This is a genomic window from Haemophilus sp. SZY H53, assembly GCF_054332375.1.
Genome location: NZ_JBTGNV010000001.1, coordinates 111,654 through 169,324 on the forward strand (window position 1 = coordinate 111,654; position 57,671 = coordinate 169,324).

The following is a 57,671-nucleotide window of genomic DNA, read 5'->3' on the forward strand; positions in this document are numbered from 1 at the left end:
ACTTGAGCAAATTGAAAAGCAACTTCACAAATTAGTGGATGTGTTTAAAGTTATCAATTTGAGTGAGCATGATCACGTAGAACGTGAAGTGGTGTTAGTGAAAGTGCGTGCAACAGGTTCATCGCGTGATGAATTAAAACGTTTAGCCGACATCTTCCGTGGTCAGATTGTGGATGTGACAACAAAATCTTATACCATTCAGTTAACGGGTACAAAAGACAAATTAGATGCTTTTGTTGAGGCACTGAAAGAAGAAAGCACATTACTTGAAATTGTGCGTTCAGGCTTAATTAGTCTTTCTCGTGGTGAGAAGAATATACTTTAATCATCAAAGAAAGTCAGGTTAAGAAGGCTTCGCATTTTTGGGTGGCCGAATAATTGGACTTTCTTTTTAGGTGTTTTGACTGAATGCTAATAGTTAATAAAGGAAATGACAAAATGGTGTTAATGCTATGTAGCATACCCGTTACTCATAATGATGATTGTATATCACAAGTTGATTTTCAATATTTAAAGCCACCTTCCCAAATGCAATTCTACAATATCGACTAAATGTCGAAGAAATGTGGTGTCTTGGTCGTTGTGGAAACGGTCAGTGTCTCGAGATTTGAAGACTAAAAGTGCGGTTGGTTTTTGCGGTGTTCCACCTAAACGGCAAATCGCCACAGAACCGATAGGGAGTTCTTCCGGAAGGAACATAAGGGCTTTTTCTTTATTGGAGAGATCGCCTAAATAGAATTGGCGTAACCCCATGCGCTCTAGGCGAATGAGTTCAAACGCTTTTCGGTCTAGCCAATGTTGTTCAGGAATAGTGTCCTTTTTTTGCCAGCTGTCAGTGAAAAGTAAGATTTTAGCACCTTTTAGCTCATAGCCTTTTGCCCAGTCATCAAGTTTTTCATTGATGGCAATAAAGTCTTCTGTTTGAAATAGTTTTTTCTGCAAAGGTAACAGAGCAAAGAAGATATCCGCTTCTTGATGGGCAAGCAGATGAAATTTTTCGAGGAGTTGAGTAAGCGTTTTGATTTGTTCTCGTTGCTGAGCAAGCTGTGCTTCGACTAAGGAAATCGTCCCTTCTTCATGGCTATGCGGAATACTAAGCAGTTGAAGTAGTTCAGGATGATGGGTAAAAAAATCAGGGTGATTTTTTAGGTAGTCAGCAATATCTTGTTCAGTCATTAAAAACTCCTTAAAAAATAACCGCACTTGGTTGTGCCAAAGTGCGGTTTATTTTTATGCCGTTTTAGGCCGCAAATGGATCGCGTAAAATCATCGTTTGAACACGATCTGGACCCGTTGAAAGGATATCTACCGGTACACCAGTTACTTCTTCGATACGTTTGATGTAATCACGGCAAGTTTGCGGTAATTTATTTACATCAGTGACACCGAAGGTGTTTTCTTTCCAACCTGGTAAAGTTTCGTAAATTGGTTCTACGCCTTCCCAATCTTTCGCTGCCAATGGTGCATATTCAACGATTTCGCCATTTGGCATTTTGTAAGCTGTACAGATTTTCACTTCATCAAAGCCATCTAATACATCTAATTTGGTCATACAGAAGCCAGAAATTGAGTTTAGTTGAATTGCACGACGAATGGCTACAGCATCAAACCAACCACAACGACGAGGACGACCAGTTACAGCACCAAATTCATTACCTTTACGTGCAATTTCAGCACCCGTTTCATCGAATAATTCTGTGGTGAATGGACCGCCACCAACACGTGTACAGTATGCTTTGATGATACCTAACACATAATCAAGGTTACGAGGACCGAAACCTGAACCAGTCGCTACGCCACCTGCGGTAGTGTTGGAACTGGTTACATATGGATAGGTGCCGTGGTCGATATCAAGCATGGTACCTTGTGCACCTTCGAATAAAATGTTGTCGCCATTTTTGCGAGCCGTATCTAAGATGGTTGTCACATCTGCTACCATGCCCGTGATGATATCAGCTACCGCAAACACATCGTCTAATGTTTTTTGATAATCAACAGGTTCTACTTTGTAGTAGTTCACCAATTGGAAATTATAGTATTCAAGGATATTTTTTAATTTTTCAGCAAAGGCTTCGCGATTGAATAAATCACCCACGCGTAAACCACGACGTGCCACTTTATCTTCGTAAGCGGGACCGATACCCCGACCGGTTGTACCAATGGCTTTTTTGCCTAATGCAGCTTCACGAGCATGATCCATCGCAACATGATAAGGGAGAATTAATGGACAAGCTTCAGAAATTAACAAACGTTCACGTACTTTTACCCCTCGGTTTTCTAACTCGCCCATTTCTTGCATTAATGCGGCAGGAGAAAGCACTACGCCATTACCAATTAAACAGGTCACATTATCACGTAAAATACCTGATGGAATTAAGCGTAATACGGTTTTTTCACCATTAATAATTAACGTGTGACCTGCGTTGTGGCCACCTTGGTAACGCACCACATATTTAACTCGATCTGTTAATAAATCAACGATCTTACCTTTTCCTTCATCGCCCCACTGAGCGCCAAGAATAACAACACTTTTTCCCATAATTTCCGCCTTAAGTTTGCGTCAGTCCATAAATCAAATAAGCTAATACTTTACTCTTTTTTTATCGTAATCTCAAATTCTAAACGTAAAAAAGTGCGGTTATTTTTAACCACACTTTCTATAAATTTATTATTCAAACAACGATTTATGTAATGAACGAACTACATCATCCGCTTTGTCACTCTGTACTAACATACAAATATTATTCGTACTTGCACCATAGCTAATCATACGAATATTATAATTTTCTAAGGTATTAAATATGCGTTTAGCTACACCTGAGGCAAGGTGTAGATCATTGCCTATTAAGGCCACAAGTGAGACTCCCGTATCCACTCTTACGGTACAATATTGGTTTAATTCATTTAGCAATTCTGGAGAAAGTAATTCGATACCGGATGAAACAGATCCTGTTTTATCTAAGGTTAATGCGATGCTCACTTCAGATGTGGTGATTGTATCGACGGAAATTTTATATTTGGACAAGATATTGAATACATTTGCAAGGAAACCTTGAGCATGTAGCATACTTAAGCTTGAAAGCGTTAATAAAGTTTGATCACGCCGTAATGCAATTGCACGAAATGTAGGACGTGGTTGTGGATCGCGTGTTACCCAAGTACCGCCTGCATCAGGCGCTTTACTAGAACCGACATAAACGGGAATATTACTGCGCACAGCTGGAAGTAATGTTGCAGGGTGCAATACTTTAGCACCGAAAGTTGCCATTTCAGCAGCTTCAGCAAAACTCATTGTATCAATACGTTTTGCTTCAGGGACGACACGCGGGTCTGTGGTATAAATTCCCGCTACATCCGTCCAAATTAATACATCTTTTGCGTCTAATACTTCCGCTAAAAGTGCCGCAGAGTAGTCACTACCACCACGACCTAAAGTAGTCGTTTTACCACCTGGTTCACGGCCGATAAAACCTTGGGTGATGACTAATTCACCTCGGTCAATTAATGGTTTTAATAAATTATCGCAGTTTACTTGAGTTTGAGAGTCATCTGGTGCGGCTTTACCAAAGTTATCATTAGTTGCCACTAAACTACGTACATCAACCCAAGTTGCGGTAGTTTGTAATTCTCTTAATACTTCAATGAAAATTTGTGTCGACATCATTTCACCTTGACTGATGATTTCATCAGTTAAAGCTTTTGATGTCGCAAGGCTTGCTGCTTCAGAAAGTGCGGTAATGTTTTCTAAATATTTTTCGATGATAGGACGTACATGGCTGTCGTCTTGTAATTCATTTAAAATATTTTCCTGAATTTGACGGACTTCACCGATTAATTTTGCACGTTCTTCAGCTTTCACGCCATTTGCTAAGGCGACTAATAAATTTGTCACACCAGCTGATGCTGAAAGCACCACAACGCGAGTATTAGGATCTGCAATGATGATTTTGGCACAGGCCTGCATAGCTGAGTAGTTTGCAACAGATGTACCACCAAATTTTGCTACCGATAAATGAGACATAAGATAATCCTCTAAAAATGAAAAGTAAGATGTTGTGTTTTATGATTAGGTATTAGAAATAGCGATTTCATCAAAAATTGTCAAATAAATACTCCAAAAAAATAGAGTAAAAAACCAATTATTTAGATATTTTTTGATTTAATAGGGTAAAAATTAAAGAATCATTAACTATTCGATAGGTATTGGCAGAGGCTCTGGTGCACCAAGGAAATAAGGTTTTACACCAATAATTAAGTCTAACACGGCTTTCACGCGAGCAAATATTTCGCGAATACGTATCCCAAAATACATTTCGGGTTCTTTTGCAGTAAAACAAATTGCATCAATATCGTAGTACTTAGCAATCAGTAGTGCACGTTCACAATGGAATTTTTGGCTGATAATAGTAAAAGAGGGCACTTGGAAAACTTTGCTTGCGCGTACAACGGAGTCTAAGGTGCGGAATCCCGCAAAATCTTTAAACATCACACTTTCAGATATGCCCATTTTACGTAGGTCCAAAAACATGGTGCGTGGCTCGTTATATTGAAGCGTGCGGTTATCACCACTTAGCAGTAAATAATCGACTTTATCGTGCTCGATCAAGAATTTTGATGCGTCTAAGCGGTAATCATAATATTTATTGGTTTTTCCTTTAGCGACATATTTGGATGTACCAAGTACCAATGCATAATGACGATGCGGGAGCGTTTCGACATCTTCATACACGCGATCTTGTACATAAAAGCTCACGGTGCGATCAATCGTGAAACAACCAATCAAGACAAATAAAAAGAGCCCCAAGATATAACCGAGGAGTTTTTTTAGTGAAAGGCGTAAAAACCATGAAAGAGCGGTCATTTTTGATGGCATTTTGGATAGTTGCATATAGCTAACATACTGAAAAAAGGAAGTAAATTCAAGTCTAACTTGTTTATTGAATAGATGATAAGAGTATTTGGACGTCTAAACGTCTAAAATTTCTTGACAAAAAAAATAAGCTGTTGATAATTGGTAAACTATCAACGGAAAGGGTTATCATTTTATGGCTGTGCAAAATGTTGCGCTTTTTGAAGACTATCCACTTCAATTAGCATTGGGCGGACAGCTTTCGCCTATCAATGTGGCATATAAAACTTATGGCACTTTAAATGCAGATAAAAGCAATGTTGTTCTGGTTTGCCATGCCTTAACAGGAGACGCAGAACCTTATTTTGATGAACCGAATAAAGACGGTTGGTGGCAAAACTTTATGGGCGAAGGTCTCGCTTTTGATACATCTAAATATTTTTTTATTTGCTCAAATGTATTAGGTGGTTGTAAAGGTACAACAGGTCCGAGTTCGATTAATCCAACTACTGGAAAACCTTATGGTAGCCAGTTCCCAAATATCATTGTTCAAGATATTATCAAAGTGCAAAAAGCCTTACTTGATTATCTCGGCATCACGCATTTAAAAGCAATCGTAGGTGGCTCTTTTGGTGGAATGCAAGCCACACAGTGGGCAATTGATTATCCCGATTTTATGGATAATATTGTAAATCTATGCTCTTCTCTTTTTTTTAGTGCGGAAGCCATTGGGTTTAATCATGTTATGCGTCAAGCAATAATCAATGATCCAAATTTTAATCATGGTGATTATTATGAGGGGACTCCACCTCACCAAGGCCTTTCGATAGCTCGAATGCTGGGTATGCTAACCTATCGCACTGATTTGCAATTGGCGAAGGCATTTGGTCGAGCGACTAAATCTGACGGGCAATTCTGGGGGGATCACTTTCAAGTGGAGTCCTATCTAAGTTATCAAGGTCAAAAATTCTTAGATCGTTTTGATGCTAATTCCTATTTACATTTATTGCGAGCGCTCGATCTGTATGATCCAAGTATGGGATATATTGATGTAAAAGAAGCCTTATCTCGAATTAAGGCATGCTATACATTAGTTTCAGTAACGACCGATCAATTATTTAAATCTGTTGATTTACATAAAAGTAAACAGCTTTTAGAACAAGCGGGAGTCGATTTAAAATTTTACGAATTCCCATCGGATTATGGACATGATGCCTTTTTAGTGGATTATACGGCGTTTGAGCACAAAATTCGAAGCGGAATAGAAGGCGAGTTAGAATAAAATAAACAGAAAAGGCGGAAACTTCCGCCTTTTTTGATTTTTATAAATGGCTCACGAAACGTGATAAATCTTTTGGTTTACAGTCTTTTTCTAATTTTTCAGCTGCTGTACCAATTTGTAATAAGGCAACAATCTTATCATTTTTACCACAGCCAAATGCTTCACGTAATTCACGTCCTTCAATAAGTGGACCCGTTGCCCAAAAGCTCTCAAAGCCAAGCGAATTACCTGCAAGTTGAAGGGCATAAGTTGCTGCACCTGCAGTAAGCATTTGTTCCCAACCAGGAACTTTGGCGACTTCATGATTAATTTTAGCAATGACGGCAATAACCATTGGTGCGCGGCGTGCAAAATTCTCTGCTTTTTTTAATCTATCTTCACCTAAATCAAATTCAGCCACAGATGCTTTGAGCAAGCCTTCTAATTTACTTAAACCAGTGCCTTGCATCACGACAAAATGATAAGGTTCGAGTTTACCATGATCAGGTGCACGTAAAGCGGCTTGAAACATTTGCTCTAATTGCACTTGGTTAGGGGCGGGGGCTGTTAATTTTTTATTGGATTTGCGTTGTGTTAAAAGAGTTAATGCATCCATAGTATTTTCCTTCTTCCAGTTAAGTGCGGTTGATTATAACATAGTTTTTCATAGGACTTTATGATAGGCTACGCACAATTTTTATTTCTGTTTTAAAAGGTTTAATTTCACATGAATGTCATATTAAGCGTATTGAAATTTTGTTGTAAAGCGCTCAATTTTATCCGAAATCTTGTGATGAATTTTGTGTTCTTATTATTTGTTTTAGCGTTGATTGTGCTTGTCAGCCTTTTTAGTGATGGCAAGAAAAGCCAAGTTTTATCGGGCGATCAAGGCGCATTATATTTAAATTTAACAGGCTATCTTGCAGATAACACGGAAGATATGCTGAGTTGGCAAGAGGAATTTCAACGTTTAAATGATGAAAAAGTCTCTTATAAATATTCCACTTTTGATGTGGTGCAAAGTATTTTATCTGCGAAAGATGATGAACGTATTCGTGGTTTAGTATTGAATTTAAATGATTTTGAAGGGGGCGATCTTCCATCATTAGAGTATGTAGGAAAAGCGATTCAAAGTTTCAAAGAGTCAGAAAAGCCAGTTATTGCTTATGCCGACAATTACACGCAGGCACAATATTTCCTTGCGAGTTTTGCGGATGACATTTATCTCAATCCAATTGGGCAAGTTGGTATTCAAGGTTTGCGTCAGGAAAATCTTTACTTTAAATCTATGCTCGAAAAACTTGAAATTACACCGCATATTTTTCGTGTAGGGACTTATAAGTCCGCGGTAGAACCGTTCTTGCGTGATGATATGTCGCCAGAAGCAAAAGCGAATATGCAAAAATGGCTTGGAGGTATGTGGCAAAATTATATGCAAACATTAATAGCTAATCGTCATATTACCGCTAATGATGTATTACCGAATGCACAAAAGTATATTAGTGATTTAAAGGCATTAAAAGGTGATGAAACGGCTTATGTGAAAAAACGTCAGTTAGTCACTCAGTTTGCGACGAGATTGGATTTAGATAAAAAATTGACCGCACTTTTTGGTCAAGATACAGAGGGAAATACCAAATTATTAGATTTTGAAGATTATTTATCTGATTTAGGTGATCGTTTCTCTGTCGATCCAAATGAAAAAAATATCGTTGCGGTAGTGAATGTAGAGGGGACGATTATTGATGGTGAAAGTGATGAAGAATCTGCAGGTGGCGATACTATTGCGAAGTTATTAAGACAGGCCTACAATAACGAGAAAGTGAAGGCTGTTGTTCTCCGTGTTAACTCACCGGGTGGCAGTGCATTTGCCTCTGAAATTATTCGCCAGGAAACTGAAAATCTTCAAAAAGCAGGCAAACCTGTTGTAGTATCAATGGGAGGCATGGCCGCTTCTGGTGGTTATTGGATTTCTTCAACTGCCGACTATATCGTAGCGGATAAAAATACGATTACAGGCTCAATAGGGATTTTTGCATTATTCCCAACCTTTGAAAATACAATCAAAAAAATGGGAATGAGTACCGATGGCGTAGCGACAACAGATCTCGCGGAAACCTCAGCTTTAAGTCCATTGAGTAAAAATACTCAGGATATTTACCAACTCAGTATTGAAAATGGTTATGATCGTTTCTTAGATGTGGTAAGCCGTGGGCGTCAATTATCAAAAGATAAAGTGGATAAAATTGCTCAAGGCCAAGTTTGGTTAGGACAAGATGCACAGAAAAACGGCTTAGTCGACGAATTAGGTGATATTGATATAGCCATTGATAAAGTGGTCGCGCTAGTCAATCAACATCCTGATAAATACATGGATAATTTTAGTGTACAATGGTTGGTTGATGAAGATAATAGCTTCTTAGCTAAATTAGATCGCAAGCTTAAACAAAAAGGCCAAGCTTTACTGACAAATTGGTTGGGATTGCCACAGGAAGTACATCAAGTGAAAAAACAACTGAATGTATTGACTAAATTTAATGATCCAAAAGGGCAGTATTTGTATTGTTTAAATTGTGGTTCGGTTAAGTAAAACTGTAAAATACAAAAAGGGCGGAATGTAATTTCCGCCCTTATTTTTTACCCAAATCGCTTATTTTTCATTTTTGATATTAGAGAAAATATTCGCTAGAATTGGACCCGATACATTGTGCCAGAAACTAAATAAAGCACTTGGTACCGCTGCAATCGGGTTGAAATGAGCCGCTGCCAGTGCGGCGCCTAAACCTGAGTTTTGCATACCCACTTCAATTGCTACAGCTTTACTATCCGCCGTATTAAGTTTAAATAATTTTGCCGCAAAGTAACCAATTAAATAACCTAAGCAGTTATGTAAAACCACTACACTGAAAATTAATAGACCTGATTCTACGATTTTATCTTTACTTACTGCTACAACGGCCGCCAAGATTAAGACGATAGAAATAACAGAGACTAATGGCATCGTTTGGCTTGCTTGTTCCACTTGTTTTTTGAAGAGCGCACGAACGACTAAACCTAAGAAAATGGGGAACAATACCATTTTTAATACAGACATAAACATGGCACCCGCATTAATATCTAACCATTGACTTGCCAATACATAGAAAATAGCAGGCGTTAATACTGGTGAAAGTAAGGTTGAAATTGTCGTACAAGCGACAGAAAGCGCAGTATTACCTTTCGCTAAATAGGTCATTACGTTTGATGAAGTACCACCCGGGCAAGAACCCACCAGAATCACACCAACTGCTAAATCAGCAGGTAAATCAAAGGCTTTTGCTAATCCGAATGCGATAGCAGGCATAATGATAAATTGACCTGCTACACCAATGAATACAGATTTAGGATGTTTAGCCACTTCACTGAAATCAGCAAACGTTAAGGTAATCCCCATACCAAACATTACTAAACCTAAAAGGTAAGGAATGAATGGTGCAAAAATTTTAAATTGTGCTGGGAAGAGAAAGGCGAGAAGAGCAAAAACAATCGCCCATAATGCGAAAGTTTTGCTCACAAAGTTAGTGAGTTTTAATAATGCTTGCATAGTTGCTTTCCTATTTTGTTAAAAGAATGAAAAGAGCGGTCAATTTTAAAGATGTTTTTTTGAGATGTCTATGTCTAACTTGTATTTGAAGATGCTTAGGAAGTGGTTGTTTGCCAAGCATTTTTATCGAGTAATTGACCAAAATGGCTTTCTACAAGAAGGCGAGTGATATTATTTTGAGGATTGGTAAAGATCTCTCTTGGTGTACCTGACTCGATAATTTCACCTTCATCCATCACCAAGACTTGATCCGCAATATGTTTGATAATCCCTAAGTGTTGTCCGACATAAATATAGGAAATACCTAAATGTTCTTGTAAATCTAGAATTAGATTAAGCAATTGAACACGAACAGAGGCATCTAATGTACCAAGTGCGTCATCGATAATAATCACTTCAGGCTGCAGAATGAGTGCACGAGCCAAAGCGATCCGCTGTTTTTGACTAACAGAGAGATGTTTAATTTTAAGATTGGTGTAATCAGGGTAAAGTCCTACTAACGAAAGGGTTTCAAAGATCTTTTGATTACGTGTTTCTTCATCCCAGTCGGTAATTAATCGCAGCGGTGCATCTAAGGCTTGGCCAATATTCAACCGAGGATTAAACGCTGAATTTGCATCTTGTAAAACCATTCGGATATGTTGTGCACGATAGTGAAAATCTTCAAATTGGAGCGGTAAATCATTAAATAAGATTTTCCCCGAAGTCGGGGGCGTAATCCCTGCGATCATTTTCACTAAGGTCGATTTTCCTGAACCATTTTTACCAATAATCGCAAGTGTTTCTTTCCGACTAAGCGAAAAGCTGACGTCCTTTACCGCATAAAACTGCTCAGAGCCAAAAAGTTTGGCTGGACCATCAAAGGTTTTACTGAGATTTTCCACTTTCAATAATGGCATTATTCGTTTCCTTTTGATTCTGTGTTGAGCGTAAGCGGTGAAGCGGCCACTTTATCTTTAAACTGCCGTTCTCGAAGGTTGATCGGATGATGGCAGGAGAATTCATGCTGTTTAATACGATAGCGGCTTGGTTTTTGAATACATTCACGTTGAGCGAAAGGACAACGTGGCCCTAAACGACAACCAATAGGCATTTGCTCCAAAATCGGCACTGTGCCTTCTAGTGTCCCTAATTTGCTTTTAAAATTTAAAGGACGACTAAAATCCGGCACAGAGTAAAGTAATGCCTGCGTATAAGGATGGTGAGGCATTTCTAATATTTGGTCGGTTGGCCCAGACTCTGTATTTTGCCCACAATAAAGGACGGAAATACTATCACACCATTCGCTGATACTTTTAAGATCGTTACTTGCTAATAAAATCGTTGTGCCTTGGTTTTGATTCATGCTCGAAAGCAAACGGAAAATTTGCAAGGCCGTAATAGATTCCAAAGAATTCGTGGGTTCGTCCGCAATTAATAGACGAGGTTGATTAGCCACTGCTACGGCGATCATCACTTTTTGGCCTTCACCTTCAGTGAGGTCATCTGGATAACTTGCCATAATGTCTTGGTGATCTTTAATACCTACACGGTGTAGCAATTCAATTGCGCGACGTTTTTTCCAACCAAACCATTGCCACCAACGGCCTTTAAAGGTCCAATTGGGAATACTTTGGATAAGCTGTTTGCCGATTTTTCGACTTGGGTCCAGGCAGCTTAATGGATTTTGAAAGATCATTGAAATTTCTTTTCCAACGATTTTTCGACGTTGATTAGGTGTCAGTTTAAGTAATTCAACATCATTAAAACGAAAACGGTCAGCCGTGACAATCCAGTTGTCTTTAATAGAATTACTGATTACTTTAGCAATTAAACTTTTACCTGAACCTGACTCACCGACAAGTCCTAGAATTTCACCTTCATTAAGCGAAAGATTGACACCGTCCACAATTTTTATGCGGCCGTTTGGTGTTTGAATTTCAATATTAAGATTGCGAATATCTAACAGCGCCATGGGTTACTCGTAATATTTATTGATTGCTTGACACAATCCGTTAGTAAAAATAATGCTTAATAAAATGGTAAAAATAATAGCAAAACCAGGTAATAAGACAGTCCAAGGCGCAAGATAAATTAACTCCAGTGAGTCTTTGATCATCGCCCCCCATTCTGGCATAGGGCGTTGCGCACCAAGAGAAATAAAGCTTAATGCTGTGATATCTAAAATTGCCACCACAAACGCACGAGCGATTTCTTGCGTATAGATGGCACTAATATTCGGCAAAATTGTGCTTTTTAATAGCTCCCAGTTTGAAATCCCATCTAATTTGAGTAAGAGAACATAGTCTTTTTTCAGCTCTTGCTGAATCGCTTGATAAATGGCATGCACAAAATACGGCAAAATAGCCAATAGGGTAGCAAACATCGCATTCATTAAGCTTGGTTCCATTAACGTGGAAATGATAATGGCAATCAGCAAAATAGGAATCGATAAAAAAGCATCAAAAAAATGACCTAAAAAACGCGCTTTAATCCCGTCAGACATACCCGCAAGAATACCTAGTGCGCCCCCAATAATTGCCACAGCGATAACCACCAAAAGGGATGAACCAAGAGTGTATTGTGTCCCCATTATTAATCGACTGAGTACATCTCGGCCAAGATCGTCCGTGCCAAAGAAAAAGGCGATACGACCTTTTTCTACCCAAGATGGCGGCATCAATTCTTCTCCCACAAACTCCATGCTTTCGCTATAAGGCATGATGAGTTTCGGGAAAATAGCGACCAAAATCAGGATAACAAATAAATAGAAACTAAATAATGCCACACGATTTTGGCGGAAAAGCAACCAAATTTGAAAGAAGGAGGTGCTTTCGCGAAATTCATCAGGTTCTCTATCTTGCATACCAGCCCTTCTTATTAAATGGATCTAACATAAACATCAGCGACTTGGCTAAGGTATCAATAATGATGATGCAAACACCGATCACTACGACACCAGCCGAAATACTGTTGTAATCTTGTTGGGTTACGGCATCAATCAGCCAACGTCCGATTCCTGGCCAACCTAAAACGTTTTCTACCAACATACATTGTGTTAATACTAAGGTAAATACGCGAGTAAGCTGTGGAATCAATAATGGAAATGTATTACGAAAAACGTAACGTTTTAAAATCGTCCATTTCGACCATCCACGTGTTACAGCCGCTTTGGCATATTCTTGTTGAAGTAAATAATCAGCTCGTTGCTGAATGATTCGGATAAATTCCATTGTCGGCAGAATACAAAGTACTAATGTCGGTAAGGCTAAATGCTGTAAAACGTTTTGTACGATTTTGGTTCTGTAAGGGACATCAACAAACCACATATCAATGGTAGGGAAGCCTGTGATAGGTTTGATTTCATACAGTAAATTATACTGCCCAATGGCTGCAATCTCCCAGCTTTGAATCGCTGCTACATAGAGTAAAATCGGGGCAAACCAGAAAATAGGAATAGACAAACCAATATTAGAGATACTTTGCAATGCACGTGCACAAGGGCGCTGATTATAGACCGCACTTAATACGCCGAGAGGAATACCTAAGATACAAGCCAATAAAAGTGCGGTAAAACAGAGCTCTAATGTGGGTGGTAATACCGTAAAAATTAAATCTTTTAACGATTCTCCGCCGTTATAGGTAATTCCTAAATCGCCCTGTAACAATGATGTAAGGTAATGATAATAAGCACTATAAATGTTGTTTGTGACAAGATCAGCATTGAGCGGATCTCGCATTAAAATCACAAAACTTAATACGGATAAAACCAATAATAAAATGCTTACCCAAATGACATAACGAATTGCTGAAAAGAGCATTATTTTTTCTCCTTATTTTTCATGAAATACAAGGTAGAAAAATTGATGCCCCCAAATGGGGTCATTTCAATTCCTTTTACATTACCACGTGCGACTAAAAGTCGTTTTACGTTTGCAATTGGCACAATAGGTAATTCGTTTAAAATGAGCTCTTGCGCATTGTTATACGCTTTAGAGCGTTCATACAAATGATTGGTGGATAGTGCACGATCCATCATCTTATCGAATTCAGGGTTACACCAATTGGATAGATTAGTGATTTCCTTTTGTGTATCACAACTTAAAATCGGGCGCATAAAACCGTCAGGATCAAGGTTTCCAGCAAGCCAACCCGTTAAGATTAAATCGTAATCTTCAGTGCCTTTGCGCAATTGTTCGATCAAAAACGTGCGCGTTACTGACCGCACTTTAATATCCACTCCTGCTTTGGCTAAATCCCATTTAATGAGTTCCGCCATTTTAATTGGTGCAGGGTTATATACTTGCTCTTCGTTTATTACCCACATCTTTAACGTGAGTTTTTTATCGCGTAACGTTTTTTCCGCTTCTGAGGGCTGATAATCATAAGAAAAATCAGGCGTATTAATTGCAGAAGCCCAAGAAATATCAGGGATAATGTTATTCGCTACGGTTGCTGTATTGTGGTAAATATTTCGCACAATTCTAAAACGGTTTAAGCTTTGCGAAATGGCTTGACGAATAGTTTTATCTTGCATTAATGGCTTTTGGAAATTGAAAGCCAAATAGGCCAAGTTCATTCCATCCGTAGATTGCAGATAATAACGATCATCTTTTTCGCTTAACAAACCGAGTTGGCTGACTTCAGGATAAGACGCGATTTGACATTCATTATTAAAGAATTTAATTAAACGCCCTGTACGATCCGCCGAAAGATCCACAATAATATTTTCAATTTTGGCTTTCTTTTCCCAATAAGCTTCATTGCGTATCAAGCGAACATATTGGTTATAAACGTAATCTTTTACTTGATAAGGACCCGTGCCAACAGGGTGTGTGTCCAATTGGGTGAGATTATCATCTGCACTTAATTGATACGCATATTCTTGAGAGAAAATAATAGAATATTGACTGGCAAGATGCGACAGAATTGAGGCATCGGGTTCAAACAGCTCAATCTTGACCTGATAAGGATTGGTTGCTGTGATACTTTTAATTTTTTGATTCAGCTTAATACTTTCAAAATATGGAAAGTGAACCTTTTTGGCTTGCTCGTGGAAGATTCTATATTGTGGATTTTTATAGGTTACTACGTCATCTGAAAGTGTTGGCAGATAAGTATCATGCCCTAAAACACGATTAATCGAAAAGACCACATCTTCTGCATTAAAGTCACGTGTTGGTGTAAACCAAGGAGTACGATGGAATTTCACCCCTTTACGAAGATTAATGAGAATTTGTTTACCGTCAGATGAAAGAGAATAGGATTGTGCTAATACTGGAACAAGCGCAGCACTATGGTCTTTAATATCAAACAATTTGTTATAAATTTGTTCCGTCACCACATTCATACTGGTGCCCGCGTCAGCAGTTTGCGGGTTAAAGGAAAAACCCGATGCATTCGTGCAGTATGTTAAGCCGTTTTCTGTCAGCATTTTGGGTATGCTTGGGGCGGCTTGTGCCAGATTAATTTGGCTCAACCCACACAATAAAAAACAAAAAGTGACATTTCGACGTAACATAGCTTTATCATTAAAGACCGTTTTGTGATAAATTGAGTGAATTGTAAAATATCTTGGCAAAAATGGCTAGTTATTGGATTTTTAGGATATGTTTAAATCAATTAATCGGGAAATTAATCAAATAATCAATCGTGGATTTGACCGCACTTTACGTTTAGCTGTGACAGGGCTAAGTCGAAGCGGTAAAACAGCCTTTATTACGAGTTTGATTAATCAATTGTTACATATTAATCAAGAGGGAAATGCTCATCTTCCTTTATTTGAGGCTGCTCGAAATCAATCTATTTTAGCGGTAAAACGTGTTCCTCAGCAGGATTTAAGTATTCCACGTTTTGATTATGAAGCGAATCTCAATGATTTAATGAATAATCCTCCACAATGGTGTCAATCTACTCGAGGCGTAAGTGAAACACGCCTTGCTATTCGTTTTGAACGCCAATCGGGCTTACTTCGTCATTTTAAAGAACGTGGCACATTATATTTAGATATTTTTGATTATCCTGGTGAATGGTTATTGGATTTACCTTTGCTAAATCTAGATTTTCAACAATGGTCGCTCGAACAAGCCAAAATTACATCGGGTATTCGTCAACAGTTTGCGCAAGATTGGTTGGATAAACTGAAAAAACTCGACCTAAGTGCGGTCGTCAATGAAGATGTTTTAGCGCAGATTGCAAAATCTTACACCGATTATTTGCTTGCTTGTAAAGCAGAAGGAATGCAATTTATTCAACCTGGCCGATTTGTTTTACCTGGTGAATTAGAAGGCGCACCTGTATTACAATTTTTCCCGTTATTGCATTTGTCCGAGGAGCAATGGCAAAAATTGAAAAGAGAGGCGAAATCCAATAGCTATTTTACCGTGTTGAATAAGAGATATGATTATTATCGTAATAAGGTAGTGAAAGGCTTTTATGAAAATTATTTTTCCACCTTTGATCGCCAAGTAATTTTAGCCGATTGCTTAACACCATTAAATCATAGCCAACAAGCTTTTATTGATATGCAAACAGGGCTTAATCAGCTTTTCAAAAATTTCCATTATGGAAAACGTAATTTACTTAATCGCTTGTTTTCCCCAAATATTGATAAGCTCATGTTTGTGGCAACAAAAGCCGATCATATCACGACAGATCAAATTCAAAATTTAATTAGCCTAATGCGCCAATTGGTGCAAGAGGGTGGTCGTCATGTAGAATTTGAGGGGATTGATACAGAATATACGGCAATTGCTGCGATTCGAGCGACAAAACAAGTTTTAGTTAATCAAAACGGTAAACAAATCAAAGCTATTCAAGGAGTGCGTTCTGTAGATAAGCAACTTATTACGCTTTATCCGGGGTCTGTACCAAGTAAACTACCTAGTGCAGAGTTCTGGTCAAAACAATCTTTTGATTTTGATTCCTTTGAACCTCAAGTTTTACAACAAGGTGAAAGCATTCCGCATTTAAGAATGGATGCAGTTTTACAGTTTTTATTGGCGGATAGGTTTGATTGATAGAAAAGTCAAATCAATTTAATTGTCAAATATTTAATATAAACCACTATTTTTTTATTGGTATTTAGGTAGAATTAATTTGAGTCTTTCTAAAGTAAAGGAGCTTATAATGAAAATGAAAACTCTCTTAGCATTAGCAATCAGCGGAATTTGTGCTGCTGGCGTGGCAAATGCACATGACCATATGGCAAAACCAGCAGGTCCTTCAATCGAAGTAAAAGTACAACAATTAGATCCTGCAAATGGTAACAAGGATGTAGGGACTGTAACTATTACTGAATCAAATTATGGTTTAGTGTTTACACCAAATCTACAAGGTTTAGCTGAAGGTTTACATGGTTTCCACATTCATGAAAATCCAAGCTGTGATCCAAAAGAAAAAGACGGTAAATTAACCGCAGGTTTAGCGGCTGGCGGTCACTGGGATCCTAAAGGTGCAAAACAACACGGTTACCCATGGCAAGATGATGCTCACTTAGGTGACTTACCTGCTTTAACTGTATTACATGATGGTACAGCAACTAACCCTGTTTTAGCGCCACGTCTTAAAAAATTAGATGAAGTTCGTGGTCATTCTATTATGATTCACGCAGGTGGTGACAACCACTCAGATCATCCAGCTCCACTTGGCGGTGGCGGCCCACGTATGGCATGTGGCGTGATTAAATAATTCGATTATCGAAAGATAAAAAAGTGCGGTCAATTTTGACCGCACTTTTATTTTTTATCAGGTTACTTAACCACTTCCGCCGTATATTCCAATTTATGAATTGCATTAATTAACTGCTCATCAGCAACTTTTGGATCTTCCACAACAGTCACAGTTCTATCTTTAATGGAGGCTTTAGTGGAAATCACGCCATCAATATTGCGTAACTCTTTATTCACTAAATAAGCACAAAGCTGGCAGTTCATTTCATTCACTTTTAGCACAAGTTGCTTTGTTTCTTCCGCTTGTGCGATAGATAAAGTGAATAATGAAAGCAAAAGTGTGGTCGTTAATTTCTTCATTTTTTGTTCCTAATTAGAAAGCTCTAAAATCCACGGTAAAATGGTTGGATAAGTTAAGAAAAAGAGCATGACGATAAATACAATCCAATACAAAACAATGAGCTTTTTACGGGAAATGTATTTGCTGCAAATGATTTTTTTTGAAAACATCAGCAACCAAAAGCCGTAGGCAAAGGCGCATAATGAAACGATAAGCATAGGAATGCGTAAATAATCATATTCACCCAAGCCAATCAACCATGTGGATGACACGCCAAATACTAAATAGATTAAAGGCGCAATGCAGCACAAGGTTGATGCCACCGCAGCACTTAGTGCGGTGGCAATCGCAACCCAAAAAGATTTATTAGAGCTTTTTAGAGATGTAGTCATATTTAAATTCTTTCGGGTCAAAGGAATTTAACGGGTCGCCGCCCACTTCAGCATACGGATAGCCAAAGTTGTTGAGTGGAGCAAGTTCTGGTTGTGGATATAAATCGAAATCACGAGCATGATTAAATCCTACCCAGTTTGCTTCCCAGTTACCGAATAAGTATTTGGCAACGGCTTGTGTATCCTGATCATCAACCGATTTTTTCTCTGCTAAACGCATTTTGGCCACGTCTGCAGAATCAACAGGCACCCAGCCGAATCCCGCAAGATAGAACTCAGCACGACAATGCTGACCACCGCTTACGTTTGCTACGCCATGTTCGTCCGCGCTACCGAATGCACCTTTGGAGTATTTGCCCATTTTATCCGCTGCACCTAAACGAATACCGAAAATTTCACGAGCAGGAATACCGCTGGCACGAGCAAGTGCAACGAAAACAGAGTTAATATCAGTACATTTACCTTTTAACACACCAGTGGTCAGAATTTTTTCTACATCACCATCGCCACAGCCTAAAACGGAATTATCACGTTCCATATTATTGACGATCCATTGGTGAATCAACTCAGCTTTTTTCAATGGATTAGTTTCAGTGCCCACAATTTTATCGGCGAACTGTTTCACAATGCCATCAGTTTTAATATGTTGAGTCGGTTTTAAATATTCTTGTACATCAACAGAATAGTGAATATCTTTTGGTGGTTTGTAATTTTCTAATGCACCTTTAACCATTGGTTCACGATCTTTGGTTTCAATCACCATTGTGATTTTTAAATCGCGTTTTTGTGCATCTTTATCCCAAGTCGCAAAGAGCGTTTTCGCACCATATTTGTTGTTTTCTGTCACATAGGCATCCAAATAGTTACCTTCAAAATGGATAGATTTTACCTGTTGATACTCACCATTAAATGGTAAAGGCACCCACAGATTCGCTTGTCCTTGCGAACCTTTTGGCGCAACTAAATCATAAGTTTGAGTGAATTCATACAGATGAGAATCGGTATTGTAGTTTGGAATGTCGGTATTGGCGTAAGCCATAGAACATGCGGAGAGCACCGCAGTGGCGATAAGTTTCTTCATGAAAAGATCCCTCTAGTTAGTTAACAGTTAAAACTTAACACATTAGATAAACTAATTGTGGACAATGGCTATAGTAGCTCATTTTATTTTCTAGTCAATATTGCTTTTTTATTTCAGCCATTTAAGATTTGCTAAAGAAATTCGAAGTAAAATACCGTTTCTATTTTTATTGGAAAGAATAATGACAAAACAAATTTTCACACAATCTCAACAAGTCGAAGAGGAAGAAATTCTGCCTAAACAAGAATTTCATAATGTTGAAACCACCATTGATAACGAACCTTTAGAAGGGGAGTTGTTGGACGAGCAATTTGAGCAAATTGTGAAGCCTAAATCGAGTGGTTGGAAAACGGCTTTGAAATTGACCGCACTTTTATTTTTAGGGGCGACGGTTGCGCAATCTGTTCAATGGATTTGGGATACTTATCAAAATCAACAATGGATTTACCTTGCTTTTGCGTTAGTGAGTTTTGTCGTTGTGTTGTTTGGTTTATCTGAAATTATCGCAGAATGGCGACGTTTGGTGAAACTTAAAAAACGTTTGAATTTACAAGAACAAAGTCAGCGATTAATAGGTGAAAGTGCGGTCGAAAATCATCACGTTTTTTCAGAGCAAGATAGCGATAAAGGAAAAGCCTTGTGTTTGTCCATTGCCGATACCTTAAAATTGGATTCGCAGCATCCCGCAATTGTTCAATGGGAAAAGCAACTTAATGAAAGTTATTCTGCTCGCGAAGTTACCCATTTATTTAGTCAAACGGTGTTGCAATCTTTTGATAAAAAAGCAAAAAAACTGATTACGAAAATGGCAGCGGAATCAGCGGTGATTGTCGCAATCAGTCCTTTGGCCGTTATTGATATGTTTTTTATTGCATGGCGAAATATTCGTTTAATCAATAAAATTGCAGCGATTTATGGGATTGAGCTTGGCTATTTTACCCGTCTTCGTTTGCTCAGAATAGTGTTAGTGAATCTCGCTTTTGCTGGTGCGACTGAAATCGTGCAAGATTTAGGGATGGATTGGCTTTCTCAAAATATTACCGCAAAACTTTCTGCACGCGCTGCGCAGGGGATCGGCGTGGGATTATTGACGGCTCGATTGGGCATTAAGGCGATGGAGTTTTGTCGTCCTCTTGCATTTGAGAAAGCCGAAAAACCAAAACTTTCTCATGTTCAAAAAGAGTTGCTGACGGTGATGAAAGATGTTGTGTTAGGTAAAAATAAAGCAAGGGAAACAGAGGATATATATTAAAAACTTCAATTTAGAATTGATATGCACCTAATCTTGAACAAATAATCAACAATTAGGTGCTGGTTTTATGATATCCCTGAAAAGAGGGTTACGTAGGAGAATTCTATCTATAGCTTGAATTTAGTTTAGCCGAATATTTAATTAGACTTAGGGCGAATGCCTAATGTATGGCAAATCGCATAAGTCAGTTCACTACGGTTTAATGTATAAAAGTGGAAATCGTTTACGCCTTCACGAGAAAGAATTTTTACCATCTCCATTGCGATGCTTGCTGCAACAAGATTACGAGTCGTTGGATCGTCATCTAATCCTTCATAAGCCTTAGTCAACCATGCTGGAATTTTTACATTCGTAAACGATGCCATTTTTTGAAGTTGTTTAAAGTTGGTTACAGGGAGAATGCCAGGTACAATTTCAGCATCAATGCCAATAGACGCACAGCGATCACGGAAGCGAAGGTAATTATCAATATCAAAGAAAAATTGAGTAATGACATGATTGGCACCGGCATCAATTTTACGTTTTAAATTGATTAAATCTGCTTGCGCTGATTTTGCTTCAGGGTGAACTTCTGGATATGCGGCAACCGAGATATCAAAATCAGCTACGGAGCGGAGTAGTTCAACTAGGTCAGCTGCATAGAATGGTTTCTTTTCATAACCTTTTGGTTCATCACCACGCAATGCGACGATGCGACGAATACCGCTATCCCAATAATCTTTTGCAATTTCTTTTAATTCTTCAGGTGTCGCATCAATACCCGTTAAATGAGGAGCGGCTTCTAAACCTGTTTCTGCTTTAATGGCTTTTACTATGCTATGTGTACGATCACGTTCACCAGAGTTTGCGCCATAGGTTACGGAAACAAATTTAGGATTTAATTCTTTTAAGCGATGAATAGAATCCCAAAGCATACTTTCCATTTTTTCATTTTTAGCAGGAAAGAACTCGAAGGATACATTGATTTTTTTGTTAATGTCGGCAAGATGTTGGTTTAATGTGTCAATTTCTTTTGCGTAGCTCATAGCATGCTTTCTCATATTTTTATTAGAATGCATTTATCATAAGATAAGAATAAACATGCGTCAATTTCAATTGTTTCATAAAAATCATGAAATTAATTAATGTTTATTTTTGTGTTCTATAAATAAAATGAGTTTTTTGAACAAAAAGTTAGCATTTTTATTGAAAATAGGTATAATATGCCGACCCTGTAAATACACAGATTCCCACTGTGTATTATTTTATCGAGATCACACTCGAAGGGGTGGAGATTAAGATTAATGGTTGTGTTTCAATCAATATGGAACACTGGGTATCAAACTTATATTTTGGTAATTAATTAATGAAAACTTTTGTAGCAAAACCAGAAACAGTAAAACGTGACTGGTATGTGGTAGATGCGACAGGTAAAACTTTAGGTCGTTTAGCTACTGAATTAGCGCGTCGTCTTCGTGGTAAACACAAGGCTGAGTACACTCCACACGTAGATACTGGCGATTACATCGTTGTTATCAACGCAGATAAAGTGGCAGTAACTGGTCGTAAAGAAACAGATAAACTTTACTACTGGCACACTGGCTATGTAGGTGGTATCAAACAAGCGACTTTCAAAGAAATGATCGCTCGCCGTCCTGAAGCGGTGATTGAAATTGCGGTTAAAGGTATGTTGCCAAAAGGTCCATTAGGCCGTGCAATGTTCCGTAAATTAAAAGTGTATGCGGGTGCAGAACACCAACACGCAGCACAACAACCACAAGTATTAGACATTTAATCACGAGGTTTAGGAAATGGCAGAGAATCAAAACTACGGCACAGGTCGCCGCAAAAGCTCTTCAGCTCGTGTATTTATCAAACCGGGCAGTGGTAAAATCACTATTAACCAACGTGGATTAGACGTATATTTCGGTCGCGAAACAGCTCGTATGATCGTACGTCAACCGTTAGAATTAGTGGAATTAACTGATAAATTAGACCTATACATCACTGTTAAAGGTGGTGGTATTTCTGGTCAAGCGGGTGCAATCCGTCACGGTATCACTCGTGCATTAATGGAATATGATGAGACTTTACGTCCTGCTCTTCGTGCAGCTGGCTTCGTTACTCGTGACGCACGTCGCGTTGAGCGTAAAAAAGTGGGTTTACACAAAGCACGTCGTCGTCCACAATACTCCAAACGTTAATTTTTATTATCGTTTCAAGAAAGCAGAGAGCAATCTCTGCTTTTTTTATGCTTGTAAAAAGTAAGTTAAATAAAAATCACCGTTCTTTGATTTTTCATTTTGCTATCTAACCGTTTGATTTTAAAGTGAAAATAAGAAATTATTGGCGATTTGTCTATCATTTATGTTAAAATAGTCGTCAATTTTAAGTAGAAGTATATAGATTATTTTGGATCTTCGGAGGAATAAATGTCCAATGCATCGAATAAACGTTCAGTAATGACTCTTTTTTCAAATAAAAATGACATTTACTGTCATCAGGTTAAGATTGTCTTAGCTGAAAAAGGAGTTGCTTACGAAAACGAGGAAGTGGATTTGCAAGCATTATCAGAAGATTTAATGGAATTAAATCCTTACGGTACACTACCGACTTTAGTAGATCGTGATTTAATATTATTCAGCTCACGTATTATTATGGAATATCTTGATGAGCGTTTTCCACATCCGCCACTAATGCCAGTTTACCCAGTAGCTCGAGCTAAGAGCCGCCTGTTGATGTTACGTATTGAGCAAGATTGGTATCCGACATTAGAAATTGCTGAAAAAGGTACTGGAGTTGAGCGTGAAGAAGCGTTAAAACAGCTAAAAGAAGAATTGTTAGCGGTATCTACAATTTTTCAACAAACGCCTTATTTTATGAGTGAAGAGTTTGGTTTAGTAGACTGTTATATTGCACCATTACTCTGGAAATTACGTAATATGGGTGTTGAGTTTACTGGTACAGGAAGCAAAGCAATTAAAGGTTATATGGATCGTGTGTTTAGCCATGACTCATTCTTACAATCAGTGGGTGAAGCTGCGCCTAAAAATTTAATGGATGACAAATAATGGCCAATTTATCTTCTCCAAAACGACCTTATTTGCTAAGAGCCTATTATGATTGGTTAGTGGATAACGATTTCACACCATATTTAGTTGTAGATGCCAATTATTATGGTACTAATGTGCCTGTAGAATATGTAAAAGATGGACAAATTGTCTTAAATCTTTCAGCTGGAGCGACAGGAAATTTACAATTAACGAATGATTTTATTCAGTTTAATGCACGTTTTAAAGGTATTTCTCGTGAGTTATATATTCCGATGGGAGCGGCTTTAGCTATTTACGCTCGTGAAAATGGTGATGGTGTAATGTTTGAGGCAGAAGAAATTTACGATGAATTAAACCGAGAGCCAATATCTGAACAGCCCTTAAGCTTTTCTGAAGCTGTAGATAAGCCTAGACTTAAAAATAAAATACAAAAATCAGCATCTCATTTACGAATTGTTGATTGATAAAGAAAAAGAGTAGCTCTAAATGAGTGATCTTTATTAGGAACTGATGATATGATATCGAAGTCAGTTCCTTTAATTTTAGTTGAATATATTGATGATGATAATGAGTTAAACAACTCTCAACTCTATCAATTATGTTTCTATTAGCTATTCATAACAATATATTATTTTTAACTCTACTTAAAAATTAAATCACTTCATCATATACTCGATATCCTTATTATTTACATATAAATAACAAACTGTGAATGGACAGATGACCATAATTAAAATTCTGTTATAGAGTTTCTTTATAATAAGGGCTGCACCTCATTTGTTGATTTATTTAGTTCAACTTTTTCGGGTGCAGCTAGCTTTTTGTATCGACTTTTTTACATTTTTTCAATTGTCTTAATGCCTAATAACTCTAGACCTTGTTTTAAGGTTTTCTCTGTAAGAGAAGCGAGTTTTAAACGGCTTAATTTTACGTTTTCATCTTTTGCATTTAAGATTGGGCAGTGTTCATAGAATGAGGAGAACACACCTGCCAATTCATATAAATAAGCACAGAGCACATGCGGTGTACCTTCTTTGCCCACTGTTTGAACGGCTTCTTCAAATTGAAGCAATTTGATGGCCAATGCACGTTCTTTTTCATCAGAAAGCTGAATCTTAGCTTCGGCAAGTGCGGTTGGATTCACATCTGCTTTATTGAAGATAGAACGAATACGCGTGTAAGCATATTGCATATAAGGCGCAGTATTACCTTCAAAGCTAAGCATATTGTTCCAATCGAATACATAGTCAGTCGTGCGGTTTTTAGAAAGATCTGCATATTTCACCGAGCCAATACCAACCGCTTCAATAACCGCTGTTTTTTCATCGTCAGATAAATTGGTATTTTTCTCGTTGATTAATACAGTTGCACGTTCAATCGCTTCATCTAATAAATCCGCTAATTTTACTGTACCGCCAGTACGAGTTTTGAATGGTTTACCATCTTTACCTAACATCATGCCAAAGTTTTTATGTTCAAGTGAGAAGCTGTCTGGCACATAACCTGCTTTACGCGTAATTAACCAAGCTTGTTGCATGTGTTGGCTTTGACGAGTATCTGAGAACACTAATGCTCGATCCGCTTTTAAGGTTTCATAACGATATTTAGCCGCAGCAATGTCAGTAGTGGTATAAAGGAAACCACCATCTTTCTTCTGAACGATAACGCCCATTGCTTCGCCTTCTTTATTCTTGAATTCATCAAGATAAACTACTAATGCATCTTCATCTTCAACGGCTAAACCTTGTTTTTTTAGATCTTCAACGATAGCAGGTAACATCGGGTTGTAAAGGCTTTCACCCATTACATCTTTTTCGGTTAACGTGACATTTAAGCGATCATAGTTGCGTTGGTTTTGTTGCATGGTGATATCAACTAATTTTTTCCACATCGTGCGGCAATATTCATCTCCACTTTGCAATTTCACCACATAGTTACGTGCTTTTTCAGCGAAAGCTTCATCTTCATCATAGTGTTTTTTCGCTTCGCGATAGAACGCTTCAAGATCTTGAAGTTCCATTTCGCTCGCATGTTCATTTTCCATTTTTTCAAGATAAGCAATGAGCATACCAAATTGGGTACCCCAGTCGCCTACGTGGTTCGCACGAATAACGTTATGACCTAAAAATTCAAGGGTACGAACAACGGCATCTCCGATAATGGTAGAACGTAAGTGACCTACGTGCATTTCTTTCGCAACATTTGGTGAAGAATAATCAATTACAATGGTTTGTTTTTCATTTACACTTACACCAAGATTTTGATCTTTTAATGCGGCAGAAACATTATTCGCTAACCAAGTTGGATTTAAGAAAATATTGATAAAGCCTGGGCCAGCAATTTCAGTTTTTTCGGCAACATCAGAAAGATTAGAATGCTCAAGTACTTTTTGTGCAAATTCACGTGGGTTTAAACCTAGTTTTTTAGCAGCAGCCATGATGCCGTTTGCTTGATAGTCACCAAATTGCGGTTTACCAGATTGACGAATAAGTGCATCACATTGTTCATCTGCACCAGCTGCAATCATCGCTTGTTTAATTTTATCGGATAAAATAGATTGAATATTCACGGTTTTTCCTAATCTTGAAATTGAATAATGAAAATAATCGGCTATGATACCGTTGTTTATAGATTTCTCAAAGTAAGAGTAGTAGAAAATGTCAAATTTAATGGAAAAATCGAGCGCACTTTATCAAGAGTTACCTTCGTTTAAGGAAAAAATTCAACAATTAGCTGCTGTAATGAAAATTAATTTAACCGATTACCAAATTGATCATTTAGCTTTAAGAGCAAATAGTAAAGAAAAAGCAAAAAATTGGCTGACAGAATTATTAAAGTACGGTAAAATTTTAAGCAGTAATATCGTCAATCATCGTCCTATCTATTTGATTGAATTAGATGAACCAGTTAATTTTATTGGTCAACCTGTCGATGTTATTGAATTACCTTTCCCTAAAAATAAACAATATCCCCAAGAAACTTGGGAACATATTGAGATTGTAATGCCGTTTTTACTTAATGAATCTGTGGAGAGTTGGGTTAATCGGATTTATAATACTTTTTTATGGAAGGAAATAACTCAATTAACCATGAAAGTGAGTGAGCCTAAAGTGGAAGGGGAGCAATTGCCTAATCCATCCATTGCAGTAAGTTTTGTTGATAAAACAGAAAATTACGTTTGCATAAAGGTTCATCCTTATGCGATAAAGAAAATACTTGAGGGTTAATATAATGAAAAAAGTTGCCTTAGCATTAATTGTTTTATTTAGCTTAGGTTTATTTGCATGTTCATCTCAATTAAAAAAAGATGAGTATACGTATAAAGGACAAATTATTTTTACTGAAGCTCAGGGGAATGATATAAAATTAACCCTTCGAAAGAATGATTGTTCATACAAGCAAGAAGGCGAAACAGAAGTAATCGTTCAAAAATACGATTCAACTCTAGTAACAGGAGTCTGTGCGAAAGTCTCTGGAGATAGGCAAGGCGTAAAAAATATTTCGACGTGGTCTCCAAGAAATCCAATTTAATTAAATTTTAGAAGGTAGTTTTATGAAAAAAATAACAGTGGCGTTAGCACTTATGATGTCTATTGGTTTAACTGGCTGTGCTAATACCGATATTTTTAGTGGTGATGTATATGAAGCTGGGCAGGCGAAAGAAGCGCGTTCAATTAGCTATGGTACGATTGTTTCTGTTCGTCCAGTTAAAATTCAAGCCGATAATCCTGGCGTAATTGGTACTGTTGGTGGCGGCGCACTAGGTGGTATTGCGGGTAGTACAATTGGTGGCGGTACAGGCCAAGCTATTGCAACAGCGGTTGGTGCAATTGGTGGTGCAATGCTCGGTAGTAAGGCTGAAGAAAAAATGAGTCAAGTGAATGGCGCAGAACTTGTTATCAGAAAAGATAATAACGAAGAAATTGTAGTCGTTCAAAAAGCAGATCCTAACTTTAAAGCGGGTCGTCGCGTAAGAATCGTTGGTGGTTCATCATTAAATGTTTCTGTTATAAACTAACGTAAACAAGAACTAGAAAAAAGCGAGCCATTAGGTTCGCTTTTTTTATATTTGAAATCAAAAGAAAACGTAGTTGTTTTGCTTGAAAGTCAAAAATATGATAAAACTATAAACCGTTATTTCATATCGACAATAGGAAGCAAAATGTCAAATTTACAACAAATTATTGAAGCAGCATTTGAAAAACGTGCAGAAATCACACCTAAAACTGTTGATGCACAAACTCGTGCAGTAATCGAAGAAGTGATCGAAGGATTAGATAGCGGTAAATACCGTGTTGCAGAAAAAATTGATGGTGAATGGGTGACACATCAATGGTTGAAAAAAGCCGTATTATTATCTTTCCGTATCAATGATAATCAAATTATTGATGGAGCAGAAACAAAATACTATGACAAAGTGGCATTGAAGTTTGCTGACTATACCGAAGAGCGTTTTGCTCAAGAAGGTTTCCGTGTCGTACCTTCTGCAACAGTACGTAAAGGCGCATACATTTCTAAAAACTGTGTATTAATGCCATCTTATGTCAATATCGGTGCATACATAGGTGAAGGTACCATGGTCGATACATGGGCAACTGTTGGTTCATGTGCACAAATTGGTAAAAACGTACACTTATCTGGTGGTGTAGGTATCGGTGGTGTGTTAGAGCCATTACAAGCAAACCCAACCATTATCGGTGATAACTGTTTTATCGGTGCACGTTCTGAAGTTGTTGAAGGTGTGATTGTGGAAGATGGTTGTGTGATCTCTATGGGCGTATTCATTGGTCAATCAACGAAGATCTACGATCGTGAAACAGGTGAAGTATTCTATGGCCGCGTTCCTGCTGGTTCTGTAGTGGTATCAGGTAGCCTTCCATCTAAATGTGGTAAATACAGCTTATACTGTGCAGTGATTGTGAAAAAAGTTGATGCAAAAACTTTAGGTAAAGTAGGTATCAACGAATTATTACGTTCTATTGAAGAGTAATAAAAAAATTTTATAAAAAATGACCGCACTTTATTTGACGAAGCGCGGTCATTTTCTTTTCTAAATTAGCAAATTATTTTTTTCTTGCTAGCATTGTCGCAAATTTTAATTTAATGCGATTGCCGTTTTCATCAGTTTTGTGTAATTCGCCCATATTTTCGTTATATTCTAAGAATTCCCAATCTTTGTAGTATTCTTTTAACTCACCTTCCGAGAACGTAAATGAGAAGGAGAGTGGGCAAGGCACCTCGGGCGTAGACATCGCGGCTACAATTAAGTTATAACCACCTGGGTTGGTGTGTTCTTGCATATTCTTAATAATGGCAGGAATTTGCTCACGATTTAAGAACATAAATACCACGGTAGATAAAATGAAGTCGTAGTTTTCTTGAATATTGGCAGTGTTAATATCATAAACAGCAGTCTTAATATTCAAGTTTTCTTTGTCTTTAGTTTCGTTCAAGAAGGCGATGCTGTTTTCGTTATGATCCCAAGAGGTTACATCATAGCCTTTTAAACTTAAATAAAGCGAATTACGACCTTGTCCGCAGCCTAAATCTAGCACTTTACAAGGTTTGATAATTTTAGCGGCATCAACCACATCACCATGCGTTGCGGTCATATTGTATTTTTTGCTGAAGTACTCTTCTTTTTTACAGTAAAAACCAAGCGTACATTCTAAGTCATCAGAAAGGGCTTCAACTCGGTGCCATGCTTGTGGCTCAACAAATGGAATATCACTTTCAGGCGTGAAAATATGTTCAGCAATAACATCACCATCTTCGGTTAACTCATAAAACTTAAGCTTACCTTTCAACACCGTAAGCTTGCCCCAAGTCCCCACTTTAGTATTGTGTTTTTCTTGGAACATTTTAGGTAATTTATCTTTTGTCCAAACTGGCATTTGTTTATAGCAGATAAGTTCGTTTGTCATAATGAATTCCTTTTAATTTTCGTGATAAAAGCTGATTGATATGGTAGGGTATTTAATTCTATTTGGCAATAAAAAAGGCGACCGAAGTCGCCTAAATAGTAAATTATTTTACTTGCATACCGGCAGTGACACCGCTATCAACTGAAAGTAAGAATAAATCACTTCCGCCAGTACCAGCAGAAAGAATCATCCCTTCCGATACACCAAATTTCATTTTGCGAGGTGCCAGGTTTGCAACCATAATGACAAAACGACCTTCTAATTCTTCAGGTTTGTTGTAAGCTGCTTTAATGCCAGAGAACACTTGGCGAGTATGGTCACCTAAATCTAATTCAAAGCGCAAGAGTTTGTTTGATTCTGGTACTGCTTCGCATTTCAGTACTTTTGCCACACGCATATCAATTTTAGCAAAATCGTCAATGGTAATGGTGTCAGCAATAGGTTCGACATTTGAAAGTGCGGTCGCTTTTGCCGCTGTTTTTTCTGTCGCTTTGTTTGCTTCAGCAAAAAGAGCTTTAGTTTCTTCTACAACAGCATCAATTTGTTTTTTCTCTAAACGAGAGAAAAGCGCTTTAAATGGAGCAAGTTGATGACCTAATAGTGGTTGTGCAATATTATCCCATGTTAGTTCTGTTTGTAAGAACGCTTCTGCACGTTCAGCCAGTTTTGGAAGAACCGGTTTTAAGTAAGACATTAATACACAGAAAAGCTCGATACCCATTGAGCAAACCGCTTGCAATTCAGTTTCTTTGCCTTCTTCTTTTGCAATCACCCAAGGTGCTTTTTCATCAATGTATTTATTCGCCTTATCGGTTAATGTCATGATTTCACGAATCGCTTTGTTGTATTCACGAGCTTCATAATAAGCAGCGATTTGTTCAGTTTGTGCAGTAAATTCAGCAAAAAGTGCTTCGTCTTCTAATTTATCTGCTAATCTGCCTTCAAAACGTTTAGCGATAAATCCAGCATTACGAGAAGCTAAATTGACTAATTTATTAACGATATCCGTATTGACACGTTGAACGAAATCTTCCAAGTTAAAATCAAGATCTTCGATACGATCGTTTAATTTTGCTGCGTAGTAATAACGTAAACATTCCGGATCAATGTGATTTAAATAGGTGCTGGCTTGGATAAATGTACCGCGTGATTTCGACATTTTGGCGCCATCTACGGTGACATAACCGTGAGCAAACACATTGGTTGGTTTGCGGTATTCGCTCCCTTCTAACATTGCCGGCCAGAATAGGCTGTGGAAATACACGATATCTTTACCGATAAAGTGATAAAGTTCTGCATCGCTGTTTTCTCCCCAGAATTCATTAAAATCAATGCCTTCACGATCGCAGAGATTTTTAAAAGAAGCTATGTAGCCAATTGGCGCATCCAACCAAACATAGAAGAATTTATCTTTAGCTCCTGGGATTTCAAAACCAAAATAAGGTGCATCACGAGAGATATCCCATTGTTGTAAGCCACTTTCAAACCATTCTTGCATTTTATTTGCAATTTCAGGTTGAAGTGAACCAGAGCGAGTCCATTCTTTTAACATGCCTTCAAAAGCAGGTAAATCAAAGAAAAAGTGTTCAGACTCTTTAACAATTGGTGTTGCACCTGACACTGCAGAACGTGGATTAATTAAATCCATTGGGCTATAAGTGGAAGCACAAACTTCACAGTTATCACCGTATTGATCTTCTGCTTTACATTTCGGGCAAGTGCCTTTCACAAAACGATCAGGCAAGAACATATTTTTTTCAGGATCGAATAACTGAGAAATAACTTTACTCTTAATAAAGCCATTAGCTTTGAGTTTATTGTAAATTTCTGCGGTAAGCTCTTTGTTTTCTTCGCTGTGAGTGGAATGATAGTTATCAAAACTAATATTGAAACCTGCAAAATCACGTATGTGATCAGCTTTTGCTTTTGCAATTAATTCTTCTGGTGTAATGCCTAATTTATCGGCATTAAGCATAATTGGTGTACCGTGCGCATCATCAGCACAGACAAAATGAATTTTATTGCCACGCATACGTTGGAAACGTACCCAAATATCCGCTTGAATATGTTCTAACATATGGCCTAAATGAATGGCGCCATTTGCATAAGGTAATGCACAAGTGACTAAAATTTTACGAGGTTGAGTTGTCATTATTTTTCTCTTATTCTTTTTGCAAAAATTGCGAGTATGTTACCCGATTAGTGCGATTTTTTCTAGTTTAGTTATACTTTTAGCTTAACATTTGAGGTGTAAAAGGGGTAGAATATCCCTGACAAATTTACTCTACTACCTACCACTATTTATTAAAGGAATATTATGGCAACTGCTTTTTCTGAAAATTTAACGGCGGAACAACAATCTCAAGTTCTGCAAGTTTTTCAACAATTCCAACATCCAAGTTTGCAAAAAGACTTAATCGCCTTAAATACTTTGAAGAAAGTAGAAAAAGGCGGTGACGTGTTACGTATTGAATTACAATTGCCTTTTGCATGGAACACTGGCGTGGAGCAAGTGAAACAACAGCTTTCTGATACGTTATTAAAAGTGACAGATAGCAAAGAAATCAAATGGGTGGTGAATTATCAAATCGCCACGTTAAAACGTGCGAATAATCAACCCGCAGTAAAAGGTGTGAAAAATATTATTGCTGTTACCTCTGGTAAAGGCGGGGTAGGGAAATCATCTGTTTCAGTGAATCTAGCTTTAGCTTTACAAGCTCAAGGTGCTCGTGTGGGAGTTTTAGATGCGGATATTTATGGTCCATCTGTTCCGCATATGTTAGGCGCTCCACATCAACGCCCAACTTCACCAGATAACCAACATATCACCCCGATTAAAGCGCATGGTTTATCTGCAAACTCGATCGGTTTCTTAATGGATGAAGATAATGCGACTATTTGGCGTGGTCCAATGGCAAGTAGTGCATTAAGTCAGCTTTTAAATGAAACCTTATGGGATAGCTTAGATTACTTAGTGATCGATATGCCACCGGGTACAGGTGATATCCAATTAACACTTTCACAACAAATTCCTGTAACGGGTGCGGTAGTGGTCACAACACCACAAGATATTGCTTTATTAGATGCAGTGAAAGGTGTATCGATGTTTGAACGTGTGTCTGTACCAGTGTTAGGTATTGTGGAAAATATGTCTATGCATATTTGTAGCAATTGTGGCCATCACGAAGCAATTTTTGGCACTGGTGGTGCAGAAAAAATGGCACAAAAATACAATGTGAAAGTATTAGGTCAATTACCGTTGAATATCCAAGTTCGTCAAGATTTGGATGCGGGTAAACCAACCGTAGTTGCAGCGCCAGACAGTGAAATTGCGAAATCTTTCTTAGATTTAGCGGAGAAAGTATCAACTGAGCTTTACTGGCAAGGCTCTGTCATCCCAAGCGAAATTTTATTTAGAGAAGTGAAATAGAATGAAAAATTAGGCTATGTATATAGCCTTTTTTCTAATAAGTTAATTTTGACAGCACTTTTTGAAGGAATTAGCGATAGTTGAACGTCTATATGAGAAGTTGAGCAGAAGGGGATAGCGATTAAACGTTTAGTTTTTCTTCTTTAAGAGATACCCACAAACGGAGTACTAACTTGAATAGCTGTACTCCGCATTTTTTGATGTTACTTTATAACAAATATTGATACAGCGTTTAATGTTATTGTTTAGTTAAGCACATTTAGTGGGAGATTAATCAAATTCTCTTGAATAAACTATGTAAACCAACACCATTAGAGGCTTTTAAGAAGACATGATCTCCAGTTTGAGCGATCTTCGCTAAATGCTCAGTAGCAGCAATTTTATCTTTTGCGGTAAGAACAATTTTATCTTGTGTCTCTAGCCATTTTGCATGTTTACACATTTCTTTTCCAACTAAAATGATACGTTTAATCGGTAATAAGGCAATCCGTTCTATTATTAAGCGGTGTAAATGTTCGCTATTATGACCAAGTTCTAACATATCACCTACTACGAGAATTTTGAGATCAGAATTTATCATATTATCGGCAAAAGCCTCTAAAGCAGCTTTCATTGATAATGGATTAGCATTATAGGCTTCATTGTATACTGTTACTCTGTGTCCCTCAATTTCACTCATAAATATATTACCTCGACCATCTACCGCTTCAAATTCTTCTAATGCCGCTACAATCTCTTTCAAGGAAAATTTTTCAAGATAAGCTACGGTTAATACGGCTACAGCATTGAGTGCCATATGGCGACCAGCAGTTTTAAGTTTTAGAGAGAGCTTTTCGTTATTAATGGATATCGTTGCAATACCTTTCTCATATGAGAGTAAACGCATGTCGGCATTTTTTGACTCCCCGTAACTGATAACCTTTAAATCTCGCAGTGCTGCTTTTTCAGCAATTAGGTCAAATTGATTGATATCACGACAAATAATTGCATAACTGCCAGGCTTCATAGCATCAAAAATACGCGCTTTTTTTAGAGCAATATTTTCAACATTATCATGATACTCTAAATGAGCAGGTGCAATGTTGGTGATCAAAGCAATATCAGGGCGAGTAATTTGAGAATTTAATGTCATTTGACCGATAGCCATTTCCATCACCCAATAATCAAGATCTGAACGCAATGAAGCCATATTCCATGCTATACCGATCGGGAGATTGGCACTCTTAATTGTATGGCCCACTTGCTTGCTTGATTTTAATGCGGTAGCCATCATTGCTACTGTTGTTGTTTTACCTGCACTACCAGTAATTCCTATAACACGTCCAGAAAAATGTTTGCGAGCCCAAGCGCCTAAATCAAGTGTAGCTTGACGAACATTTTGAACTTGTAATACGGGAATACCAAAATCTAGATAGTGAGTTGAATCGTCAGTGATAATACCGCAAGCGCCTTTACTAATAAGGGAACTAACGGAAGGTAATGTTAAAAAACCTTTATCCATATTTTTACCGCGAGCGACTAATAAGCTGCCAGGTTTAAATCCCAATGTATGTATTGCAACACCTGTCGCTAGCCAATCATTTGGAGGTGGAATTATCCATTTGCCAGACGTAGCTGCTGCAACACCTTGTGCAGTCAAACTACAATGAGGAGTGACTAAATCAGTACCTGTTTTTTGTGCCGATTTTGGATAGTTATTATTTGACAGTAGTTGATGATAAGCCACCAAGCCCGATAAATAATGCTCTACATCGTCTATGCGGACACGAAAAGCATGGTGACGAATAAACGCTCCCCATAAGATCGAGGATGGTAATTTGTAGAACATTGCTATTTCAGGGAAAAATATCCCATTAAGTAGATAATTAGCTCGAGTGTGCAACGCATGATAAAACTGACCGACATCAAATCCATCTAGTACATGAGCAAATTGTGGAAATTCATCAAGTTTAAGTAGCATTTTATGAAATGCCATGCTTAATTCGAGCAAGGTAGGAAATGTCGTAATACGTTTTTCAATAAAATGGGTGTAATCTTTTATATTATCTACGGCAAAGCGGAAATATTTTTCGGCTGGACAATGTTGAATTAACTCATTAGAACAATAAGATAACCAGTGATCATGTGTCTTATGATGTCCTGCTGAAATAAAATAATTGAAAGCATTCATTACAATATCTAGCCAATGATGATTTTGAGTGAGATTATATAGACGCATCAGACCAAATGCAGCTTCACCATCATAATAAATTACCCTGTTTTTGGCTATAATCGATAAATCGGTGGCGTTTAAAATATGTACGAAACTACCATCGGATTGTTGCATAAATGCAATTCCTTCTGCTAAGGCTTCAGCTAGAGTAAGATAATGCTTGTTATTTGGGCTATCAGGAAAAACTTGAATATATTTTACTAATGCTAAAATGGCTACGGCATTGGCACCAAGCTTAATTTCATTATTAATTTCTATTACATAAGCTAAGTTATTTGGATAATAACGAATAAAAGATTTAATAAAATATTCTAATGTTGCCTCGATTTGCTGTTTTAGCTTAGCTAAATTTCCAGTTTGATATGTTCTACAAAATTCATAACCTTCAATTAGTGCGTAAGTACTGCTTGCATGACGTAAAGTATTATATGTGTTTATAGTTCGTCCAAATACAGGAAAATAACCATATTCGAATCTGCCATTTTCCTTTACTTGATTACCCAAATAGGTGGTGAGATTTTTTATAATTGGTTGTAAATTATTTTTATCTAACGGTTGTAGTTCCCGTAGACCGTGTTGGCGAGGCGTTGTAGATAGGCGGTGTAGTTCTTTCGTGGACAAATCCATAAAGATACCATCCGTTGAAAAAGTTAGGATTTCCATGCTATCTGAAAATTCAGGCATTTCACTGCTGCCATGCCGAGCTTTTAAATAAGCTTGTAAATTCTTTTTATTAACTTCAGCAACACCAACATCAGCTCCATTATAAAAGCAGGCATGTGCATTGAGCTCCATTTCAGAGCAGAATAGCCATGGATATTTTTTTCCTTTAAAAGCAATACCTTTACGAAAATAATTACGTTTGTATTTTCTTAATTCTTGTTGTAATGCTTCCCATGTTGTTTCTTGTGTAGAGCTTACCCACTCTAAACGTAACCATCTTAATGGTGCATTGAATTTTTGAGCTAGCTTTTCTAGATGAAAAGTAATATCAGTTTCACCTAAAGATAATAGCTGAAAACTTGTTGTTTTAGCGCGCGTTATACCATCTGTTGCGGATAATAGCCAATAATTGGACAATTGATGATTATGAGTAGAGGATGATATGTTTTGCAGTGTCTCACATAATTTTTTGGAGATCTTAGCCAAGTCATGTGTGGATGACACTGAAATATCAGAGCAAAATAAAGTCATAGTTTTATCACAATAAATAATGATTAATAATGGTAATGAAAATACGTCTATTTCAGTTGATGAAATGACAATCGAAGTTATTATAAGCTTATTTTAATAAATTGCTTTAACTTTAAAATAAGATATTCATTTTAAGCACGTAAAATTGGCAAAAAAGCAGGGTTTTGATAAACAAAACTCTGCTTTTCTTAATACTTTCTGCAAGTCTAGCAATGTTAGACTTGCAGATATTTTATGGATGTTTAAACAACTTGAATATCGGTATCGATATACACTTTATAGTTGTTATCACCACTGAAAGTATACTCAGTATACGTATGATCACCTTTTGTCACAGAACCAGTAGCATTCCATTGGTATGAGCCAGCTCCGTTCATTGAGTCATTTAGGTTGCCTTTTTGGTTACCTAAGTGAACTGTATCATTTGAATCACCGGTAATATATAGAGATTTACTATTCGATAGCAGATTCTCATAAGTTACGCCTAATAAAGTTTGGTTTGTACCATCTAGAACGATTTCTTCTATTCCACAGATGTGATGTAAATTACCAACATTTGTAGGTGTTTTGAAGTTATCAGTAAAGGTTAGTACATCATGGCCGTTGTCTCCATCAATTCTCGCAGTTGATGAGATTACCATTGAACCAACACTAATGTGATCATCACCATCACCTGCATTGATACGTGCAGAGCCTTGTAATTTACCATCAACGATAATTTCATCGTCACCAGCGCCAAGGTTAATCGGGCTTGAGCCGCCTAAATAACCAGAGATATGAACTTTATCATTACCATTACCAAAGTTTACTTGAGTATTTCCTGATATATAACCACCTACATTTAGTTCGTTATTACCATCACCCATATTGATGAAGTTTTGTGAACCATCCATATTTTTGGTTACAGTTAAACTATCATCAGCAGAGCTGAAACGAGGAGCCACTGAGGTATCCTGTGACAAATCTACTTGACCAATATGAGTGTTATATTCTGAAGCTTTGATACCATAATCTAAAGATAGATTTACACCAACGATATCAGTAACGGTAATATTCAACCCAGGATTACTTAACTCAGTAATTGAACTATCTGTAGCAATAGTTGATTTTAAATTACCTCTTTGAATATAGGCATCTACGGTATTATTTTGACCATTTGCAAGAGGATCAAACGTTATTGTAATACCATTAGAACGATTATTGTCATCTACAATAAAGGTTTGCTGAGAACCGTTAATCGTCACAACCAGTGAATCTCCATTTTTAGCTGTGCTAGGAATGGTAATTGTGGTTGTGGCCTTATCAAATTGATCTAAATCGCCTTTATTAATCTTACCATCATTACCATCATTAATTACAACTGTTGGCGCATCAGGTGGCGTTAGATCTTTAACTGTATCTTTACTTTCTTTACCGGTGTTATCTGAATTATCAGTGTTTTTCGCCGTAACTTCAGAACCGTCTTTCACCGCTTTTTCAGGGATAGTAATCACGCCTGTATCAGGGTCAATAGAGACACTGTCATTTGGATTATTATCGACCCACTTATTGGTGCTCGGATCTTTAGTAAAGGTTTCAGTATGTTCGTTACCGTCTTCATCCGTATAAGTTACGGTTGTTTTGTTCACATCCTTTTCAGGTGCAGGCGTGATGGTCACAGAGCCATCTGGTTCAGCAACAACCTTAGGTGCACTTGGTGGAGTGACATCCGCGTCGGCATCCGCATCAGCATCGGCGTCAGCGTCGGCATCTGCATCAGCATCGGCATCAGCGTCCGCATCGGCGTCAGCGTCAGCATCGGCGTCAGCGTCCGCATCGGCGTCAGCATCCGCATCCGCATCTGCATCAGCATCAGCATCAGCATCAGCGTCGGCATCCGCATCAGCGTCGGCATCTGCATCCGCATCAGCATCAGCATCTGCGTCGGCATCTGCATCGGCATCCGCATCCGCGTCAGCATCGGCGTCAGCATCGGCATCAGCGTCGGCATCCGCATCCGCATCAGCATCTGCATCGGCATCAGCGTCGGCATCCGCATCAGCATCTGCATCCGCATCCGCATCAGCATCAGCATCCGCATCAGCGTCCGCATCAGCATCGGCATCGGCATCCGCATCAGCATCGGCATCAGCGTCGGCATCCGCGTCGGCATCTGCATCCGCATCAGCATCTGCGTCGGCATCCGCATCGGCATCTGCGTCAGCGTCAGCGTCGGCATCTGCGTCAGCATCGGCATCCGCGTCAGCATCCGCATCGGCATCCGCATCAGCATCCGCATCGGCATCAGCGTCAGCATCCGCATCGGCGTCAGCGTCGGCATCGGCGTCAGCATCCGCATCTGCGTCAGCATCCGCATCGGCGTCAGCATCCGCATCGGCATCCGCATCAGCATCTGCGTCGGCATCGGCATCCGCATCTGCATCGGCGTCAGCATCCGCATCTGCGTCGGCATCCGCATCAGCATCAGCGTCCGCATCAGCATCCGCATCAGCGTCGGCATCTGCGTCGGCATCTGCATCGGCATCGGCATCAGCATCGGCATCAGCGTCGGCATCAGCATCCGCATCGGCATCCGCATCAGCATCTGCGTCGGCATCGGCATCCGCATCTGCATCGGCATCAGCGTCGGCATCAGCATCGGCATCGGCATCCGCATCAGCATCGGCATCGGCATCCGCATCTGCATCAGCGTCGGAGTCAGCATCTGCATCCGCGTCGGCATCAGCGTCGGCGTCAGCATCGGCATCAGCATCTGCGTCAGCATCCGCATCCGCATCAGCGTCGGCATCAGCGTCAGCATCCGCATCTGCGTCGGCATCCGCATCAGCATCAGCATCAGCATCAGCATCAGCGTCGGCGTCTGCATCAGCGTCAGCATCGGCATCTGCGTCAGCATCAGCATCAGCATCTGCATCTGCGTCAGCATCGGCATCAGCATCTGCGTCAGCATCCGCATCAGCGTCTGCATCAGCATCGGCATCCGCATCTGCATCTGCATCGGCATCCGCATCAGCGTCCGCATCTGCATCAGCGTCGGCGTCGGCGTCAGCATCGGCATCGGCGTCAGCATCGGCATCTGCGTCGGCATCCGAATCATCTGGATATACCATACCTTTACCTTCTGGACCTTCGTTGCCAGAATCATCAGTATTTTTTGCCGTCACATCAGAACCATCTTTAACGCCTTTTTCAGGAATAGTAATCACACCTGTTTCAGGGTCAATAGAAATACTATCGCCTGGATTGTTATCAATCCATTTACCGGTTTCAGGATCTTTAGTGAAGATTTCAGTATGCTCGTTACCATCTTCATCGGTATAAGTTACGGTAGTTTTAGCCACATCACCTTCAGGTGCAGGTGTGATAGTCACAGAACCATCAGGTTGAGCAACAACTTCAGGCGCACTTGGTGGCATGATATCTTTTGCGGTAGTTTTGGTCTCAGGGCCAACATTGCCAGAGTCATCAGTATTCGTGACGACAACATCAGAACCATCTTTAACACCTTTTTCAGGAATAGTAATCACACCTGTTTCAGGGTCAATAGAAATACTATCGCCTGGATTGCTATCAATCCATTTACCGGTTTCAGGATCTTTAGTGAAGATTTCAGTATGCTCGTTACCGTCTTCATCAGTATAAGTTACAGTAGTTTTAGTCACATCGCCTTCAGGTGCAGGTGTAATGGTCACTGAACCATCAGGTTGAGCAACAACTTCAGGTGCACTTGGTGGCGTGGTATCTTTGCCACCATTACTTCCGCCGGAAGAAAGTGCAGCGATACCGCCAATTAAGGCAGCAGCACCTAATAACCACCAAGGGTTGAATGTCCAAAATGGATCTTGTAAAGCATTTCCACCCAATGCTTGTGGTGCAACGACTTCTTCGGCAAGAATACTGATCGCTTCAGAATTTAAGCCAGATTCTGGTACATAAACATACAAATTACCATCTTCATGTTGACCAATAATTAAGTTAGTTGCTTCTTCATTATCACGGTAATAATTTTCAATGATGATGTCTGGATTGGTATCACCATCTTCCAACATAATAATTAAATTATTATGTTCACGCTTTGTAATGATATTTTGTGGAGCTAAACTGGTAGAATCATCAATAAGTTGATAATTAACCTTATCTTGAGCTTGAATAACTAATTTATTTTCTTTTGAAATGGTGTAATTGCCCACTTCTTTTTTAGCATTTAATATCTTGACTGTTGTCGTCATAAAGTTTCCCTATAAACTAATTAATTTTTACCGTATACCGCTATTTCAACACGACGGTTTGGTTGATTACATGTAATACGTTGCTGACCAGCAGGATGTAAAGCAGCACAATTTGGAACGAGTAAGTCAGCTTGGCCATAACCGACAGCTTCAATCTTGGCATTGACACCTGTTTCTCTCAATAAGCGAGCAACAGATTCAGCTCGACGCTGAGAAAGTTTCTTATTGTATGCAGCAGAGCCTTGAGGATCTGTATAACCGCTAATTACGATGCGATTGATTTGATTCGCATCAAGCGCTTTGATTTGGGCAGCAAATTCGTGAACTTCTTGCTTAGCTTTAGGTAAAAGATCGTTATAGCCTGATTTATCAAATTTGAATAATGCAGAAGCAGATAAGTCTTTCGCTGCAATAACTGGCTCACAATCTTTATGTGTTACAACTCGAGATAAGGTGTTAGAAACATATTTTAACCCTTGCATCTCTTGTTCTGCCGTTTCTTTGCTTACTTTACTTAATATGGCTTTACCATTCGTATCAGCATTTACTCGAATATAAGCAATATCGTTAACAGGTAACGTATAGCGTGCCCCATCAGTTCTATTCCCAAAGTTAGTCGCAGAACTTACAGATGAGGTAAATAATTGTTTAGTTGCACAAACAGGAATAGAAGTAAATGAATGATCAAGTAAAGAAGCTTGATAATCGCCATTTACATAAACATTAATAGCCTTCTTTTGAGATTCTGCTGGACGATAGAAAACAGCTAAAGCTTGATTTTCTTTTAATCCTTCAGTGCTAATTGGTTTATTACTGTAATTATTCCATGATTCAAGTGCACCATCAGGTCCACGAGAAGTACAAGCAGACACTGCTATAGCAATAGCAAGCATGGATAAAGATTTTTTCATTGATAGTAATCCTTTAATAGAGAATGAAAAAAAGATCTGATAAAAGAGAAAATCACAGAACTTATGTGTTTTATCTTGATATATCAATCTGTTTATTTATGTTATTTTGCATAACATGTATGATTTTCTAAAAAAATCACATATGTATATGAGGAATTTTTGAGTTATTTTAGATTGTTTTTATAATAATCTAGAATAATCTCCATCTTTGAAAAAGATATATTTAGTATATAAAGAATGAGTTGATATAACAAATAAGTAACACGTTTTTACCGTATAATTTACATGAAATTACAAGGCTTTACATAAGCCTTACATAGCTTTACATAAATTTACATAAGTTTACATAAGATTTACAAATAATATTATGAAGAGCTGTGAAAGTTAGGTGATTAATTAAATTTGATGGATTATTGAGCTAAGATCGCTAATCAGCTCCCTTAACTCAATAAGATTAAAGGAAATAATTTAAAAACGTCTGCTTTATTATCAGCAAGGATATAAAGGTAGGCCTATAAGCAAAAGATAGATTAGTAATATATTACTATTGAGTTACACTAAATGGCGAGATTCATTGATCTTTTCAACATCAAATCCTTTTTTATCGTCATAATGAACAACACTAATAGAGGCATTAATGAGTGATACTGATTTATCTTCATCTCGGTGATTTTGCCAGGTTGCACCATTTAATAGAGCAAGCAATAAACGTAATGTATGTCCGTGAGAAACAATTAAGATATTTCCGTAATTGTGAACTTTGATGATATCGTCTAATGCTTTCATGGCTCGTTCAGCAAGCTGCTCATAGGTTTCACCGCGATTTGAAACAGCGTTGTAATTGGCGGGATCTTTGATAAGTTGCTGGAATTCTGGATGTTCTCTTAACGTATCGACAACTTTGCCTTCCCAAGAACCAAAATACTGTTCGTTTAAACCTTGGTGATGGAAAAGGGGAATATCTCGTTCACCAATAATATGAGAAGCGGTCGCGATAGTACGTTTCAATATGCTGGAATAAGCAGCAATGAAAGGAATATGATTAAGTGCCATACCTGTTTTTTTCGCACCATTAACGCCTTCTTCAGTTAAAGGGGAATCGCCATGCCCTTGCATTAAACCTTCCGTATTCCAAACAGTTTTACCGTGACGAATAAAATAAAAAGTCAGCTGTTTTTTCATTTTTCATGTCCATAAAAAAGATTAAGGAAGTTGAAACTTCCTTAACCAGAATTTTAACGAGAGTAATAACCTGCCATTGAGCTATATACGGCATTTTCTGCTTGAATGATGTTGTATTTCGCATTCAAGATAGAAAGTTGAGAGCTTTTCTCTGTATTTGCCGCAGCAAGCCATTCACGTAATTCAGATACACCTGCATTGTAACGATCTCGATAGTATTTAGTGATACGTTGGTTATAACTGTGAGTTTTTTGCAAGTTCGAAAAGGCGCTTTGTGCTTGGGTATAGGCGAAGTAGTTGGTATCTACATCATTCAAGGCTTTAGTGATGCTTTGCTCATAGTTCAAACGAGCAGTTTCATAATCAGCTTCAGAGATCTTCACGTTCCATTTTACGGTATTCCAGTTGAGGAAAGGAAGGTTAATTCCTAATACGCCAGCTCCGATAGGATTATGCAGGGCATTGCCCACTTTATTACCACTTGATGTTAAACTTCCGCCTAAAGTGACTTCAGGGAACCAGCCTTTTTCAGTTGCTTTGGCATTTTTGAATGCACTGCTTAAGCGATATTGATAGCCTTTTACATCAGGACGATTCGCAATCACAGAAATTGGCACATTTAAATTTACGCCTACATTTTTTACATTAAGAATGTGTGGGAAGTTGATATTTAATGCTTCTTCTGGTTTTAAGTTAAGTAAGTTACGTAAAGTTTGTTCTGCTGTTTTACGTTGTGTTTGATAGTTGATCAAGTTGTTACGTGCGTTCAATACCGCTTGTTGTGCTTGATCTACACTTGCGCTGTCCGCAACACCTTGTGATAAACGACGTTGCATAATGCTGCTAATATCGTTGTAGTATTTAATGCTTTCTTGCGTGGTGCTAATCGCATCATTCAAGTAGGCTATTTGATAATAGGTTGTTACAACAGAGTTGATGAGTGAAAGTTTTGTAGCTTCTAAATCTTCAGCCGTTGCTTTATGTGACCATTCTGCGGCATCTGCAGTATCTGCTAAACGTTGCCATAAATCTAATGTATAACTCACATTTAATGCACCTTTATGACTGATGGTTGAGTTACCACCCGTTTTCACGTTTTTACTTGCGGAAGATTGGGTTGAACCGCTAAATGCCGGAATTAAATTCGCGCCTGCAAGGTTTGCATTATATAGAGCACGATTTACGGCAACAGACGCTTTGGCTAAATCTTTGTTATTTACTAATGCTTGTTCTACCACACGATTTAATTGTGAATCATTGTAAAGCGCCCACCAGTTTTCTTTTACATTAAATTGTTTGGTGATTTCCGAATAATTTTGGTAATCCTGCTGGCTCGCTTTATAAGAATCGCCGATATTAGCACAACCTGCTAGAGCCGTTGCCATTGCGATTGCTAAGGTTAATTTTTTCATTTTTAACATGGATTTTTCCTTTCTTTTTCAATTAAAGTGCGGTCAAAAATTAGTAAGAATTTTAACCGCTCTTTTGAGTTTTACAAAATTTCTTTATTCTCTCGCAAGGGCTGTGATTGGATCTAATTGTGCTGCGCGTTTTGCCGGCATATAACCGAAGATCACACCAATCAAAGTTGAGAAGACCACTGCGGCAACAATTGAGCCAGTTGAGAATGCCATCGTAAAGTCAGTCATAAATACGTTAAAGAGCAGACCGATTAAACCCGAAAGCAGAATCCCCGTCACGCCGCCAATTAAACAAATCAACACAGCTTCAATTAAAAATTGTTGCAGAATATTAAATTGTCTCGCGCCAATCGCCATGCGCACACCAATTTCTTTGGTCCGTTCTGTTACGGAAACCAACATAATATTCATCACCCCAATCCCACCAACGATCAGTGAAATAAAGGCGATAGAAGAAATGAGCAATTTCATCGTGCCCGTTGTGCTTTCAATAGTTTGTTTAATGGTATCGCTATTCATGATGAAGAAATCTTTTTTACCATGACGCATGGTCAGCAATTCAGTAATCCCTTTTTCAGCAACAGTCGTATTCACCGAATCATCTACTTTTACGGTAATTGAACCAATTTTTTTGCTACCCGAAATACGATTCATCACGGTGGTATAAGGGGCATAGAGATTAAGTGAACTGCTTGCTCCGCCCATTTGTTTATCAGATACCACGCCAATAATACGTAGTGGACGTTTATTAAACATTACAATTTTGCCAATGGGATTTTCATCTGGAAAAATGGATTTTTTTGCACTTTCATCGATTAAGGCTACTTGATTGTTATCAGCAACATCTTGAGCAGAAAATAAATTGCCTGATTTTAGTTTTAATCCATCTACATCAAAATATTGTTCGCCCACACCTTTTAAACTGGTCGAGGAGAAAGTCTGGTTACCATAAATTAATGTGCCACTTGATGAGCTATTCGGCGTGACACTTTGTACATAGCTTTGTTGGTTTAAAGCAGTGGCATCATTAATCGTCAGATTTTGCATTTGTTCAGCACGACGATCACCAAAGCCAGTACCATTAAAGATGGTCATGGTACTTGTACCAATGCCTTTAATGTTTGCCAAGATTTTTTGTTGTGAACCGTTTCCCAATGCCACAACGGAAACCACGGAGGTAATCCCAATAATAATCCCAAGCATGGTTAAAAGAGAACGCATTTTGTGGGCAATAATCGCACTCACTGACATACGAAAAGCTTCAACAAATTGATCTTTGCTGAACCCAAAGTGCGGTTTAGATTTGGTTGGATTTTCGACCGCACTTTTTACCGCTTCTTTTTGCGTATCACCAATGATTTCGCCATCTTTAATTTCAATTACGCGATTGGCACTGGCGGCAATTTCGCGATCATGGGTTACCATAATAATAGTGTGGCCTTCTGCGTGTAATTGACGCAGAATTTCCATCACATTTTGACCGCTTTGTGAATCCAATGCACCAGTGGGTTCATCGGCTAAAATAATTTCACCGCCATTCATCAACGCACGCGCAATACTCACACGTTGTTGCTGACCACCAGAAAGCTGGCTTGGTTTATTTTGCCATTTATCGCCTAAACCTAATTTTTCTAAAAGTTGTTTCGCACGAGAAAGACGTTTTTCTTGCGACATCCCCGCATAAATTGCAGGCAAGGCGACGTTTTCTGCAGCGGTCAAGCTCGATAATAAGTTATAGCGTTGGAAAATAAAGCCGAATTTTTGGCTACGTAAATCTGAAAGCTGATCTTTGCTTAATTCAATGGTTTCTTTACCATTGATTTTGTAAGAGCCACTGGTTGCCGAATCCAAACACCCGATGATATTCATCAAGGTCGATTTACCCGAACCCGATTGCCCAATAATCGCGACGAAATCACCTTTTTCTATATTTAAAGAGACATTCTTTAAAATATGAACACGATTTTCGCCTTCACCGAAGTAACGGTTGAGATCCTTAATTTCAATAATATTCATTAATTTTCTACCGCACTTTTAGAACATTCTTGGACCACGAGGCATAGAGCCAACTTGTTCACCATTCGCAACTTGCGACACAATGACTTTTTCACCTTCGTTTAAACCCGATTTGATTTCAGTTTTGAAATCATTTTGAACACCGGTTTCAACTTCGCGAGGTTCTGGCTGATTTTTGTCATTCAATACATTGACAAAGCTTTTGCCATCACGTTTTTGAATAGCCATATTGGAAACCAATAACACATCTTTCGCGTTGGCAATTTTGATGTTATTTTCTGTCGTCATTCCGATGCGTAAAGTACGATCTGGGTTATCAATCAACACATTCGCGTAGTAGTAGATTGCACTGGTCGTTGAGCTACTACTTGAGCTACTAGAAGTTGAGGTTGAAGAACTATCACTTGTCGTGGTATTGGCTGGATCAATAGAATCAATGACGGAGTGATACAGGGTTTGGCTATCCGATAAAATAGTAAAGCTCACTTCTTGACCGGCTTTCACTTTGGTAATGTCACCTTCTGAAATCTCAGGCTTAATTTTCATTTTGCTTAAATCGGCAATGGTTACAATTGTTGGCGTCGTTTGGTTGGCATTAACGGTTTGACCTTCAGAAACGGGTACAGAAATAACGGTACCGTCCATTGGGGCGGTGATTTTGGTGTAGCCCACATTGGTTTCTGCGGTATTCACTTCAATTTCAGCTTGTTTGATATTGGCTTCAATGGCTTCCATTTCAGCTTTTGCATTATCAAGGGTGCTTTTTGCGGTATTTACACTGTCCAAAGACGTGGCTTTTTGCGTATAAAGTTTTGATAAGCGGTTATAGCTTGAAAGGGCAACATCGTAAGCGGTTTTTTTCGCTTTTAATTGTGCTTGATAGCTAACTAACGCGGCCTTTTTTGTGTTTAAGGTATTAATTTGTGTGGTGGAATCAATATCAGCGATCATTTCGCCTTTTTTGATTTCTTGCCCTAATTTGACATAGAGTTTTGTGATTTTACCCGAAGCTTGGGCACCGACATCGACTTCATTCACGCTTTCAACTGAACCAGAAGCGACAACTGTTTTTTCAACATTGCCACGTGTAATGGATTCCGTCAGGTAAGTCGTTTCTTGTTTGCTATTGCTAGAGAAAAAATAATAAGCTGCACTAGCAGCAATGAGTAATCCGAGTAAAATAAAAAAGCGTTTTTTCATAAAGACGTGTCATCCTAAATAAAAAATGAACGTTTGTTCAGTGGGTGTGTATTCTAAAGGTAAACTTTTTAGTTTGCACGATAAATCTTCAAATTAGACCTAAAAATTCTAAAAAATTCCGTGTTAATTCAATGAAAGTGCGGTTAGTTTTGGGATCAAATTCACAACGCCTGACTTTTCGTATAGAATGGAGTAATTATTTTCAATTTATTGAGAAATTTATGAGCAATACAGAACACACTCTAGAAAATGCGGAAAATACCCGCACACACAATTTCATTACTCAAATTATTGATGAAGATTTAACTTCAGGTAAACATAAAAGCGTTCATACTCGTTTCCCGCCTGAGCCAAACGGCTATTTGCATATTGGCCATGCAAAATCGATTTGCTTAAACTTCGGCTTAGCAAAAGAATATAACGGTTTATGTAACCTACGTTTTGATGATACTAATCCGGTGAAAGAAGATGTGGAATATGTGGATTCTATCAAAGCGGATGTGGAATGGTTAGGCTTTAAATGGGAAGGCGAACCTCGTTATGCATCTGATTACTTCGATGCACTTTATGGCTATGCCATTGAGTTGATCGAAAAAGGTTTAGCGTATGTGGATGAGCTTTCTCCGGATGAAATGCGTGAATATCGTGGTACATTAACTGAGCCGGGTAAAAACAGCCCATATCGTGATCGTAGTGTCGAAGAAAACCTTGCGTTATTTGAAAGAATGAAAAACGGTGAGTTTGCCGAAGGGACATTAAGTCTTCGAGCGAAAATTGATATGGCATCGCCATTTATGGTCATGCGTGATCCCGTGCTTTATCGTATTAAATTTGCGAGCCATCACCAAACTGGTGAAAAATGGTGCATTTACCCGATGTACGATTTTACTCACTGTATTTCTGATGCCATTGAGCGTATTACACATTCTCTATGTACATTAGAATTCCAAGACAACCGTCGTTTATATGACTGGGTGTTGGAAAATATCAGTATTGAACGTCCATTACCGCATCAATATGAATTCTCTCGTTTAAATTTAGAAGGTACGTTAACCTCTAAACGTAAGTTATTGAAATTAGTGAATGATGGTATTGTGGATGGGTGGAACGATCCACGTATGCCAACAATTTCAGGTTTACGCCGTCGTGGTTATACCCCGGCTTCGTTACGTGAATTCTGTCGTCGTATTGGTGTGACTAAACAAGATAACGTTGTAGAGTATTCAGCACTTGAGGCCTGCATTCGTGAAGACTTAAACGAAAACGCACCTCGTGCAATGGCGGTGATTGATCCTGTTCGTGTTGTGATTGAAAACTTTGAAGGCGAAGAAACCTTAACAGCGCCAAATCACCCGAATCGTCCTGAATTAGGTGAGCGTCAATTACCATTTACAAAAGAGCTTTATATTGATCGTGCAGACTTCCATGAAGAAGCGAACAAACAATATAAACGTTTAGTGTTAGGTAAAGAAGTGCGTTTACGTAACGCCTACGTGATTAAAGCTGAACGTGTCGAAAAAGATGCAAATGGTGAAATCACCACGATCTTCTGTACTTACGATCCAGAAACGTTAGGTAAGAATCCAGCGGATGGTCGTAAAGTGAAAGGGGTAATTCATTGGGTATCTGCAGTGCATAATCACCCAGCGGAGTTCCGTTTATACGAGCGTCTTTTCACCGTACCCAACCCAGGTGCAGCAGAAGAAATCGAAAGCGTGTTAAATCCACATTCTCTCGTGGTAAAACACGGTTTTGTAGAACAAAGCCTCGCAAATGCGGAACCAGAAAAAGGTTACCAATTTGAACGCGAAGGTTATTTCTGTGCGGATAACAAAGATAGCCGTCCAGAGCACTTAGTGTTTAACTTAACCGTAAGCTTAAAAGAAGGCTTCTAATTCTAAACAACAAAGTGCGGTCAAAAATCACGTAAATTTTGACCGCACTTTTTTATTGGCTTGACTATGCAATTTGAATCTCATTTTTGGCAAAAAAAATCTCTCCTTGAAATGACGGAATCCGAATGGGAAGCCTTATGTGATGGCTGCGGAAAATGCTGTTATCGAAAATACATACAAGGGCGAGGCAAGCGTGAAAAACTCTATTACACACGCATTGCTTGCAATCTCTTAGATGTGGAAACAGGGAAGTGTCGTAATTATCCTGAACGTTTTAAAATCGAAAGTGATTGTACGAAATTAACCAAAAAGAATTTGCCTGATTTTGGTTGGTTGCCGAATACTTGTGCATATCGTTTATTGTATGAGGGGAAACCTTTGCCCGAATGGCATCCCTTAATCAGTGGCGATCCAGACTCAGTGAAAAAAGCAGGCATTTTAATTCAAGATGGCGTACACGAAGAAGATGTGATTGATTGGTTTGAATTTGTGACTGAAACTGAATAAATTTTCACTAATATACTTTTTGAAATTTGTTTTTTGATGTAGGTCACAATTTGCAATATTGGTAATTGTATTTCAATTGCACTTACTTATAATACTTAGTAAGTATTATGTAGAAGTATTATTCGTTGTATGCAAATGTCCTTATCATTCAAACAATCTGCTAAACATCTTGGCATTTCGTTTTCCCATTATGATATTGATGGGCATTTGATTGATGCATCGCCAACCAGTATTGATTATTTTATCGAGCAGTTGCAATTTCCGCCGAACATTGGACAAAATCAGCCGTTCCAAGATGTAATGTGTGCCTTTGAAAACGAGCCCATTCATGATGATTTAACCGCGTTTTCTTCTCCTCCAGATGCTTCTTTGCGTTATCAATTGCTCGACGAGCAAAACCAAATTCAGTTTGAAAAAACAATGCCATATTCAACCGCACTTTCATTGCCTGCTTTGCCTTTTAGCTATTATCGTTTAATGCTTTTTGTCGCTCAACAAATGAGAAAATGCAATCGGTTGTAAATTAATTAAGCTTCTAAAGCATAAAGGAGTATGTTATGACGAAACTAGTCGCGCAATCAGTAATTAATTCATTTTTTGATGGCAAACATGCCAATCCTTTTGCTGTATTAGGCATGCATGAGACCCACAATGGTATTGAGATCCGTACTTTATTACCAGATGCAGATAAAGTGGAAGTGATTGATAAAGAAACCCAATCCATGGTGGTTACTTTAGAAAGAGTGGATGAACGTGGCTTTTTCTCCGCTATTGTGCCAGACGTGAACCACTTTTTTGCTTATCAATTTAAAGTGTATTGGGGATCGGATGTGCATCTCATTGAAGATCCTTACCGTTTCCATTCAATGATTAATGATTTAGACCAATGGCTATTAGCAGAAGGTTCATTATTACGTCCTTATGACGTATTAGGTGCACATTTCTCCGAATGTGATGGTGTATCAGGTGTGAATTTCCGTGTATGGGCGCCAAATGCTAAACGCGTTTCGTTGGTCGGTGATTTCAACTATTGGGACGGTCGCCGTCATCCAATGCGTTTCCATCCCGCAAGTGGTGTGTGGGAATTATTCTTACCAAAAGCTAGCCTTGGTCAACGCTATAAATTTGAATTAATTGATTGCAATGGCAACCTTCGTTTGAAAGCCGATCCTTATGCATTCAGATCGGAATTACGTCCTGATACCGCATCAGAAATCAGTATGTTACCGGATGTAGTCGAAATGACGGAGCAACGTCGTAAAGCGAACCAACGTAATCAACCTATTTCGATTTATGAAGTGCATTTGGGATCATGGCGACGTAATTTAGAGAATAATTTCTGGCTTGATTATGACCAAATTGCTGATGAACTCATTCCTTATGTCAAACATATGGGCTTTACTCATATTGAGTTTTTACCGCTCTCCGAATTTCCATTCGATGGTTCTTGGGGCTACCAACCGATAGGCTTGTATTCTCCAACCAGCCGTTTCGGTACGCCAGAAGCTTTTAAACGTTTAGTCGAAAAAGCACATAAAGCAGGCATTAATGTCATTTTAGACTGGGTGCCTGGACATTTCCCAAGTGATACACATGGTTTAGCAGCATACGATGGCTCTGCCTTATATGAGTATGCTGATCCACGAGAAGGCTATCACCAAGACTGGAATACTTTGATTTACAACTATGGTCGTAATGAAGTGAAAAACTTCTTATCCAGCAATGCCCTGTATTGGCTTGAACGATTTGGTCTAGACGGTATCCGTGTAGATGCAGTAGCATCGATGATTTACCGTGATTATAGTCGTGCTGAAGGCGAATGGATCCCGAATCAATATGGAGGGCGTGAAAATTTAGAAGCGATTGAGTTCTTAAAACATACCAATTGGAAAATTCATTCTGAGGTGCCTGGCGCTATTTCGATTGCTGAAGAATCGACTTCTTTTGGTGGTGTAACTCATCCGACAGAAAATGGTGGACTTGGATTTAATTTCAAATGGAACATGGGCTGGATGAATGACACCTTAAGTTATATGAAACTCGATCCAGTTTATCGTCGTTACCATCACGACAAAATGACCTTCGGGATGATTTATCAATACAGCGAAAACTTTGTATTACCGCTTTCTCACGATGAAGTTGTACACGGCAAATGTTCGTTACTCGGTAAAATGCCGGGTGATACATGGCAAAAATTCGCGAATTTACGTGCCTATTATGGTTATATGTGGGGCTATCCAGGCAAGAAATTATTATTCATGGGTAATGAATTTGCTCAAGGTCGTGAATGGAATTATGAAGAAAGCTTGGATTGGTTTTTGCTTGACGAAAACCATGGTGGCCTATGGCATAAAGGCGTATTGCAATTAGTCAAAGATTTGAACGGAATTTATCAAAAAAATGCACCGCTCTTTGAACTAGACGGTGAGCCGGAAGGCTTTGATTGGTTAGTGGTAGATGATGCGGAAAATTCAGTTTTTGCTTTTGAACGTAAAAGTAGTAATGGCGAACGCATTATTGTGATCAGCAACTTCACCCCAGTACCACGTGAAGGCTATCGTATCGGTGTGAATGCCTCGGGTGAATACGAGGAAATTTTGAATACTGACTCAATGTATTATCAAGGTTCAAATGTAGGTAATTTCGGTTCAGTGAAAAGCGAAGCGATCGCCAGTTACGGACGTGATAATTCGATTAGCGTGACCATTCCGCCACTCGCAACAATCTATTTAAAATATAAAGCATAACAATAGCGAAGAACACGATGTTTAGTATTTATAACAATGGAAAACCTTCCCCAATGGGATATTCGCAAACGCTGGAAAATGGACTAAAAATTTCGAATTTTGCACTTTTTTCTAGTGCGGCGGATGCTATTGAACTTTGCTTGTTCCGTGATGGCAAAGAAAGCCGTTTTGCTATGAGCAGAACCGATGATATTTGGCATGTGGCAATTGAAGGAGTTGAGTTAAATGATGAGTATGCTTTTAGAATCACAGGCAAAAATGACCGCACTTTAGCCAATCCGCAAAAGTTAATGCTTGATCCTTATGCGAAAGCGGTCACTCATAAACCAGATTTGAGTTCATCAGAAGCCCGCTCAATTTTCTTGTTAAATGATGAACGAGATAATGCATCAGTTGCGCCTAAAGGTCGTATTATGGATGAACGTTTTGATTGGTCAGGGGATTGTAAGCCGTCTATTCTTTGGGCTCAAACCATTGTTTATGAACTGAATATCAAAGGATTTAGCCAATTAAATTCCCGTATTCCAGAAAATATCCGGGGTACTTATGCAGCGTTAGCACACCTAGAAAATATTGCGTATTTTAAATCATTGGGTATTACTAGCCTTGAATTGCTTCCAGTGAATTTCTTTATTGATGAACCGCATTTGCAAGAAAAAGGATTACGTAATTATTGGGGTTACAATCCACTAGCTATGTTTGCTTTAGAACCAAGTTATGCCGCTGATCAAAAACAGCCTTTAAATGAGTTTAAGAGCATGATCAAAACCTTGCATCAAGCGGGCATTGAAGTGATTTTAGATGTCGTATTTAACCATACGGCTGAATCCGAAAAATCATTTCCTACATTTTGTCAGCGTGGTATTGATGATGAAACCTATTACTGGCAAAACGAGCATGGAGGCTACCTCAACTGGACGGGATGCGGCAATATGCTCAATCTTGCTAATGATGTTACTCGCAAATGGGTATTAGATTGTTTACGTTACTGGGTAACAGAATGCCATGTAGATGGTTTCCGTTTTGATTTAGCCACAGTGTTGGGGCGTGAAACGCCTGATTTCAATCCGAATGCAAAATTGTTTGTGGAAATGGAACAAGATGACGTTCTACAAAAAATTAAATTAATTGCAGAACCTTGGGATATAGGCCATTACGGTTATCAAGTTGGGTATTTCCCCGCTTATTTCTCTCAATGGAATGATCGTTTCCGTGATGATATGTGCCGTTTTTGGCTATGGCAAAGTGGTGAGGTAGGCGTCTTTGCTGAGCGTTTTGCTGGCTCTAGCGATATCTTTAATCGTGAAGATCGATTACCACATGGCAGCTTGAACTTTATTACAGCCCATGATGGTTTTACGTTGCGAGATTTAGTGAGCTATAACCATAAATATAATGAAGCTAACGGTGAAGAGAACCGTGATGGACGGAATGAAAACTATAGCTACAATCATGGAATTGAAGGTTCTCAACTGGATTTAGCAGATGAATGGCAAAGTGCGGTCGAAAATAACCGTATTTTATCAGAAAAAGGCTTATTAGGCTCTTTATTACTGGCAAATGGTGTACCCATGCTACTTGCCGGAGATGAGTTCGGCAACAGCCAATATGGCAATAACAATGCCTATTGCCAGGATAATGAAATTACTTGGTTAAAGTGGGATGATTTTAACCAAACCTTATTTGACTTCACCAAGCAAACGATTGCATTGCGAAAAAAAATTAAAAGTTTGCAACAGGAGGCTTGGTGGTCGGATGAAAATGTCGTGTGGTTGAATACTGGGGGAAACCCGATGACCCTAGACGATTGGCATAATCGGGAAAGCAAAGCCCTACAAATCATGTTGGACGGCAAGTATCTTTTCTTAATTAATGCAAAAACTGAACCGCAATCTTTTTATTTTCCAAGTGGTAAATGGAAAAAGATTGCCGAAACTGAAAATAGCGTGATTCAACAATGTGATGTGAGCGGTATAGCATTTGAAGTGTTGGAACATATGGATGATGAAAACGATGGAGTTTGTTATGAAAAGTGATCTTAATAAATATGAATTAGTTAAAGATACTTTAGTGCTTATTTTGGCTGGTGGTCGTGGTTCCCGTTTACATGAATTAACAGATAAACGCGCTAAACCTGCGTTATATTTTGGCGGTAATCGTCGCATTATTGATTTTGCGCTTTCCAACTGTATTAACTCCGGTCTTAATCGCATTGGGGTCGTGACTCAATATGCCGCTCATTCTTTATTACGCCATTTACAAACAGGTTGGTCATTCTTACCACAAGAGCGTGGTGAATTCGTTGATATGCTACCTGCTCGTCAACAAATTGATGATTCTACATGGTACCGTGGTACAGCGGATGCGGTATATCAAAATATGGCGATTATCCGTAATCACTATCGTCCAAAATATATTTTGATTCTTGCAGGTGACCATATTTATAAACAAGATTACAGTGTCATGTTGATGGATCACGTGAGAAGTGGAGCAAAATGTACAGTAGGTTGTATTGAAGTACCACGTTCTGAAGCGAGTGAATTTGGTGTGATGGCAGTAAACGAAAATCTTAAAGTGAAAGCCTTCGTTGAAAAACCGAAAGATCCACCAGCAATGGTTGGCAAACCAGATACATCATTAGCCTCAATGGGTATTTATGTTTTTGATGCAGAATACCTCTACAAAATGTTAGATAGAGAAGTCAATACGCCTTGTACATCACATGACTTTGGTAAAGATGTGTTACCAAAATGCTTAGAAGAAGGTGTGCTTTATGCGCATCCGTTCAGCCGTTCTTGTACTGGACGTAACACTGAAGGCGAAATTTACTGGCGTGATGTGGGGACGCTTGATAGCTTCTGGCAATCTAATATCGATTTGGTTTCAGAAAATCCGCAATTAGACATTTACGATCAAAGCTGGCCAATTCGTGGTAATCCAGTACAAGCTTATCCATCTAAATTCTTCTATAAAAATGTGAATGTCAAACCGGTAGATAACTCGCTTATTGGAGGGGGTTGTGTGATTACTGATGCGTCAATCAGTAACTCTGTTTTATTCGACAGAATTAAAATCAATGAAGGATCTTCAGTTGATCACTGTGTTGTATTACCGCAAGTACAAATCGGTAAAAATTGCATATTGAAAGATTGTATTATTGATCGCCATTGTATCATTCCAGATGGAATGGAAATCGGTGTGGATAAAGCCCTTGATAGTAAACGCTTCCGCGTCAGTTCAACGGGTAAAGTTGTACTAGTTACATCGACAATGTTGAAAAGATTGCACGGTGAAGAAGTCACTAATGAAGAGCATTTGGACTAAAGTGCGGTTAATTTTGACAGTATTTTATTGAATTAAAAAGATTGTGCTGTTATCAATGATAGCACAATTTTAACTATAAAAGGAAAATTATGAGAGTTTTACATGTTTGCTCGGAGCTGTATCCCTTACTCAAAACAGGCGGACTTGCCGATGTTTTAGGGGCGTTACCTTTTGCCCAAAAAGAGATTGGTATTGATACACGTATTTTATTGCCGGCTTATCCAAAAATTTCTGCGGGCATTGAGAATACGCATGTCGTGACAGAATTTGATAATTTTGCAGGTCATGTTGTATTACGTTATGGCGAATACAATGGCGTAGGGATTTATTTAATTGATGCGCCACATCTTTATTGGCGAGAAGGGAATCCTTATCATGATACCGATTACAATGATTATGCCGATAACTATAAGCGCTTTGCTTTATTAGGCTGGGTGGGGGCTGAGCTTGCGACAGGCTTAGACAGTTGGTGGCGAGCAGAAGTAGTTCATGCCCATGATTGGCATGCAGGTTTAGCAGCAGCTTATCTCTTTAATAAAGGTCGTCCTGCAAAATCAGTATTTACGATTCACAATCTTGCTTATCAAGGGCAATTCGCACATCACCATTTACATGAAATTGGCTTACCAGAAGGGATGTTTCATGTTAATGGTTTAGAGTTATTTGGTCAAATCTCCTATTTGAAAGCGGGGCTTTATTATTCTGATATGGTGACAGCCGTTAGTCCTACTTATGCGAAAGAAATTACCACACCAGATTTTGCTTATGGCTTGCAAGGCTTATTAACGGGTTTACGTGAAGCTGGCAAGTTGGTAGGGATTTTAAATGGCGTAGATCAAGAAATTTGGCATCCAAGTTGTGATGCTTATATTCAGCATCACTACAAATTGAAATCCATTGCGGGCAAGAAGAAAAATAAAGCTGATTTACAAGCTTATTTCAATTTACCACAACAGCCAGATGCACTCTTATTTGTGATGGTGACTCGCTTAACGGAACAAAAAGGCGTGGATTTATTGATTGCGACAGCGGATGAAATTGTGAAACAAGGTGGTCAATTAGCGATTCTCGGTTCTGGTGCTAAACATTTGGAAGAGGGAATTTGTCAATTAGCACAACGTTACCCAGAAAATATCGCAGTAAAAATTGGTTATGACGAAGCACTTTCACATTTAATGGTTGCAGGCGGTGATGTGATTTTAGTACCAAGCCGTTTTGAGCCTTGTGGATTAACTCAATTGTATGGATTGCAATATGGCACATTGCCGCTTGTTCGTGCGACAGGAGGATTAGCGGATACAGTCACAAACTGTACAAGTGAAACCATTGAAGCGAGTACCGCAACAGGTTTTGTATTCCAGAAAGCCGAAGCTGATGATTTACGAAGTGCAATTCAGCATGCCTTTGCCTTGTGGCAAAAACAACGTGTTTGGGCGAGGATTCGTAATAATGCCATGGCACAGGATTTTAGTTGGAAAAATGCAGCCACTCAATATGAGCAGCTCTATTTAGGCATTTTAAATGCATAATTCAATAGATTGACTCTCTCTTCGAAATAATCGCCTTTGAAGGGGGAATTTTTGTTGTTTTTTTCATAAAAAAGCTTAAAATTTGTGCGATTTTTTATTGAGGTTTTACTTTCTATGATCATGGATAATTTTGATTCGCCATTTCTCTACAATCGACCAAGTCTTGATATTGAAGGCGTGAAAAAAGCAATTGTTTATAAATTAATTTTCTTAATTGGTCGTTCACCAAAAGAGGCGAGTCAACGTGACTGGCTCAATGCAACTCTCCATGCGGTGCGTGATTTAGTGACAGAAGGTTGGATTACGACTGCACGCCAATCTCGTGCAGAAGAAACTCGCCGTGTTTATTATCTTTCTATGGAATTTTTAATCGGCCGTACACTTTCTAATGCTATGATCGCAGAAGGCATTTATGATGTGGCACAAAAAGCCTTGGCTGAATTAAATGTTGATTTAGAAGAGATTATTGAAAAAGAAGTGGATCCTGGTTTAGGTAATGGTGGTTTAGGTC

At 38.6% G+C, this 57,671-nt stretch carries 48 protein-coding genes (2 of these 48 cut by a window edge); 23 read left to right on the forward strand and 25 right to left on the reverse strand.

What is annotated here, in order from left to right:
- A protein-coding gene (gene ilvN, locus ACXVWB_RS00655) for an acetolactate synthase small subunit (protein ID WP_289901679.1) crosses the window boundary here: on the forward strand, positions 1 to 325 show its 3' portion. It extends 167 nt beyond the left edge of the window; 325 of the gene's 492 nt are visible here — the last part of the coding sequence; its start codon lies beyond the left edge, outside the window; its stop codon occupies positions 323 to 325.
- 185 nt (positions 326 to 510) lie between these two features.
- Here the strand turns inward: ilvN and ACXVWB_RS00660 are convergent, their stop codons facing one another.
- The 4 genes from ACXVWB_RS00660 to ACXVWB_RS00675 all read right to left on the reverse strand — a co-directional run bounded on the left by ACXVWB_RS00660 (position 511) and on the right by ACXVWB_RS00675 (position 4,888).
- Complete coding sequence (locus ACXVWB_RS00660) at positions 511 to 1,176, reverse strand: DUF484 family protein (protein WP_289901680.1); 666 nt, start codon at positions 1,174 to 1,176, stop codon at positions 511 to 513.
- Positions 1,177 to 1,240: 64 nt separating this feature from the next.
- Positions 1,241 to 2,539: an adenylosuccinate synthase gene (gene purA / locus ACXVWB_RS00665; protein WP_289901681.1), complete on the reverse strand. Its 1,299-nt coding sequence runs from the start codon at positions 2,537 to 2,539 to the stop codon at positions 1,241 to 1,243.
- A gap of 129 nt (positions 2,540 to 2,668) precedes the next feature.
- On the reverse strand, positions 2,669 to 4,021 hold the full coding sequence (gene lysC, locus ACXVWB_RS00670) for a lysine-sensitive aspartokinase 3 (protein WP_289901682.1): 1,353 nt from the start codon (positions 4,019 to 4,021) through the stop codon (positions 2,669 to 2,671).
- A 168-nt stretch (positions 4,022 to 4,189) separates the two neighbouring features.
- On the reverse strand, positions 4,190 to 4,888 hold the full coding sequence (locus ACXVWB_RS00675; protein WP_289901683.1) for a SanA/YdcF family protein: 699 nt from the start codon (positions 4,886 to 4,888) through the stop codon (positions 4,190 to 4,192).
- 157 nt (positions 4,889 to 5,045) lie between these two features.
- Between ACXVWB_RS00675 and metX the strand changes: the two genes are divergently transcribed.
- A complete protein-coding gene (metX, locus tag ACXVWB_RS00680; protein ID WP_049355543.1) occupies positions 5,046 to 6,131 on the forward strand; it encodes a homoserine O-acetyltransferase MetX in 1,086 nt (361 codons plus the stop codon).
- A gap of 40 nt (positions 6,132 to 6,171) precedes the next feature.
- Here the strand turns inward: metX and ACXVWB_RS00685 are convergent, their stop codons facing one another.
- Positions 6,172 to 6,726: a nitroreductase family protein gene (locus ACXVWB_RS00685; protein WP_289901684.1), complete on the reverse strand. Its 555-nt coding sequence runs from the start codon at positions 6,724 to 6,726 to the stop codon at positions 6,172 to 6,174.
- Positions 6,727 to 6,837: 111 nt separating this feature from the next.
- Here ACXVWB_RS00685 and sppA point away from each other — a divergent pair, with 111 nt between their 5' ends.
- The gene (gene sppA / locus ACXVWB_RS00690) at positions 6,838 to 8,700 is read left to right on the forward strand and encodes a signal peptide peptidase SppA (RefSeq protein WP_289901685.1); all 1,863 of its coding nucleotides are present in this window, start codon (positions 6,838 to 6,840) and stop codon (positions 8,698 to 8,700) included.
- 60 nt (positions 8,701 to 8,760) lie between these two features.
- Here sppA and ACXVWB_RS00695 read toward each other — a convergent pair whose 3' ends face one another.
- The 6 genes from ACXVWB_RS00695 to ACXVWB_RS00720 form a co-directional block, all read right to left on the reverse strand.
- The gene (locus ACXVWB_RS00695) at positions 8,761 to 9,693 is read right to left on the reverse strand and encodes a bile acid:sodium symporter family protein (RefSeq protein WP_289901686.1); all 933 of its coding nucleotides are present in this window, start codon (positions 9,691 to 9,693) and stop codon (positions 8,761 to 8,763) included.
- Between the two features lie 95 nt (positions 9,694 to 9,788).
- The gene (locus ACXVWB_RS00700) at positions 9,789 to 10,592 is read right to left on the reverse strand and encodes a peptide ABC transporter ATP-binding protein (RefSeq protein ID WP_289901687.1); all 804 of its coding nucleotides are present in this window, start codon (positions 10,590 to 10,592) and stop codon (positions 9,789 to 9,791) included.
- Positions 10,592 to 11,647: a peptide ABC transporter ATP-binding protein gene (locus ACXVWB_RS00705; protein ID WP_197541940.1), complete on the reverse strand. Its 1,056-nt coding sequence runs from the start codon at positions 11,645 to 11,647 to the stop codon at positions 10,592 to 10,594. Before ACXVWB_RS00705 ends, ACXVWB_RS00700 begins: the two co-directional genes overlap by 1 nt.
- Before the next feature lie 3 nt (positions 11,648 to 11,650).
- Positions 11,651 to 12,538, reverse strand: coding sequence for an ABC transporter permease subunit (locus tag ACXVWB_RS00710; protein ID WP_197555727.1), 888 nt, complete (start codon positions 12,536 to 12,538; stop codon positions 11,651 to 11,653).
- On the reverse strand, positions 12,528 to 13,493 hold the full coding sequence (locus ACXVWB_RS00715; protein WP_128787245.1) for an ABC transporter permease: 966 nt from the start codon (positions 13,491 to 13,493) through the stop codon (positions 12,528 to 12,530). The genes ACXVWB_RS00710 and ACXVWB_RS00715 overlap by 11 nt, the downstream gene beginning before the upstream one ends.
- Positions 13,493 to 15,193: an ABC transporter substrate-binding protein gene (locus ACXVWB_RS00720; protein WP_289901688.1), complete on the reverse strand. Its 1,701-nt coding sequence runs from the start codon at positions 15,191 to 15,193 to the stop codon at positions 13,493 to 13,495. The genes ACXVWB_RS00715 and ACXVWB_RS00720 overlap by 1 nt, the downstream gene beginning before the upstream one ends.
- 88 nt (positions 15,194 to 15,281) lie before the next feature.
- Between ACXVWB_RS00720 and ACXVWB_RS00725 the strand changes: the two genes are divergently transcribed.
- Both ACXVWB_RS00725 and sodC read left to right on the forward strand, forming a co-directional pair.
- Entirely contained in the window at positions 15,282 to 16,691 is a 1,410-nt protein-coding gene (locus tag ACXVWB_RS00725; RefSeq protein WP_289901689.1) for a YcjX family GTP-binding protein, read from the forward strand.
- A 109-nt stretch (positions 16,692 to 16,800) separates the two neighbouring features.
- A complete protein-coding gene (gene sodC, locus ACXVWB_RS00730) occupies positions 16,801 to 17,361 on the forward strand; it encodes a superoxide dismutase family protein (protein ID WP_005695896.1) in 561 nt (186 codons plus the stop codon).
- 62 nt (positions 17,362 to 17,423) lie between these two features.
- Here sodC and ACXVWB_RS00735 read toward each other — a convergent pair whose 3' ends face one another.
- From ACXVWB_RS00735 to ACXVWB_RS00745, 3 genes are read right to left on the reverse strand one after another with little or no spacing between them, the layout of a single operon-like run.
- Positions 17,424 to 17,702 (reverse strand): heavy-metal-associated domain-containing protein, encoded by a 279-nt coding sequence (locus ACXVWB_RS00735; protein ID WP_289901690.1) that lies wholly within the window; start codon positions 17,700 to 17,702, stop codon positions 17,424 to 17,426.
- Between the two features lie 9 nt (positions 17,703 to 17,711).
- Positions 17,712 to 18,074: a mercuric transporter MerT family protein gene (locus tag ACXVWB_RS00740; protein ID WP_005695901.1), complete on the reverse strand. Its 363-nt coding sequence runs from the start codon at positions 18,072 to 18,074 to the stop codon at positions 17,712 to 17,714.
- The gene (locus ACXVWB_RS00745; RefSeq protein ID WP_289901691.1) at positions 18,049 to 19,155 is read right to left on the reverse strand and encodes a transglutaminase-like domain-containing protein; all 1,107 of its coding nucleotides are present in this window, start codon (positions 19,153 to 19,155) and stop codon (positions 18,049 to 18,051) included. Before ACXVWB_RS00745 ends, ACXVWB_RS00740 begins: the two co-directional genes overlap by 26 nt.
- Positions 19,156 to 19,336: 181 nt before the next feature.
- On the opposite strand from ACXVWB_RS00745, the gene ACXVWB_RS00750 reads away from it, so the two are divergent.
- A complete protein-coding gene (locus ACXVWB_RS00750; protein WP_289901692.1) occupies positions 19,337 to 20,407 on the forward strand; it encodes a TIGR01620 family protein in 1,071 nt (356 codons plus the stop codon).
- A gap of 137 nt (positions 20,408 to 20,544) precedes the next feature.
- Here ACXVWB_RS00750 and metF read toward each other — a convergent pair whose 3' ends face one another.
- A complete protein-coding gene (gene metF / locus ACXVWB_RS00755; RefSeq protein ID WP_289901693.1) occupies positions 20,545 to 21,432 on the reverse strand; it encodes a methylenetetrahydrofolate reductase in 888 nt (295 codons plus the stop codon).
- Positions 21,433 to 21,752: 320 nt separating this feature from the next.
- Between metF and rplM the strand changes: the two genes are divergently transcribed.
- From rplM to ACXVWB_RS00775, 4 genes are all read left to right on the forward strand, one after another.
- Positions 21,753 to 22,181 (forward strand): 50S ribosomal protein L13, encoded by a 429-nt coding sequence (rplM, locus tag ACXVWB_RS00760; RefSeq protein ID WP_049355529.1) that lies wholly within the window; start codon positions 21,753 to 21,755, stop codon positions 22,179 to 22,181.
- A gap of 16 nt (positions 22,182 to 22,197) precedes the next feature.
- Positions 22,198 to 22,590 (forward strand): 30S ribosomal protein S9, encoded by a 393-nt coding sequence (rpsI, locus tag ACXVWB_RS00765; RefSeq protein ID WP_049355528.1) that lies wholly within the window; start codon positions 22,198 to 22,200, stop codon positions 22,588 to 22,590.
- Between the two features lie 228 nt (positions 22,591 to 22,818).
- Complete coding sequence (gene sspA / locus ACXVWB_RS00770; protein WP_126471570.1) at positions 22,819 to 23,457, forward strand: stringent starvation protein SspA; 639 nt, start codon at positions 22,819 to 22,821, stop codon at positions 23,455 to 23,457.
- A complete protein-coding gene (locus ACXVWB_RS00775) occupies positions 23,457 to 23,903 on the forward strand; it encodes a ClpXP protease specificity-enhancing factor (RefSeq protein ID WP_126471568.1) in 447 nt (148 codons plus the stop codon). Before sspA ends, ACXVWB_RS00775 begins: the two co-directional genes overlap by 1 nt.
- Before the next feature lie 371 nt (positions 23,904 to 24,274).
- Here ACXVWB_RS00775 and argS read toward each other — a convergent pair whose 3' ends face one another.
- Positions 24,275 to 26,008 (reverse strand): arginine--tRNA ligase, encoded by a 1,734-nt coding sequence (gene argS, locus ACXVWB_RS00780; RefSeq protein WP_289901694.1) that lies wholly within the window; start codon positions 26,006 to 26,008, stop codon positions 24,275 to 24,277.
- 88 nt (positions 26,009 to 26,096) lie between these two features.
- Here argS and ACXVWB_RS00785 point away from each other — a divergent pair, with 88 nt between their 5' ends.
- The 4 genes from ACXVWB_RS00785 (at position 26,097) to dapD (ending at position 28,429) form a co-directional block, all read left to right on the forward strand.
- Positions 26,097 to 26,666 carry a VOC family protein gene (locus ACXVWB_RS00785; protein ID WP_289901695.1) on the forward strand — a complete coding sequence of 190 codons (570 nt, stop codon included), beginning with the start codon at positions 26,097 to 26,099 and terminating at the stop codon, positions 26,664 to 26,666.
- Between the two features lie 4 nt (positions 26,667 to 26,670).
- Positions 26,671 to 26,970 carry a hypothetical protein gene (locus tag ACXVWB_RS00790; protein ID WP_289901696.1) on the forward strand — a complete coding sequence of 100 codons (300 nt, stop codon included), beginning with the start codon at positions 26,671 to 26,673 and terminating at the stop codon, positions 26,968 to 26,970.
- A gap of 22 nt (positions 26,971 to 26,992) precedes the next feature.
- A complete protein-coding gene (locus ACXVWB_RS00795; protein ID WP_049355522.1) occupies positions 26,993 to 27,457 on the forward strand; it encodes an outer membrane lipoprotein in 465 nt (154 codons plus the stop codon).
- Between the two features lie 144 nt (positions 27,458 to 27,601).
- A complete protein-coding gene (gene dapD, locus ACXVWB_RS00800) occupies positions 27,602 to 28,429 on the forward strand; it encodes a 2,3,4,5-tetrahydropyridine-2,6-dicarboxylate N-succinyltransferase (protein ID WP_289901697.1) in 828 nt (275 codons plus the stop codon).
- Between the two features lie 73 nt (positions 28,430 to 28,502).
- Here the strand turns inward: dapD and tehB are convergent, their stop codons facing one another.
- Both tehB and metG read right to left on the reverse strand, forming a co-directional pair.
- Entirely contained in the window at positions 28,503 to 29,363 is an 861-nt protein-coding gene (tehB, locus tag ACXVWB_RS00805; protein ID WP_289901698.1) for an SAM-dependent methyltransferase TehB, read from the reverse strand.
- A 103-nt stretch (positions 29,364 to 29,466) separates the two neighbouring features.
- Entirely contained in the window at positions 29,467 to 31,515 is a 2,049-nt protein-coding gene (metG, locus tag ACXVWB_RS00810) for a methionine--tRNA ligase (protein WP_289901699.1), read from the reverse strand.
- Positions 31,516 to 31,680: 165 nt separating this feature from the next.
- Here metG and apbC point away from each other — a divergent pair, with 165 nt between their 5' ends.
- Entirely contained in the window at positions 31,681 to 32,793 is a 1,113-nt protein-coding gene (apbC, locus tag ACXVWB_RS00815; RefSeq protein ID WP_289901700.1) for an iron-sulfur cluster carrier protein ApbC, read from the forward strand.
- Between the two features lie 274 nt (positions 32,794 to 33,067).
- Here apbC and ACXVWB_RS00820 read toward each other — a convergent pair whose 3' ends face one another.
- The 7 genes from ACXVWB_RS00820 to ACXVWB_RS00850 form a co-directional block, all read right to left on the reverse strand.
- Positions 33,068 to 36,199 (reverse strand): UDP-N-acetylmuramoyl-tripeptide--D-alanyl-D-alanine ligase, encoded by a 3,132-nt coding sequence (locus ACXVWB_RS00820; protein ID WP_289901701.1) that lies wholly within the window; start codon positions 36,197 to 36,199, stop codon positions 33,068 to 33,070.
- Positions 36,200 to 36,441: 242 nt separating this feature from the next.
- Positions 36,442 to 40,428 carry a hypothetical protein gene (locus tag ACXVWB_RS00825; protein WP_458485186.1) on the reverse strand — a complete coding sequence of 1,329 codons (3,987 nt, stop codon included), beginning with the start codon at positions 40,426 to 40,428 and terminating at the stop codon, positions 36,442 to 36,444.
- 20 nt (positions 40,429 to 40,448) lie between these two features.
- Positions 40,449 to 41,339 carry an OmpA family protein gene (locus ACXVWB_RS00830; protein WP_289901703.1) on the reverse strand — a complete coding sequence of 297 codons (891 nt, stop codon included), beginning with the start codon at positions 41,337 to 41,339 and terminating at the stop codon, positions 40,449 to 40,451.
- 552 nt (positions 41,340 to 41,891) lie between these two features.
- A complete protein-coding gene (locus tag ACXVWB_RS00835; RefSeq protein WP_289901704.1) occupies positions 41,892 to 42,521 on the reverse strand; it encodes a histidine phosphatase family protein in 630 nt (209 codons plus the stop codon).
- A gap of 53 nt (positions 42,522 to 42,574) precedes the next feature.
- Positions 42,575 to 43,942 carry a toxin/drug exporter TdeA gene (gene tdeA, locus ACXVWB_RS00840; RefSeq protein WP_289901705.1) on the reverse strand — a complete coding sequence of 456 codons (1,368 nt, stop codon included), beginning with the start codon at positions 43,940 to 43,942 and terminating at the stop codon, positions 42,575 to 42,577.
- 84 nt (positions 43,943 to 44,026) lie between these two features.
- Positions 44,027 to 45,958 carry a MacB family efflux pump subunit gene (locus ACXVWB_RS00845; RefSeq protein ID WP_297568145.1) on the reverse strand — a complete coding sequence of 644 codons (1,932 nt, stop codon included), beginning with the start codon at positions 45,956 to 45,958 and terminating at the stop codon, positions 44,027 to 44,029.
- 18 nt (positions 45,959 to 45,976) lie between these two features.
- The gene (locus ACXVWB_RS00850) at positions 45,977 to 47,158 is read right to left on the reverse strand and encodes an efflux RND transporter periplasmic adaptor subunit (RefSeq protein WP_289901707.1); all 1,182 of its coding nucleotides are present in this window, start codon (positions 47,156 to 47,158) and stop codon (positions 45,977 to 45,979) included.
- Between the two features lie 221 nt (positions 47,159 to 47,379).
- Between ACXVWB_RS00850 and glnS the strand changes: the two genes are divergently transcribed.
- From glnS to ACXVWB_RS00890, 8 genes are all read left to right on the forward strand, one after another.
- Positions 47,380 to 49,053 carry a glutamine--tRNA ligase gene (gene glnS / locus ACXVWB_RS00855; protein WP_289901708.1) on the forward strand — a complete coding sequence of 558 codons (1,674 nt, stop codon included), beginning with the start codon at positions 47,380 to 47,382 and terminating at the stop codon, positions 49,051 to 49,053.
- 66 nt (positions 49,054 to 49,119) lie between these two features.
- Positions 49,120 to 49,560 carry a YcgN family cysteine cluster protein gene (locus ACXVWB_RS00860; RefSeq protein ID WP_289901709.1) on the forward strand — a complete coding sequence of 147 codons (441 nt, stop codon included), beginning with the start codon at positions 49,120 to 49,122 and terminating at the stop codon, positions 49,558 to 49,560.
- 129 nt (positions 49,561 to 49,689) lie between these two features.
- Positions 49,690 to 50,082 (forward strand): 4-alpha-glucanotransferase, encoded by a 393-nt coding sequence (locus tag ACXVWB_RS00865; RefSeq protein WP_297568140.1) that lies wholly within the window; start codon positions 49,690 to 49,692, stop codon positions 50,080 to 50,082.
- Between the two features lie 35 nt (positions 50,083 to 50,117).
- Positions 50,118 to 52,307 carry a 1,4-alpha-glucan branching protein GlgB gene (gene glgB / locus ACXVWB_RS00870; RefSeq protein ID WP_289901711.1) on the forward strand — a complete coding sequence of 730 codons (2,190 nt, stop codon included), beginning with the start codon at positions 50,118 to 50,120 and terminating at the stop codon, positions 52,305 to 52,307.
- Positions 52,308 to 52,324: 17 nt separating this feature from the next.
- A complete protein-coding gene (glgX, locus tag ACXVWB_RS00875; RefSeq protein WP_289901712.1) occupies positions 52,325 to 54,343 on the forward strand; it encodes a glycogen debranching protein GlgX in 2,019 nt (672 codons plus the stop codon).
- Positions 54,333 to 55,631, forward strand: a complete 1,299-nt coding sequence (glgC, locus tag ACXVWB_RS00880; protein ID WP_289901713.1) for a glucose-1-phosphate adenylyltransferase — start codon at positions 54,333 to 54,335, stop codon at positions 55,629 to 55,631. The genes glgX and glgC overlap by 11 nt, the downstream gene beginning before the upstream one ends.
- Before the next feature lie 89 nt (positions 55,632 to 55,720).
- Positions 55,721 to 57,160 carry a glycogen synthase GlgA gene (gene glgA / locus ACXVWB_RS00885; protein ID WP_289901714.1) on the forward strand — a complete coding sequence of 480 codons (1,440 nt, stop codon included), beginning with the start codon at positions 55,721 to 55,723 and terminating at the stop codon, positions 57,158 to 57,160.
- Between the two features lie 114 nt (positions 57,161 to 57,274).
- Positions 57,275 to 57,671, forward strand: the start of a protein-coding gene (locus ACXVWB_RS00890) for a glycogen/starch/alpha-glucan phosphorylase (RefSeq protein ID WP_297568133.1). 2,069 nt of this gene lie beyond the right edge of the window; only the first 397 of its 2,466 coding nucleotides appear in the window; its start codon is at positions 57,275 to 57,277; its stop codon lies off the right edge, out of view.

What these genes read in the sequence shown, in the direction of transcription:
- rplM (WP_049355529.1), top strand. Translation starts at nt 21,753, where the DNA reads ATGAAAACTTTTGTAGCAAAACCAGAAACAGTAAAACGTGACTGGTAT.
- ACXVWB_RS00825 (WP_458485186.1), bottom strand. Translation starts at nt 40,428, where the DNA reads ATGACGACAACAGTCAAGATATTAAATGCTAAAAAAGAAGTGGGCAAT.
- ACXVWB_RS00710 (WP_197555727.1), bottom strand. Translation starts at nt 12,538, where the DNA reads ATGCAAGATAGAGAACCTGATGAATTTCGCGAAAGCACCTCCTTCTTT.
- dapD (WP_289901697.1), top strand. Translation starts at nt 27,602, where the DNA reads ATGTCAAATTTACAACAAATTATTGAAGCAGCATTTGAAAAACGTGCA.
- ACXVWB_RS00845 (WP_297568145.1), bottom strand. Translation starts at nt 45,958, where the DNA reads ATGAATATTATTGAAATTAAGGATCTCAACCGTTACTTCGGTGAAGGC.
- ACXVWB_RS00860 (WP_289901709.1), top strand. Translation starts at nt 49,120, where the DNA reads ATGCAATTTGAATCTCATTTTTGGCAAAAAAAATCTCTCCTTGAAATG.
- ACXVWB_RS00735 (WP_289901690.1), bottom strand. Translation starts at nt 17,702, where the DNA reads ATGAAGAAATTAACGACCACACTTTTGCTTTCATTATTCACTTTATCT.
- rpsI (WP_049355528.1), top strand. Translation starts at nt 22,198, where the DNA reads ATGGCAGAGAATCAAAACTACGGCACAGGTCGCCGCAAAAGCTCTTCA.
- purA (WP_289901681.1), bottom strand. Translation starts at nt 2,539, where the DNA reads ATGGGAAAAAGTGTTGTTATTCTTGGCGCTCAGTGGGGCGATGAAGGA.
- ACXVWB_RS00820 (WP_289901701.1), bottom strand. Translation starts at nt 36,199, where the DNA reads ATGACTTTATTTTGCTCTGATATTTCAGTGTCATCCACACATGACTTG.
- ACXVWB_RS00715 (WP_128787245.1), bottom strand. Translation starts at nt 13,493, where the DNA reads ATGCTCTTTTCAGCAATTCGTTATGTCATTTGGGTAAGCATTTTATTA.
- ACXVWB_RS00685 (WP_289901684.1), bottom strand. Translation starts at nt 6,726, where the DNA reads ATGGATGCATTAACTCTTTTAACACAACGCAAATCCAATAAAAAATTA.
- glgB (WP_289901711.1), top strand. Translation starts at nt 50,118, where the DNA reads ATGACGAAACTAGTCGCGCAATCAGTAATTAATTCATTTTTTGATGGC.
- ACXVWB_RS00695 (WP_289901686.1), bottom strand. Translation starts at nt 9,693, where the DNA reads ATGCAAGCATTATTAAAACTCACTAACTTTGTGAGCAAAACTTTCGCA.
- ACXVWB_RS00725 (WP_289901689.1), top strand. Translation starts at nt 15,282, where the DNA reads ATGTTTAAATCAATTAATCGGGAAATTAATCAAATAATCAATCGTGGA.
- apbC (WP_289901700.1), top strand. Translation starts at nt 31,681, where the DNA reads ATGGCAACTGCTTTTTCTGAAAATTTAACGGCGGAACAACAATCTCAA.
- ACXVWB_RS00835 (WP_289901704.1), bottom strand. Translation starts at nt 42,521, where the DNA reads ATGAAAAAACAGCTGACTTTTTATTTTATTCGTCACGGTAAAACTGTT.
- ACXVWB_RS00720 (WP_289901688.1), bottom strand. Translation starts at nt 15,193, where the DNA reads ATGTTACGTCGAAATGTCACTTTTTGTTTTTTATTGTGTGGGTTGAGC.
- metX (WP_049355543.1), top strand. Translation starts at nt 5,046, where the DNA reads ATGGCTGTGCAAAATGTTGCGCTTTTTGAAGACTATCCACTTCAATTA.
- ACXVWB_RS00700 (WP_289901687.1), bottom strand. Translation starts at nt 10,592, where the DNA reads ATGCCATTATTGAAAGTGGAAAATCTCAGTAAAACCTTTGATGGTCCA.
- glnS (WP_289901708.1), top strand. Translation starts at nt 47,380, where the DNA reads ATGAGCAATACAGAACACACTCTAGAAAATGCGGAAAATACCCGCACA.
- lysC (WP_289901682.1), bottom strand. Translation starts at nt 4,021, where the DNA reads ATGTCTCATTTATCGGTAGCAAAATTTGGTGGTACATCTGTTGCAAAC.
- sppA (WP_289901685.1), top strand. Translation starts at nt 6,838, where the DNA reads ATGAATGTCATATTAAGCGTATTGAAATTTTGTTGTAAAGCGCTCAAT.
- glgC (WP_289901713.1), top strand. Translation starts at nt 54,333, where the DNA reads ATGAAAAGTGATCTTAATAAATATGAATTAGTTAAAGATACTTTAGTG.
- ACXVWB_RS00865 (WP_297568140.1), top strand. Translation starts at nt 49,690, where the DNA reads ATGCAAATGTCCTTATCATTCAAACAATCTGCTAAACATCTTGGCATT.
- ACXVWB_RS00745 (WP_289901691.1), bottom strand. Translation starts at nt 19,155, where the DNA reads ATGAAGAAACTTATCGCCACTGCGGTGCTCTCCGCATGTTCTATGGCT.
- ACXVWB_RS00795 (WP_049355522.1), top strand. Translation starts at nt 26,993, where the DNA reads ATGAAAAAAATAACAGTGGCGTTAGCACTTATGATGTCTATTGGTTTA.
- metG (WP_289901699.1), bottom strand. Translation starts at nt 31,515, where the DNA reads ATGACAACTCAACCTCGTAAAATTTTAGTCACTTGTGCATTACCTTAT.
- ACXVWB_RS00705 (WP_197541940.1), bottom strand. Translation starts at nt 11,647, where the DNA reads ATGGCGCTGTTAGATATTCGCAATCTTAATATTGAAATTCAAACACCA.
- ACXVWB_RS00830 (WP_289901703.1), bottom strand. Translation starts at nt 41,339, where the DNA reads ATGAAAAAATCTTTATCCATGCTTGCTATTGCTATAGCAGTGTCTGCT.
- ACXVWB_RS00675 (WP_289901683.1), bottom strand. Translation starts at nt 4,888, where the DNA reads ATGCAACTATCCAAAATGCCATCAAAAATGACCGCTCTTTCATGGTTT.
- ACXVWB_RS00740 (WP_005695901.1), bottom strand. Translation starts at nt 18,074, where the DNA reads ATGACTACATCTCTAAAAAGCTCTAATAAATCTTTTTGGGTTGCGATT.
- sspA (WP_126471570.1), top strand. Translation starts at nt 22,819, where the DNA reads ATGTCCAATGCATCGAATAAACGTTCAGTAATGACTCTTTTTTCAAAT.
- ACXVWB_RS00785 (WP_289901695.1), top strand. Translation starts at nt 26,097, where the DNA reads ATGTCAAATTTAATGGAAAAATCGAGCGCACTTTATCAAGAGTTACCT.
- ACXVWB_RS00790 (WP_289901696.1), top strand. Translation starts at nt 26,671, where the DNA reads ATGAAAAAAGTTGCCTTAGCATTAATTGTTTTATTTAGCTTAGGTTTA.
- ACXVWB_RS00750 (WP_289901692.1), top strand. Translation starts at nt 19,337, where the DNA reads ATGACAAAACAAATTTTCACACAATCTCAACAAGTCGAAGAGGAAGAA.
- ACXVWB_RS00660 (WP_289901680.1), bottom strand. Translation starts at nt 1,176, where the DNA reads ATGACTGAACAAGATATTGCTGACTACCTAAAAAATCACCCTGATTTT.
- tdeA (WP_289901705.1), bottom strand. Translation starts at nt 43,942, where the DNA reads ATGTTAAAAATGAAAAAATTAACCTTAGCAATCGCAATGGCAACGGCT.
- ACXVWB_RS00775 (WP_126471568.1), top strand. Translation starts at nt 23,457, where the DNA reads ATGGCCAATTTATCTTCTCCAAAACGACCTTATTTGCTAAGAGCCTAT.
- metF (WP_289901693.1), bottom strand. Translation starts at nt 21,432, where the DNA reads ATGAGCTACGCAAAAGAAATTGACACATTAAACCAACATCTTGCCGAC.
- ACXVWB_RS00850 (WP_289901707.1), bottom strand. Translation starts at nt 47,158, where the DNA reads ATGAAAAAACGCTTTTTTATTTTACTCGGATTACTCATTGCTGCTAGT.
- glgA (WP_289901714.1), top strand. Translation starts at nt 55,721, where the DNA reads ATGAGAGTTTTACATGTTTGCTCGGAGCTGTATCCCTTACTCAAAACA.
- glgX (WP_289901712.1), top strand. Translation starts at nt 52,325, where the DNA reads ATGTTTAGTATTTATAACAATGGAAAACCTTCCCCAATGGGATATTCG.
- sodC (WP_005695896.1), top strand. Translation starts at nt 16,801, where the DNA reads ATGAAAATGAAAACTCTCTTAGCATTAGCAATCAGCGGAATTTGTGCT.
- tehB (WP_289901698.1), bottom strand. Translation starts at nt 29,363, where the DNA reads ATGACAAACGAACTTATCTGCTATAAACAAATGCCAGTTTGGACAAAA.